This window comes from Kitasatospora sp. NPDC056138 (assembly GCF_042264695.1).
Classification (GTDB): domain Bacteria; phylum Actinomycetota; class Actinomycetes; order Streptomycetales; family Streptomycetaceae; genus Kitasatospora.
This window is the reverse complement of record NZ_JBHJVK010000076.1, coordinates 1-41,031: the sequence shown is the minus strand read 5'-3', so window position 1 is coordinate 41,031 and position 41,031 is coordinate 1. Positions and strand designations below refer to the sequence as shown.

General features: G+C 69.8%; 43 protein-coding genes and 4 pseudogenes. 21 read left to right on the top strand and 26 right to left on the bottom strand.

Features of this window, described 5'->3' with window-relative positions; translation table 11 throughout:
* The first annotated feature begins 149 nt into the window (after positions 1–149).
* Positions 150–380 carry a hypothetical protein gene (locus tag ACFC1R_RS32655; protein ID WP_375944863.1) on the top strand — a complete coding sequence of 77 codons (231 nt, stop codon included), beginning with the start codon at positions 150–152 and terminating at the stop codon, positions 378–380.
* Positions 381–799: 419 nt separating this feature from the next.
* Here ACFC1R_RS32655 and ACFC1R_RS32650 read toward each other — a convergent pair whose 3' ends face one another.
* A complete protein-coding gene (locus ACFC1R_RS32650; protein ID WP_375944861.1) occupies positions 800–1,444 on the bottom strand; it encodes an ATP-binding protein in 645 nt (214 codons plus the stop codon).
* 226 nt (positions 1,445–1,670) lie between these two features.
* Positions 1,671–2,183 (bottom strand): hypothetical protein, encoded by a 513-nt coding sequence (locus ACFC1R_RS32645; RefSeq protein ID WP_375944859.1) that lies wholly within the window; start codon positions 2,181–2,183, stop codon positions 1,671–1,673.
* Positions 2,184–2,289: 106 nt separating this feature from the next.
* On the opposite strand from ACFC1R_RS32645, the gene ACFC1R_RS32640 reads away from it, so the two are divergent.
* From ACFC1R_RS32640 to ACFC1R_RS32630, 3 genes are read left to right on the top strand one after another with little or no spacing between them, the layout of a single operon-like run.
* Positions 2,290–2,496, top strand: a complete 207-nt coding sequence (locus ACFC1R_RS32640) for a hypothetical protein (protein ID WP_375944857.1) — start codon at positions 2,290–2,292, stop codon at positions 2,494–2,496.
* A 20-nt stretch (positions 2,497–2,516) separates the two neighbouring features.
* On the top strand, positions 2,517–2,774 hold the full coding sequence (locus tag ACFC1R_RS32635) for a hypothetical protein (RefSeq protein ID WP_375944856.1): 258 nt from the start codon (positions 2,517–2,519) through the stop codon (positions 2,772–2,774).
* Positions 2,775–2,826: 52 nt separating this feature from the next.
* Positions 2,827–3,183 carry a hypothetical protein gene (locus ACFC1R_RS32630; protein ID WP_375944854.1) on the top strand — a complete coding sequence of 119 codons (357 nt, stop codon included), beginning with the start codon at positions 2,827–2,829 and terminating at the stop codon, positions 3,181–3,183.
* 45 nt (positions 3,184–3,228) lie between these two features.
* On the opposite strand, the gene ACFC1R_RS32625 is transcribed toward ACFC1R_RS32630, so the two are convergent.
* The 4 genes from ACFC1R_RS32625 to ACFC1R_RS32610 form a co-directional block, all read right to left on the bottom strand.
* A complete protein-coding gene (locus tag ACFC1R_RS32625; RefSeq protein ID WP_375944852.1) occupies positions 3,229–3,486 on the bottom strand; it encodes a hypothetical protein in 258 nt (85 codons plus the stop codon).
* 385 nt (positions 3,487–3,871) lie between these two features.
* A complete protein-coding gene (locus ACFC1R_RS32620) occupies positions 3,872–4,450 on the bottom strand; it encodes a hypothetical protein (protein WP_375944850.1) in 579 nt (192 codons plus the stop codon).
* Between the two features lie 182 nt (positions 4,451–4,632).
* Complete coding sequence (locus tag ACFC1R_RS32615; RefSeq protein ID WP_375944848.1) at positions 4,633–5,667, bottom strand: hypothetical protein; 1,035 nt, start codon at positions 5,665–5,667, stop codon at positions 4,633–4,635.
* Between the two features lie 52 nt (positions 5,668–5,719).
* Positions 5,720–10,660, bottom strand: coding sequence for an RHS repeat-associated core domain-containing protein (locus ACFC1R_RS32610; RefSeq protein ID WP_375944846.1), 4,941 nt, complete (start codon positions 10,658–10,660; stop codon positions 5,720–5,722).
* 381 nt (positions 10,661–11,041) lie between these two features.
* Here ACFC1R_RS32610 and ACFC1R_RS32605 point away from each other — a divergent pair.
* Positions 11,042–11,416 (top strand): annotated as a pseudogene (locus tag ACFC1R_RS32605) (transposase); the annotation flags it as partial.
* A gap of 195 nt (positions 11,417–11,611) precedes the next feature.
* On the opposite strand, the gene ACFC1R_RS32600 reads toward ACFC1R_RS32605, so the two are convergent.
* A complete protein-coding gene (locus tag ACFC1R_RS32600) occupies positions 11,612–12,148 on the bottom strand; it encodes an RICIN domain-containing protein (protein WP_375944844.1) in 537 nt (178 codons plus the stop codon).
* Between the two features lie 455 nt (positions 12,149–12,603).
* Between ACFC1R_RS32600 and ACFC1R_RS32595 the strand changes: the two genes are divergently transcribed.
* From ACFC1R_RS32595 to ACFC1R_RS32580, 4 genes are all read left to right on the top strand, one after another.
* Entirely contained in the window at positions 12,604–13,368 is a 765-nt protein-coding gene (locus tag ACFC1R_RS32595) for an ISAs1 family transposase (protein WP_375944842.1), read from the top strand.
* Positions 13,290–13,637 carry a transposase gene (locus ACFC1R_RS32590; protein WP_375944840.1) on the top strand — a complete coding sequence of 116 codons (348 nt, stop codon included), beginning with the start codon at positions 13,290–13,292 and terminating at the stop codon, positions 13,635–13,637. Before ACFC1R_RS32595 ends, ACFC1R_RS32590 begins: the two co-directional genes overlap by 79 nt.
* Positions 13,638–13,759: 122 nt before the next feature.
* Entirely contained in the window at positions 13,760–14,410 is a 651-nt protein-coding gene (locus ACFC1R_RS32585) for an RNA polymerase sigma factor (RefSeq protein WP_375944869.1), read from the top strand.
* A complete protein-coding gene (locus ACFC1R_RS32580) occupies positions 14,407–15,219 on the top strand; it encodes a hypothetical protein (RefSeq protein ID WP_375944838.1) in 813 nt (270 codons plus the stop codon). The genes ACFC1R_RS32585 and ACFC1R_RS32580 overlap by 4 nt, the downstream gene beginning before the upstream one ends.
* Before the next feature lie 285 nt (positions 15,220–15,504).
* Here ACFC1R_RS32580 and ACFC1R_RS32575 read toward each other — a convergent pair whose 3' ends face one another.
* Positions 15,505–15,774: a transposase family protein gene (locus ACFC1R_RS32575; RefSeq protein ID WP_375944836.1), complete on the bottom strand. Its 270-nt coding sequence runs from the start codon at positions 15,772–15,774 to the stop codon at positions 15,505–15,507.
* Between the two features lie 583 nt (positions 15,775–16,357).
* A complete protein-coding gene (locus ACFC1R_RS32570; protein WP_375944834.1) occupies positions 16,358–17,170 on the bottom strand; it encodes a phytanoyl-CoA dioxygenase family protein in 813 nt (270 codons plus the stop codon).
* 202 nt (positions 17,171–17,372) lie between these two features.
* On the opposite strand from ACFC1R_RS32570, the gene ACFC1R_RS32565 reads away from it, so the two are divergent.
* Entirely contained in the window at positions 17,373–17,633 is a 261-nt protein-coding gene (locus ACFC1R_RS32565) for a hypothetical protein (protein ID WP_375944833.1), read from the top strand.
* Between the two features lie 102 nt (positions 17,634–17,735).
* On the opposite strand, the gene ACFC1R_RS32560 is transcribed toward ACFC1R_RS32565, so the two are convergent.
* The 5 genes and pseudogenes from ACFC1R_RS32560 to ACFC1R_RS32540 all read right to left on the bottom strand — a co-directional run bounded on the left by ACFC1R_RS32560 (position 17,736) and on the right by ACFC1R_RS32540 (position 21,852).
* Complete coding sequence (locus ACFC1R_RS32560; protein ID WP_375944831.1) at positions 17,736–18,047, bottom strand: hypothetical protein; 312 nt, start codon at positions 18,045–18,047, stop codon at positions 17,736–17,738.
* A 163-nt stretch (positions 18,048–18,210) separates the two neighbouring features.
* Positions 18,211–18,768: a hypothetical protein gene (locus ACFC1R_RS32555; protein ID WP_375944829.1), complete on the bottom strand. Its 558-nt coding sequence runs from the start codon at positions 18,766–18,768 to the stop codon at positions 18,211–18,213.
* 156 nt (positions 18,769–18,924) lie between these two features.
* Positions 18,925–19,510: pseudogene (locus ACFC1R_RS32550) on the bottom strand (hypothetical protein); the annotation flags it as partial.
* A 360-nt stretch (positions 19,511–19,870) separates the two neighbouring features.
* Positions 19,871–20,590: a hypothetical protein gene (locus ACFC1R_RS32545; protein WP_375944827.1), complete on the bottom strand. Its 720-nt coding sequence runs from the start codon at positions 20,588–20,590 to the stop codon at positions 19,871–19,873.
* 257 nt (positions 20,591–20,847) lie between these two features.
* Entirely contained in the window at positions 20,848–21,852 is a 1,005-nt protein-coding gene (locus ACFC1R_RS32540) for a GNAT family N-acetyltransferase (protein WP_375944825.1), read from the bottom strand.
* 340 nt (positions 21,853–22,192) lie between these two features.
* Here ACFC1R_RS32540 and ACFC1R_RS32535 point away from each other — a divergent pair, with 340 nt between their 5' ends.
* Entirely contained in the window at positions 22,193–22,705 is a 513-nt protein-coding gene (locus tag ACFC1R_RS32535) for a hypothetical protein (protein ID WP_375944823.1), read from the top strand.
* On the opposite strand, the gene ACFC1R_RS32530 is transcribed toward ACFC1R_RS32535, so the two are convergent.
* Together ACFC1R_RS32530 and ACFC1R_RS32525 are read right to left on the bottom strand one after the other, a co-directional pair.
* Positions 22,626–22,892, bottom strand: a complete 267-nt coding sequence (locus ACFC1R_RS32530; protein WP_375944867.1) for a hypothetical protein — start codon at positions 22,890–22,892, stop codon at positions 22,626–22,628. The genes ACFC1R_RS32535 and ACFC1R_RS32530 overlap by 80 nt on opposite strands.
* A gap of 52 nt (positions 22,893–22,944) precedes the next feature.
* Positions 22,945–23,481, bottom strand: a complete 537-nt coding sequence (locus ACFC1R_RS32525; protein WP_375944821.1) for a hypothetical protein — start codon at positions 23,479–23,481, stop codon at positions 22,945–22,947.
* A 128-nt stretch (positions 23,482–23,609) separates the two neighbouring features.
* Between ACFC1R_RS32525 and ACFC1R_RS32520 the strand changes: the two are divergent.
* Positions 23,610–24,788 (top strand): annotated as a pseudogene (locus tag ACFC1R_RS32520) (IS630 family transposase).
* A gap of 104 nt (positions 24,789–24,892) precedes the next feature.
* Here the strand turns inward: ACFC1R_RS32520 and ACFC1R_RS32515 are convergent.
* Positions 24,893–25,498, bottom strand: a complete 606-nt coding sequence (locus ACFC1R_RS32515) for a TetR/AcrR family transcriptional regulator (RefSeq protein ID WP_375944819.1) — start codon at positions 25,496–25,498, stop codon at positions 24,893–24,895.
* 47 nt (positions 25,499–25,545) lie between these two features.
* Here ACFC1R_RS32515 and ACFC1R_RS32510 point away from each other — a divergent pair, with 47 nt between their 5' ends.
* On the top strand, positions 25,546–26,097 hold the full coding sequence (locus ACFC1R_RS32510; protein ID WP_375944818.1) for an HXXEE domain-containing protein: 552 nt from the start codon (positions 25,546–25,548) through the stop codon (positions 26,095–26,097).
* A gap of 174 nt (positions 26,098–26,271) precedes the next feature.
* Here ACFC1R_RS32510 and ACFC1R_RS32505 read toward each other — a convergent pair whose 3' ends face one another.
* The gene (locus ACFC1R_RS32505) at positions 26,272–27,213 is read right to left on the bottom strand and encodes a helicase associated domain-containing protein (RefSeq protein ID WP_375944816.1); all 942 of its coding nucleotides are present in this window, start codon (positions 27,211–27,213) and stop codon (positions 26,272–26,274) included.
* Positions 27,214–27,434: 221 nt separating this feature from the next.
* Between ACFC1R_RS32505 and ACFC1R_RS32500 the strand changes: the two genes are divergently transcribed.
* The gene (locus ACFC1R_RS32500) at positions 27,435–27,788 is read left to right on the top strand and encodes a hypothetical protein (protein WP_375944815.1); all 354 of its coding nucleotides are present in this window, start codon (positions 27,435–27,437) and stop codon (positions 27,786–27,788) included.
* A 370-nt stretch (positions 27,789–28,158) separates the two neighbouring features.
* Here ACFC1R_RS32500 and ACFC1R_RS32495 read toward each other — a convergent pair whose 3' ends face one another.
* Positions 28,159–28,509 carry a DoxX family protein gene (locus ACFC1R_RS32495; protein ID WP_375944813.1) on the bottom strand — a complete coding sequence of 117 codons (351 nt, stop codon included), beginning with the start codon at positions 28,507–28,509 and terminating at the stop codon, positions 28,159–28,161.
* Between the two features lie 121 nt (positions 28,510–28,630).
* Here ACFC1R_RS32495 and ACFC1R_RS32490 point away from each other — a divergent pair, with 121 nt between their 5' ends.
* Positions 28,631–28,987 carry a winged helix-turn-helix transcriptional regulator gene (locus tag ACFC1R_RS32490; protein WP_375944865.1) on the top strand — a complete coding sequence of 119 codons (357 nt, stop codon included), beginning with the start codon at positions 28,631–28,633 and terminating at the stop codon, positions 28,985–28,987.
* A 509-nt stretch (positions 28,988–29,496) separates the two neighbouring features.
* Here the strand turns inward: ACFC1R_RS32490 and ACFC1R_RS32485 are convergent.
* Positions 29,497–29,895: a DUF4345 domain-containing protein gene (locus tag ACFC1R_RS32485; RefSeq protein WP_375944811.1), complete on the bottom strand. Its 399-nt coding sequence runs from the start codon at positions 29,893–29,895 to the stop codon at positions 29,497–29,499.
* 94 nt (positions 29,896–29,989) lie between these two features.
* Between ACFC1R_RS32485 and ACFC1R_RS32480 the strand changes: the two genes are divergently transcribed.
* Complete coding sequence (locus tag ACFC1R_RS32480) at positions 29,990–30,589, top strand: TetR/AcrR family transcriptional regulator (RefSeq protein ID WP_375944809.1); 600 nt, start codon at positions 29,990–29,992, stop codon at positions 30,587–30,589.
* Positions 30,590–30,878: 289 nt separating this feature from the next.
* Here ACFC1R_RS32480 and ACFC1R_RS32475 read toward each other — a convergent pair whose 3' ends face one another.
* Positions 30,879–31,967: an alcohol dehydrogenase catalytic domain-containing protein gene (locus ACFC1R_RS32475; RefSeq protein ID WP_375944807.1), complete on the bottom strand. Its 1,089-nt coding sequence runs from the start codon at positions 31,965–31,967 to the stop codon at positions 30,879–30,881.
* 102 nt (positions 31,968–32,069) lie between these two features.
* Here ACFC1R_RS32475 and ACFC1R_RS32470 point away from each other — a divergent pair, with 102 nt between their 5' ends.
* On the top strand, positions 32,070–32,963 hold the full coding sequence (locus ACFC1R_RS32470; protein ID WP_375944805.1) for a LysR family transcriptional regulator: 894 nt from the start codon (positions 32,070–32,072) through the stop codon (positions 32,961–32,963).
* A 152-nt stretch (positions 32,964–33,115) separates the two neighbouring features.
* Here ACFC1R_RS32470 and ACFC1R_RS32465 read toward each other — a convergent pair whose 3' ends face one another.
* Positions 33,116–34,093 (bottom strand): hypothetical protein, encoded by a 978-nt coding sequence (locus tag ACFC1R_RS32465; RefSeq protein WP_375944804.1) that lies wholly within the window; start codon positions 34,091–34,093, stop codon positions 33,116–33,118.
* 664 nt (positions 34,094–34,757) lie between these two features.
* Entirely contained in the window at positions 34,758–35,243 is a 486-nt protein-coding gene (locus ACFC1R_RS32460; RefSeq protein WP_375944802.1) for an SRPBCC family protein, read from the bottom strand.
* 113 nt (positions 35,244–35,356) lie between these two features.
* Here ACFC1R_RS32460 and ACFC1R_RS32455 point away from each other — a divergent pair, with 113 nt between their 5' ends.
* The 3 genes from ACFC1R_RS32455 to ACFC1R_RS32445 all read left to right on the top strand — a co-directional run bounded on the left by ACFC1R_RS32455 (position 35,357) and on the right by ACFC1R_RS32445 (position 36,737).
* Positions 35,357–35,779 (top strand): winged helix-turn-helix transcriptional regulator, encoded by a 423-nt coding sequence (locus ACFC1R_RS32455; RefSeq protein WP_375944800.1) that lies wholly within the window; start codon positions 35,357–35,359, stop codon positions 35,777–35,779.
* Between the two features lie 100 nt (positions 35,780–35,879).
* A complete protein-coding gene (locus tag ACFC1R_RS32450) occupies positions 35,880–36,143 on the top strand; it encodes a transposase (protein ID WP_375944798.1) in 264 nt (87 codons plus the stop codon).
* Between the two features lie 282 nt (positions 36,144–36,425).
* Positions 36,426–36,737 carry a hypothetical protein gene (locus tag ACFC1R_RS32445; RefSeq protein WP_375944796.1) on the top strand — a complete coding sequence of 104 codons (312 nt, stop codon included), beginning with the start codon at positions 36,426–36,428 and terminating at the stop codon, positions 36,735–36,737.
* Positions 36,738–37,242: 505 nt separating this feature from the next.
* Here the strand turns inward: ACFC1R_RS32445 and ACFC1R_RS32440 are convergent.
* From ACFC1R_RS32440 to ACFC1R_RS32430, 3 genes and pseudogenes are all read right to left on the bottom strand, one after another.
* Entirely contained in the window at positions 37,243–37,878 is a 636-nt protein-coding gene (locus ACFC1R_RS32440; protein ID WP_375944794.1) for a hypothetical protein, read from the bottom strand.
* A gap of 351 nt (positions 37,879–38,229) precedes the next feature.
* Positions 38,230–38,687: pseudogene (locus ACFC1R_RS32435) on the bottom strand (hypothetical protein).
* Positions 38,688–38,898: 211 nt separating this feature from the next.
* Positions 38,899–39,435 carry a GNAT family N-acetyltransferase gene (locus tag ACFC1R_RS32430; RefSeq protein ID WP_375944792.1) on the bottom strand — a complete coding sequence of 179 codons (537 nt, stop codon included), beginning with the start codon at positions 39,433–39,435 and terminating at the stop codon, positions 38,899–38,901.
* Between the two features lie 708 nt (positions 39,436–40,143).
* Here ACFC1R_RS32430 and ACFC1R_RS32425 point away from each other — a divergent pair.
* Positions 40,144–40,728: a hypothetical protein gene (locus ACFC1R_RS32425; RefSeq protein WP_375944790.1), complete on the top strand. Its 585-nt coding sequence runs from the start codon at positions 40,144–40,146 to the stop codon at positions 40,726–40,728.
* Positions 40,729–41,031 lie beyond the last annotated feature (303 nt).

The following is a 41,031-nucleotide window of genomic DNA, read 5'->3' as shown; positions in this document are numbered from 1 at the left end:
CCTCGACCTCCACAACGCCTTCGTCTCACTCGCCTGCGCGGTCATCTGCTGGCGACGCCTCAACACCCAAGGTCAGTGATCGTGTTACGAGTTCTTTGGGCTACCAACTGCTTTGCAACGGAGCCAGGATCGACGCGTATCCGTCGGGCATGTCCCGCGACATGGGGGGCGGAAGCATCCTCTACGTCCTGAAGCCGGGCCGGGCCGCTCAACGACGGGTGTCCGTCTTCGACCGCGCAGCACCAGCCTCTGTGGGCACCGTCGCCGCCCAGCGAGAGTTCTACGAGTCCTGGCTCGCCGACTCCAAGCATTGGCCACTTACCGACCGAGCGAGGAGCGCACTGGCCAAGCTCTGGTTCCGGCTGCGCAACCGTTACTAAATTCACCGTCACCCTGAATCGCCGAAGTCAGTAGCCGGTCATGGTCGGAGGCAGGACAGCCTGGCTTGGTTCACGACGTGTTGGCGGGTAGCCGCTCAGCAGGTGTCAGCGGGCAGCTCGGCGATCCGAGGGAGCGATCGCCTCCGCATAGCGAAGGCTGCTCTTGGCACCGAGAGCGAAGACGTGGGCGAGGTGGAGGGGGTCGCCGCCGGTGGCCGCGGCAAACTCAGGCAGGGCCGCTCGAACCCGTACAAGCGGGGTCAGAATTAGGTTCTGGCCCGGGTCGTGTGATGGTGGCTACGGAGCGTCAGACCAGAAGTACGCGTCACCAGGCCGCCGAGGCCGAGGGCTAGGACTGCGGGTGGCGGAAACAGCCGAGGCGGCTGGCACAGCTCGGTCCTGACGTTTGGGGCCTGGGGTCACCGGACTGGCCGGTTGCTGCCGTCGCGCTGATCGTCGAGGCGGACGGCCAGGTCTGGCCAGTGTGCGGACCACCGCGCCAGATCACCCGCAGCCACCGACAACCCTGAACGCAGGGCTTCGTCCGGCAGGAAGCGGACGCACGTCCCGGTGGTGCCGTCGGCCTCGACGGGCTCCAAGTCGGTCACAGGGACGCCGTGCTCATAGCGCTGGGTCCAGGATCCGTTGAGCCGGCGGTTGGTATGAATCAGCCACTCGCTCAGCGCTGCGACTACGGACGCGCCGCGACGCGGATGTCCGTCCGGAAGCCGTTCCGCCTCCGGGAGATCGAAGAACCGAAGGTCCTTCGTGGCCATGACCGGCTTCTTCACCACCCGGCCATGCTCGTCGACCCGGGTGGCGGTTCCGCGTCCGTCGTCCTCCACTGACACCGAGCCGTCGGAGTGCAGCGTGACTACGCACCGTCCGCCGCCCCGGCTCGCTGCCTCGTCAGCGGCATAAGCGACGATCTCAAGAAGCAGATGCCCCGTGCCGCCCGGAGCGAACTCCCCAGGAGCCTGCCGGATCTGACCGAGATGTCCCACATCCACGACACCAGCCCAGTCGTGAGTGGTGTTGACCCAAGAATCCCTTGATTGCTGCATCCCACAAGTGTCCCGCCTGCCCTTCCACGCCAGTGGCCCGGCTCCAGGTGGCGCCGGGGCGGACCCACCGGGAGTGGCTGCGGATCGCCGAACGGGTGGGGAAGGACGGGCTGGCCACCTACGACCCGAGAGCGGATCCCGACGCCGTGGACCCCCCGCTGATCCGCTTCCGGCTGTCCCAGCCCCGTCCTACGCTGCCACGGCTCAGCCCGGGTCCACCCACGGGCTACCGGCCTCCAGCGGGGGCCTTGGCGGTCCTCGCCTGCCGGATCTTGAACTTGGCCCTGGTCAGTCGTGAGATCGCCGCCGTGACCTCGGCCGCCTGGGCGTCGGTGAAAGCCGCCTTCAGGACGGTCGCGGGCACCGCCGAACCCTGCCGCCTCACCAGAAGCGTCCAGGCCAGGGGATTTTCCACCGCCCGGACGATCGAATCCCAGGCGATCCTCATCTCCCCGGACTGTGTACGGATGACCAGTTCCTCGTCGGTCATCGCGACGGACGTCGGACCGGCGGAGCGCTGGGCGGCCCGGGCCGCGAGCTTCTTGGTGACGATCGTGATGTTCTGGACCTGCAGCAGGCCGCAGATGAGCGCCGCAAGCGCGAAGAGAACAAGGTCCCCTGCCAAGCAGGCCAGCGACAGCAGGAGCCAGGCCCCGGCGATGGCCCAACGAATCGGCAGGGATGGGAAGTTCGCTCTCACCGCCGCGGCCAGATCCTCGGGTGCCGCCGTGTAGTCCACTCGGACGTTCATGATCGCTCCTATGTTCGGTGGGGCACATCGTGGTCCGTCCGTGCCACGTCGCGCAAAGCACTTCGAACACCCACACGCCAGCCCTCCAACGTTTGTGCCGATACGTCCGTTTATTACTGTCTCCGCCGCCTCCAACCGGTCCAAGGGCGACCAGACCCCGGACCTGTGGAAGCCTCCGCTGAGGTCCTACTGGTGCGCCTACTCCCGGGCGTGGATCGATGTGAAGCACGTCTACGCTCTGAACGTCACCGAGGCCGAGCAGGCGGCGCTGGGCGAGATGCTCGACACCTGCGACAGCTGATGCCCACGCCGGAACCTGCCGTGTGCGAGGACGAGGTCACCGCCGGCCCCGGCGACGCGATGACCGTCGAGGTCGGCGTCATCACCGGTGACCTCACCGTCCGCACCACCCGCCGCCCCGGCCACCTCGTCGACATCGCCATCCAGTACACCGGAGCCGACGAGTGGTACACCCTCACCGGCAGCCCGGCACCGGTCCCCGACGGCACCCTGGAGGACTTCCACAGGGCGGTCCTGGCCGCCGTCGAAACGGCGGCGCAGCCGAGGTCCCCCCGGTAGCTCCCGCATGACCACGACGGCGCGAACGCACCCCACCAGCAAGGAGTACACAGTGAACGCGCGCAGGAAGATCACCGTCCTGGTCATGGCCACCGCGCTGACGGCCGGCCTGGCCGCGATCGGCTTCCCAGCAGCCGCCGCCGAATGCGGTGTCCGCTCCGACGGCAGGCTGTACTGCGGCAACAAGACCGGGGCGAAGGGCTACGCGGACCGCTCCTACCGCTCGGCGACCCGCGGCCAGCTCAACGGCACCTTCAGCTGGTTCCAGTGCTGGGGCCACGGCGACCCGCACCCGGGCGGCAACGACATCTGGTACTGGACCGAGCTCGACAACGGAGCGTGGGGCAACGTCCCCGCCGTCGACGTCGGCACCGGCCAGGACCCGGCCCCCGGGCTACGCGAGTGCTGACCGGCAGCACCAGCATGCGGGACATCCGTCCAGATTGATCGGGTATCAGGGATCAACCTTGGACTTCGGCGGCCCTTGGGGCCATCGTCGTGCAGCGCACAACGAAGGCCCCAAGGCAAGCACCCGGGTACTCCCCCGCCAAGTCCCGAGCAGGCCACGGGCTGGACGACCACCACCATCCGGCACGCCCTGCTTGGTCTCACGGGCCGGTTCGTCCAGGACCACGTCCTCCTCCAGCAGGTCCGGGAAGTCGGCCTCGCGCAGTTCGGCGACGGTGAATGTCCGGGTGATTGGTGCTGTCACAGGGGCACCTTCCTCCGGGCACCGGCAGGATCGACGACGCGGGGCGGCCGGCGCGTACCGGCCGCCCCGCGATGGCGTTGCCGTAGGGGCTGGCCTGCTGGATTCCCCTAGATAACGACCCCTCCGCACTGATCGGCACCCACATCACCGCGAAGCGGGCCACCCTGTGGCTACGCGACCTCGCCCGCTGACAACCCCGGGCCGGGCACGGGCAGGTGCTGGAGTCCTTCGCCGACGCGGCCTGCGAGGCCGGCGCCGGCCTCGCCCCGGACGTGCCCTGGGCCCTTCTTCGTTGTCTCACGGCGCCGCCGTCATGATCGGTCTCAAACTCGTGACATCTTCCTCGGCGGGCCCTTGGTGTGTGCCACGCCAGGTTTGCCGGATCTCAGGCTCGCGTCGGCCCCGGTCCGGAGCAACGAGCCCTGTCGTGCGTGCCCGCGTTCGGACGTGAGGTGGTGGGTGGTCGTCCCGTCCATCCGGTGTGGTGCAGCCAGTCCTCGAAGGTCATCAAGTCGGGGTGCAGGCGGCGCAGGAGGTCGATGTCCCGGTCTCGGGCGTAGAGATCACGGTCGGCGAAGAACTGGAACATCGCTGCGTAGTCGTGGCTGAAGTCGGGGACGGCGGCACGAAGGTCGTCATGCGGCATCGGGATGTAGGTGCTGCGGGTGCCCGTGACCTGAGCGAAGGTAGCGGCGATCTCGTCGCCGGTGAGGCTGTCGCCGATCACCGCGAGGTCGCGGGCGCCCCAGGACTGCCAGTTGTCGAACATGTGGCAGGCGAACCAGGCGATGTCGTCGAGGGCGACGAGCGGGTAGTGGGCGGCGCCGAGGGGGAGCCTGAAGGTCAGGCCGCCCCGGCCGTCCGGTCGGGGGGTGAGTCGGTCCCGCAGGTTCTCGAAGTACGGCGCCGTGGTCAGTACCGAGACGTGGTCCGTGTACCAGCCGTCGGTCTCCTTGCGGAGCATTTCCTCCGACCGCATCAGGTCGGGCCGGACGGCGCGGGGCCACGCTCTCGTCCCGGTCCAGGACGTCCAGGACCGCGCGGCCGTCCACCACCGCCTCGCCGATCCACTCCCGCGCCTCGCCGACCTTCACGGCCCACCTGCCACTCGCCACCACCGAGGAGAGGGGCTTTCTCGGCCCGGTCCTACGGTCGGCTGTCGCAGAGCTTGAGCCCCTCGATGATGTCCCCTCCGTCCACCCAGAACGTGCCTGAGTTGCCGTACCGGTCATACGCGACGATCTCCGGGTGGCTCCACACATGCCACGCGGTCAGCGGCCCGTTCGGGATGTGCCATCCGTCGCCGCCGGTGGTGGAGTGCACCCAGCTGAAGCACAGGTACCGCTCGGGGTAGCTCCGATCGTAGATCTTCGCGTAGTCCCACCACTTGTTGCCGTCGGGGAAGTTGACGACCTCCGCCTCGCTGCGCCCGTCGTTCTCGACGTAGTACGCGGAACCGTGCGGCTCGCTGTGCCAGACGTAGCCGCCGTAGAAGTTCTTGCGGTGGCTGTCGGGAGGGATGTGGGAGGAGAAGAACCCGTCGTACTCGGACCGGCCGAAATAGTTGGACACCGAGAAGGTGACGAAGTAGTTCTCCACGGATTTCAAGGACAGGTAGTAGTTCCAGGCGTCCGTCGTCACGTACTTCGTGTTGTCGCCGTACTTGGTCGACGTGTGCGCGTAGTCCCAGTCGACGTCCGCCAGTTCATACGTCACGGCCGTCCGCGGATTGAGCTTGATTTTTGCCTGATACGTTCCGTTCAAGGAGCTTTTGATGGTGTCGTTGCAGTCGGTCTTGACCTGGACACCGATCGACTTCGGGCTCACTCCGGGCGCGCAGTACACGTAGAACGTGACCAGTTGGGTCCCGTCGTCGTCGAACGAGGCTTCGGCGCGCTCGCCGGACAGGCCGGGGGTGGAGGTGAAGGCGTTCTCGGTGTCCGTGTAGCACCAGCCCGAGCTGCCCTTCCAGTTGAGTGTCGACTCAGTGACGTAGTCGATCAGCCACAGGCGGGAGAGCAGATGGTCGGGGTCGACCTCGATGGGATCGCCGTCCTCGTCGGTCGGCGCGACACTGATCATCACGCCGATCCGGTTCCGCCCGTTCGCATAGATGTCGCAGCTCTCGTCGCCGCTCACGAGTACGATCGAGAGCTTCGACACGCTCGTCCATGTCGACATGCATTGTCTCCTTCGTTCGTGGGAGATGGTGCGGTGGCGTGCGGCAGGGACCTCAGAGTGCCGTGTGGTAGAAATCCACGTACGGCGAGTACGAGTAGGCGGCTTCCAGTCCCAGGAATTCCCGGACGGCGTCGTCGTTGCGACTGAAGCAGAATGCCGCGATGATCTCGCGGCTGGAGTCGCCCCGCAGGATCGCCCCGATCCGGTCGAACGACAGGTGGGGCGTGTTGTGCACGAACACGTTCCCCGACCAGAGGCTCCTTTTCCGCAACAACCGCCTCTCTTTGGTCGCCCTCCCCATGTCGCCGATGTCCTCGAAGTAGAAGCCCACGTCCGTGTGCGCGCCGGTTCGCTCCCCGAGCTCGGCGCCGTGTGTTCCGCTGAGGATGTCGACCTTCTTGCCGCGCCGCAGCGCGTTCCAGGCGATCCGCCTGACCATGCCGCCGTCGACCGGATCCTGGCTGACCCACACCTTCGCGCCGTTGGCGTTGTCCACGGCGAAGAACTCGTGGGGAGCCCTCTCCGGCAGGACGACCGGTCGACCATGGACCTCGGGCCTGGTCCTGGCGAGCTTCAGTTCGAGCCCGGGATCCGTACTCACCTGTTCGCCGAGGGCGCGCGCGGTCTCCTCGGTGAAGCCCGGAGCGCGCTTGGCCGCGAGGCGGGCCAGGCTCGCACCGCCCTCGGCCAGCCCGGCCGCGCCGGTGCCGAGCGAGACCCAGCCGAGGACGGCCGAGGCCTTGGGGGAAGCGGTTTCGAGGGCGCCGCTCGCGATGGCGGTGACGTCGGAGGCGACGCCGAGCGCGCCGACGACCAGAGTGGTGGCGGAGGCGGCGCTGATCGCGGCCATCAGCCCGCCGGCGGCGACGATGGCCATGCCGCCGGTGACGGCGGCCAGGGCGAGGCCCGCGATGCCCAGGCCGATGCCGAGCCAGGCCTGCCAGCTCAGGTGGCCCGAGGGGTCGATCCGGTTGACGGGGTCGCCCGCGCAGTACGCGTAGGGGTTGATGCCGCCCGCGCCGAAGGGGCTGAGGGTGTCGGGGGTGGTGAACCGGAGGAGGACGGGGTCGTAGGCGCGGGTGCCGTTGCCGAGGTGGTACCAGCCGGTCACGGGGTCGCTCCGCTGGCCGGTGAAGCCCAGGACGCTGTCGGCGCTGCCCACCGGGCGCTCGCCGTACGGGGTGCGGGCGTACGGCTCCTGGCCCTCGGCGTCGGCCGCCAGGTGGACGGTACCGGCGCCGTCCGTCGTGAGTATCCGGGTCCGTCCTTCGCGGGACTGGGCCACGTAGGCGCCGTTGCCGAGCTGCAGGAGACGGGTGGGCCGGCCGTCCTCCGTGAGGGCGGCGAGGGATTCGCCGCGGTAGTGCAGGACGGTGGTGTGCCCGTCGGTCCGCTGGGTGAGCAGGCGGTTGAGCGGGTCGTAGCCGTACTGGTTCGCCGGGCCTGTCGACCGCAGGCGGCCGAGGGGGTCGTAGGCGAGCGTGTGCCCGGCCTGGTCGGTGGTCAGCCGCCCGGCCGCGTCGTAGGCCAGCGCGGCCCGGGGCGGGTGGGTGCCATCGGTGTGGGTGATGCCGGTGAGCTGGCACGGGTCGGACGGGTTCTCGAACAGGTATGTCGCGGTGTCGTCGGAACCGTCGGTGTACTGCGACCGGCACCGGGTGACGTTGCCGAAGGCGTCGTGGTCGAAGGTCTGCGCGGTGATCCCGTTGCCCTGGGCGTCCGTCGGAGGCGTCGACCCGTCGCAGGTGTAGGTGGTGAGCCGGTTGCGGCCGTCGTAGCCGAAGGTCTCGTCGCGCAGCAGCGCCGCGCCGGAAGTGGACGTCCTGCGGCCGAGGAGGTCGTTGTCCAGCCACTGCTGGGTGAGCGACCAGGTGCGGCCGAGGCTGTCCCTGGTCGAGCGCGTCACCTCGCGGCCGAAGTCGTCCAGCGTCAGCGTGGTGGTCAGCGTGTACCCGGACTGCGGGTCCCTGGCGGTCCACGACGTCGGGCGGCCCGCGGTGTCGTAGCTCAGTGACACGCCCGTGGCCGGGTCCGTGAGGTCGGTGATCCGGCCGTGGGCGTCGCGGGTGGTCTTCCGGGTGGTGCCGTCCACCCCGGTGTAGCCGGTCTCCAGGCCGCCGGGTGTGAAGGTCCAGCACGCGGTGGTGTCAGACGCCCCGGACCGGGTCGTGGTCTCGGTGCGCGGCAGGCCGGCGGGGGTGTAGTCGCGCGTCACCGTGACATCGGCCTCCTGCGCACTCCTCAGGAAACCGGAGACGGGGTCGTGGCCGAGGCTCTGGGTGAGGGAGCCGGCCTGGACCCGGGAGACGATGTTGCCGAGCTGGGGGACGTACGCGTACGTGAGCTGCTGCTGGTCGGGCGTGGCGACCTGGGTGGGGAGCGGGTCGCTGTCCTGGGCGTACCGGTAGGACCAGGTGCGGCCGCCGGAACTGGTTTCGGTCAGCCGGCCCAGCCCGTCGAAGGCCTGCGTGCCATAGGGGTTTGCGGCCACGGTGAGCGTCGTGGCCAGGTCGTCGGAGGAGAACGGCGCGTACCCCCGCGTGACGACCGTGCCGTCCGGCAGGGTGGTGCGGGTCAGCCGGCCGCGGACGTCGTAGTCGTACTGCGTGGTGTTCCCGCGCTCATCGCTCTCGCGGCGCAGCCGGCCCCAGCCGTCGCGCTCCAGTACGCGCCGGCCCGCGGGCGCCCCCTTGAGGTCGAACCGCTCGGTTGTCACCGGCTCGCCCCGGGTGTTGAAGGTGGTCACCCCCGTTCCGGTCACCGGGACGCCGCCGCCGAACTGCTGGACCGTGGCCGTCAGCCCGACAGGGTCGACCCGGGTGAGCCGGCCGGTGCCGTCGTCGCAGGCGACGGCCGACAGCCGGCCCCAGTCGTCGTAGGACAGGGTCCGGGTGAGCTCGGCCGCCGTGCCGCCGCCGTCGGGCTGATGGTCCGTCGCCGATTCGGACGTCGGGCGGCCCGCCTCGTCGTAGCTCAACCGCCGCACGACGTACCAGCCGCCGTCGCCGCCGGCGTGCCTGCGCTCGCCCAGGACCGGCCGCCCCGCGCCGTCGAAGCTCGCGCGCCACTGGTTGCCCAGCGGGTCCGTGGAGGTCGTGACGAACGGCGCGGACGTCCCCGCCTCGTAGCCGTGGGTCTCGGTCGCCTCGTACGGGGTACCCGGATGGGTAGTGCGGGTCAGCGTACGGCCCAGGCCGTCGTAGCCCATGGTCACGACGTTGCCCTGCGGATCGGTGGCCGACCACAGCCGCCCGGTGAACCGTGAGCGCCGCTGCGAGCGCGTCGTCGTCAGCCGGTCGTGGGTCGTCAGCCGGTGCGTCTGGACCAGCGCCTCACCGTCGGTGCGGAAGGTGAAGGCGTGGGACGCGGTGTAGGAGTCACCGCCCTCGCCATGCGGGTACTCGACCTCGTCCAGTGCGGTGATCCGGCCGAACTCCGCGCCCGAGGTGCCGTACGCGATGTCCTCCCGCCGCAGGAGCAGGCCGTCGGCGTAGCGCCGCTCGGTGGACTTCAGTACCGCGGTGGGTACCCGCGCGTCGGGGGTCGGGTGGGCGGTGTAGGAGTAGGACGTCCGCAGGACGGGCGCGTCGAACGCGGTTCCCGGCGGTGTGTGGGTGACGGTCTTGAGCCACCGGGTGAACCCGTGGGGATCGGGCGGGCAGTCCGAGCCGCTGCCGCCCGCCGGGTAGAACTCCCAGTCGGTGCGGGTCCCGTCGGGATCGGTGCGGCTCCGCGGGTTGCCCGCGTCGTCGAAGTCGGTCTGCGTGACCTCGTCGCGCGATTCGCCGTTCGGGTCGGTCCAGGTGACGGTCTGCGTCCTCGGGAGTTGGAACCGGTCGTCCTGCTGCTCGAACCGCCGGCCGACCACCGCGTAGTAGTCGGTCCGCACCTGCCGGGAACAGCCGTTGCGACTCGTCGTCCCGTCCGTCTGCAGGTGGTAGTTGTTGTACGTGCGGGTGGTCCTCGTGGTCCTGCCCCCGGTGGTGACCGACTCGGTGGAACCGTACGCATAGGTGGTCAGGACCCCGTACAGACTGTCGAGGTCGGCATTCCAGGCGGTGCCGGAGTGGCCGCCGATGAAGTTGTTGTCGGTGTAGCTGTAGTCCACCTCGGTCTGCGGCTGCCCGCCGCCCGGTTTGCGGACGTGCCGCGTCACATAGGGCAGGGCCGGCAGCCCGGCGGAGTCCGGGAACCGGTGGCCCGACCCGCCCTGGGAGTAGGAGACGGTCTCGGACATTCCGCCGGGCATGCTCACACCGGTGATCCAGGAACCCCACGCCCCCTGCCGGCCCACCGGCTCGGAGGTGAAGCTCCACACCAGCGGCGTGTCCGCACCGAGCCCGAAGTGGTGGACACTGCCCAGCAGCCCGTTCTGGAAGCGCAGTTCCACGCGGTACCCCTCGGAGCACCCCGGCAGGACCGTCAGGGTGGCCTTGGCGCTTCCGGTGTAGTCCACGGTCAGCAGCGTGTCGTCCTCGTCCGCGGCCGCCTTGAGGCGGGGCACCGGACCACTGCCGAAATCCCAGGTCAGACCCAGGGCGTGCCCGGCGGGTGTCAGCAGCGCGGTGGGAACCTTGAGACTGGACGCTTTGCGGGGCCCGGTCAGGACCTCCACATCGCCGGACTTGTGCACCAGGCGGTACGCGTCCTGGTCCTTGGTGACCCGCACCGTGTCGAGCTTCTTCTGCATCAGGACGACTTTGCTGTCGGTCTCCTGGACCTTGTACTGCTCGCCGGACGCCAGGGCCAGCAGCCGGTTGTCCCGGTCGTAGGTGGTCAGTCCCAGCGAGACGCCCCGCCCCAGGCCCGCATCGGTGCTGTTGAGCGGCGAGTAGCTCAGCACCAGCGGCAGCGACGGCCCGAGATTGCGATTGCCGACCAGATTCCCCAGCGCGATCCGCACGTTGAACAATCCCGTCCGGGGATCCACGCCCCCCGCGACCGCACTCCCGAAGTTACCGGCCTGTGAGAAGAACGACGGCAGTGAACTCATACGGAGGCTCCCGGCAGAGGCGGACAGGAGGAGCGGGACCTGTCACCGGCCCCCCTCGACCTCTCATCAGACTGACACCTCGTCGGCCGACGTGTGTGCGGGGCGCGCAGAATGGCCGATTCCCGTGCGGGGAGGGACGTCAGAGGCCTCCGGTGTCCTCGGGCAGGGCGTCGGGTATGCCCCGGGTAGGCCCGACGCCACAGCTCGCTGGCGCCTTCAGCGCCGACTCACCTGCCTCGCCTACCACCCCAGCGTCGGCTCCCAAGGCTTCTACCTCTTCTACCGCGGACCCGGAGCGTGTCCGAAGGATCGTGCAAGTCCGTGATGTGACAGGCCGGCCGAGGCCTGGTCTCGGGTCTCGGCCGGCCGGAACGGACGGACATGGCTGCTGGCAGTGAGAACCCGGCCGTCGAGCCGGTCGGGGACAAGTTGGTGGACGAGGTTGTCGAGCGGCTGATGGACCGCGCCGACGCCTCCGGAGCGGCCCTGCCGGGTGAAGGCGGGCTGCTGACGGAGATCACCAGGGCGGTGCTGGAGCGGGCTCTGGAGGCGGAGATGACCGAGCACCTGGGCTACGAGAAGCACGACCCGGTCAGCCGGGGCTCGGGGAACTCGCAGAACGGGACGTCGTCGAAGACCGTGCCGACCGACGTGGGGGCGGTGACGGTGGCCGTGCCCAGGGACCGCAACGGAGCATTCGAACCGCAGCTGATCCCGAAGAACGCGCGGCGGCTGGCGGGCTTCAACGAGCGGATCCTGTCGCTGTACGCGCGCGGCAGGTCGGTGCGGGACATCCGCTCGCACCTGGCGGCCATTAGCGCTGGTGGGCTGGTGCTTGGCCTGGGGCGGCCCAGCGGGCCTCCGGGCACCCGGCTCTACTGTGCCGCGGGGCAACGACGGCCGCAGGCGTGGAACAGTCACCTCAGGCCGTTGCCGTCGTGCGCAGTCAGCCTACGGAATCGAGATCGTCCCGCTGGCGTCCCAGTACTGGTCGGGGGCGGTGTTGCATTGCCACTGGATGATGTGATTCCCCCATTCTCCGCTGCCTCCCTGGTTGCTGATGCACAGTCCTGAATTCGCGTTCTTCACGCGCCGGCGTCCGGAATTGTCGAAGTCGTTTATGTTCCAGATCTGGTTAGCTCCGCCATGGCAGGACCACTGCCCGAGCCGGGCGCCGGCGGCAGTGGTCCAGCCGGGAGCCTCCAGGCACTTCTTGTTCCCGTTCTGGAGTTCATAGCCGCCGTTGGTAGGCACCCAGAACCAGGTCTGATCGGGGTTGCCGTTGCACTCCCACTGGAGAGTCAGCGCTCCGTCGTAAGGACTTCCGCCGTCCACCCCAATGCACAGATTCGACCCTGCGTTCTTAAGAGGCTGAATCCACGTGGAGGCCGAGGCGGTCTGCGTCGAAAAGGTAGAGAACGAAAGCGTCAACGCGAGAGTTGAACCTGCTGCTTTGGCTGCCATACCGATCCCGAACTTCTTGCGCATGTCCCCTCCTAGTTCGATAGACACGCTCCCGTGAGCGCGCCCCGACCGAAAGCTATCTCGATGTGATTCATTGCCATACCTTTACGAGTGCACAGAGGAGGCTGCTGAAGGTTCACCAGTGCACGGTTCGTGCCCGTTGAGGGTGGTGGCCAGCGACGCCGGGCGCAGTGTGCCGGTGCCCCAGCGGTGGGTCCAGGGGCGTTGCAAAGTCCCGATGAGTGCGTGAGTCCGCAGGTCGCGGCGGTGCGAGGAGTGCGGGTCGGCCCGTCACGTACGCACCGAAGCTCCGGTTGAACGGGGTGACCTTGCCAAGTCGCCTCGTACCGCCGGAGCTTCGATGTGTCGTCAGTCTGCCACCGTCTGCCTGATCAAGTCGCCGGTTCTGGACGGTGTGGCAGGGCTGCCGCTGGTTGAGCGGTTGCGGGTGCTACCGGATCCGCGTCGGCGGCGGGGGGGTGCGTCACCCGTTCGTGGCGGTGCTGCTGGTTGCCGCCTCGGCTGTGGTCGCCGGCGCGCGCTCGTACGCGGCCATCGGCCAGTGGTCCGCGAATGCTCCGCAGCACTCCCTGGCCCGCCTCGGCACTCGGGTCGTGGGCGCACTGGGCGTACGGGTAGCGCCGAGTGCAGCCACGATCCGGCGGGTCATCGACCTGGCCTGTCCCGGCGGCCTGGCCGATCTGACCGGCTCCGACCTGGCAGGATCGGATTCGGTGGCCGTGGACGGCAAGGCCGCCCGCGGCTCCCGGCGCGGCCAAACACCCGCCGCCCACCTGCTGGCGGCGATGACCGGCGACGGCAGGACCGTCACGCAGCTACGGGTTCCCGACAAGACGAACGAAATCACGTGCTTTGCCGCGTTGTTGAAGCCCTACGACCTGACCAGGGTCACGGTCACTGCCGACGCCCTGCACACCCAGCGCGACCATGTGCGCTTCCTGGTCGAGGAGAAGAAGGCCCATTACCTGCTGGTGGTCAAGGCCAACCAGCCCGAACTACACCGTCACCTACGAGCGTTGCCGTGGAAGGAGGTCACCACGCGCCGCTACGACCGCGAGATCGGCCACGGCCGCAGGGAGACCCGCGCTACCAGGGCACTCACCGTCACCGGCCTCGGCCTGGACTTCCCCACGCCGCCCAGGCCGTGCGCATCCTGCGCCACCGCACCGATCTCACCACCGGCAGATGCAGCCGCCAGACCGTCTACGCGATCACCGATCTGACCTCGCAGGAAGCCTCACCCGAACGGCTCGGCCGACTCGCCAGGTCGCAGTGGACCATCGAGAACCGGCTTCACTTCGTCCGCGACACCACCTTCGCCGAGGATGCCTCCAAGATCCGCACCGGCCACGGCCCGGAGAACATGGCAACCCTGCGAAACCTGGCGATCAACGCCCTCCGCACCGCCGGGCACCGCAACATCGCCGCCGGCCTCCGTCACGCGTCCTACAATCCCTTCACCCGACCGCTCGACCTCCTGGGCATCGCCTGACCAGCACACTCACGAGATCATCCGACTTTGCTACGCCCCTGGCCGGGCCCCCACCCGGGCATGTGGCGTGGATCACGGCAACGGCCGGGTGCGGCCGGACAGGTACGGGTGTGGACGAATTGATGCGCGCCCGGGTGCGAGCCGGGGATTCGGTGGCGTTCGGGCAGGTCTTCGAGGATCACGCTCGCGCGGTGCACCGCTATGCGGTCCGGATGACCGGGGACTGGGCCGTCGCCGAGGATGTGCTCTCACTGACCTTCCTGGAGGCCTGGCGCCTGCGCGCGCGGGTCGAACCCGAGGGGGAGAGCCTGCGGCCCTGGCTGCTGGGCATCGCCGCCAACGTCATCCGCAACACCCGCCGGGCCGCGCGCCGTCATCAGAAGGCACTCGCCAAGCTCCCGCCGCGAGATGTCGCGCCCGACTTCGCCGTCGAGCTGACCGGCCGCATCGCCGACGCCGAGCAGCTCGTCGCCGCGAAGGCCGCGCTGGAGCAGCTGCGCCCGGCCGAGCGGGAGGTGTTCGCGCTGTGCGTGTGGGAGGGCCTGGACCACGCGGCCGCCGCTGAGGCGCTCGGCAAGCCGGTCGGGACGGTCCGCTCGCGGCTGTCACGCGCCCGCAGCCGATTGCGGGAACTCACCGCCAAGGAGCTGGCCACGGCCCGTTCCGCAAAAAGCACGCACCCCTCGGAAAGTACGCAACGCACGGGCGCTTGCGGACAGGTAACAGGAGACCGCGCGCTCGCGGTCCGGTCGACCAAGGAGACGATCCGATGAGCACCACCCCCCGAGACCGGTCCCAGCAGGCCGAGCGGGAGGAGCTGGCCCGGCTGCTGCCGGCCGCGGCCGCACCGGAGCTCTCCCCTGACCGCCACTTCCTGCTGAAGGAGTACCTGATGGACACCGTGACCGAGCACTCCCGTAGCGCTGCCAAGCGCCGGACCTTGGCCCTGCGGGTGGCGCTCCCGATAGGCGTGGCCGCCGCCGTCGCTGTCGCCGGGTTCACCCTCACCACCGGGGCCGGCCACTCCCCCGCACCCGCCCCGGTCGTTGCCGGCGGCGGCGCCAGCGCCGGGAGCCAGCCGCTGGGGAACGTCACCAATGCCGCGTACACGCTGCAAAGCGGCAGTGACGGCCTCGTCAAGCTGACCATCCTGGACGGCTACAAGCCGGTCGACGCGACCCAGCTGCAGCGCGACCTGGACCGGGCCGGCGTCCGCAGCCGCGTCTACGCCGGCGAACCCGGCTGCCACGCCCCCGGCCCGACGATGCCCTCCTACGCGCCGCAGACCGTGGCCAAGGGGAACCAGGACGGCGGACAGGGCCGGCTGGCGGCCTACGGCTGGGACATGGAAGAGGAACCCGGCCAGGAAGGCGGCAGGATGGTCCTCACCATCCACCCCAGTGCCATCCCGGCCAACCTGCAACTCTTCATTTACCTGCCGCTGGCCAAGACCGACCCGGCGCACAGCTCCCGCGAACTCCAGGCCAATCTGATGCAGAGCCCCGCCCCCGACTGCATGCCCGCCCAGACCTACGTTAACCCACTGGCCAGCCTGTACCCGACATCAGCACCGACGCACTGACCTCTGTCGACGCCCCGTCACCGGCCTTGCCTCCGCGTGGAGGTCCGGCGGCGGGGCTGGATCGAGCGGGGCCGGGCGCTGGCAGCCGGTGGGTCGCGATCCGCAGCGGCGCGTTCCTGGGTGATGCCACCACTCAGCAGCCGCTGCTGCACCCGACCCCCGAGCTCGCCGCCCGCACCGTCGCCCAGGCCCGCGAGATGGGCCTGCAAGCCGACGCCCGGAAGAAGTCCGCGGGGTTGTGTCACACGGATGCGCTCGGCAGTACCTGTATGTGGTGATCGGCCATCACGCCCGCCCCGCGGACACCGAGGACAGCGCGCGGGCCAGGGCGTGCTGCGGAGCATTCGCGGACCACTGGCCGATGGCCGCGTACGAGCGCGCGCCGGCGACCACAGCCGAGGCGGCAACCAGCAGCACCGCCACGAACGGGTGACGCACCCCCCGCCGCCGACGCGGATCCGGTAGCACCCGCAACCGCTCAACCAGCGGCAGCCCTGCCACACCGTCCAGAACCGGCGACTTGATCAGGCAGACGGTGGCAGACTGACGACACATCGAAGCTCCGGCGGTACGAGGCGACTTGGCAAGGTCACCCCGTTCAACCGGAGCTTCGGTGCGTACGTGACGGGCCGACCCGCACTCCTCGCACCGCCGCGACCTGCGGACTCACGCACTCATCGGGACTTTGCAACGCCCCTGGCGGTGGGTCTGTACGGCCTGCGGTGTAACTCGTGTGGTGTGAGTTACCGGCGGCCGGTGGAGAGTCGGCCGTCGAAGGCGATGTCGAAGGCCTGGAGGGCGGGCTTCCGGCGCATGGTCCAGCGTTTCCGGCCGGCACCGGCTGCGGGCCTTCGTCGAACGCCACCGCCCCGGTGTCGGCGCCGAGGAGACCGCGGCGCAGCTGGCGGCCTGCGCCGGCTGTGGGAGCAGGCGGGCCGGACGGCCGAGGCCGGGCGTGGGAGCGGCGCTGGCGAGCGTTCCCACGGCTGCTGGCGGTCCTGGTCGGCACGGCGGCCGCCGGGGTGCGCGGCACGGTGGCGGACCCGCGCCTGGCCGCCGAGGAGAACCCGGCCACCGCCGAGCTGCTGGCCGCCGTCCCGGTCGGCGCCGCCCTGCCAGCGATGGTCGTGCAGCACGTCTACCCGGCGCTGCGGCCGGTGCCGTCCCCGTCCGGACCGGAGGTGTCCCGTCCCAGGCCCCGGCGGATCGCGATCTCCACGGGTGAATACGCGCCGTCGGCGCGCTCCAGTTCGTACGGCGCGGCCGGCATCAGCGGCGGCTGAGCCATGAAACGCGGCCGCACCCCGTGGTGCGGCTGCGCCGCGTGCACCAGGAACGGATGACACAGGAAGACGTCGCCCGGGGACCCGGTGGCCAGGGCGATCGGCCGATGGTCGCACGCCGCCACCAGATCGGACGCGACGGTCAGCCCGCTCGCCCCGTCCTCCCCGTACTTCTCCAGCACCTTCGGCACGTCGAGGTGCGAGCCGACCCGGATCCGGGTCGGGGCGTCCCCCTCACCGACCTCGCTGAACAGGAACAGCATCAGCAACGCCCGACCCTGGGAGCGCAGATTCGTGAAGTACCAGCTCTCGCCCTGCGGCAGGTAGCTCCCCTCGATGTGCCAGCCCGCGTCGTCCGGCTCCTCCTCGTGCGGGAAGCGCAGCGGGAACGTGCCCAGCGAGTAGCGCGGCTCCCAGCGTCCCGCACCGACGAGCAGGTCGTACGCGCGCTGCAGGGACGGGGAGTTGGGTGCGGCGGCAAACGGTCCCTGCGCCATGCCGGCAACCCAGTGCACGGGCTGCGTCCACGTCGACGGGTCGTCCGGGTCGCAGCCCGTCTCCCGCCACAGCAGCCGCGCGCAGTCCGCGGCCACACGCGGCGCGACGGCGCCCTCCAACTTCACGAAGCCATCGCGCAGAAAACGGGATACCAAGGTCGTGTCATCCATGCCCCCATCGTGCGGCGACACCGGTCCCGATCACCCGACAATCCCCGCACCGCCTTTGTCGGGCGATCACCGCACCCCTTTCCCGCCACCGGACACCCAGCCGCCACCGAATTCCTCCGGGCCACAACGGCGAAGCACCACAGCGGCGGCGTCCGGTCCGGCGGCGCCTTCGGGCCGACGGGACGCCGGATTCCGTCACCACGTGAAGACGATCGAAGATCAAGCGCTGGTCGCGGAAGACTGCGTAACGGGTTGCCTGCGCGAGGCGTTCGAGACGTTGATGCAGCGGGTGGCGGGCCGTTTCGCGCGGGTCGCCCACCGGGCGACCCCGGGGCCGTCTGCGGTCGTTGACCCGGGCTTGAGCAGCACTCCGGCCGCCCGGCGCCTGGTGCGCCAGGCTCTGGACCAGGGCCTGCTCGATGCCGCCGACCCGGCCGCCACCAGCGTGCCAGGCGGTCGCTGACCCCGGGGGCGCACAGCCCGGCCGTCGATACCTTGACGGTCGGCCATCGATACCTTGACGGGTCATCAAGGTATCGGCGTTCCCGCAGGTCAGGGCGGTACCTTAGCCCGTACGGGGGCGGAGCGGGTTGTGCCCGGCCCGCCGGGGCGGCCAGGCTGCGCGGGTGGCCACCACCAGCCACAGCACCGCCCGCCAGGCCGAGGCCGTCGCCGTCGAGCAGCCGCGCGCCGAGTTGGCGGCGCGGGCGGTCTCCAGCTGCTCTTCGGCCTCCCGTTCCAGCCGCTCCGTGCGTTCCTGGTGGCAGGACCAGCAACGGCCGCCGCGCCGACGGATCCAGGTGCGGCCGATCTCGTGGACCCAGGTGCTCTCCTGCTCGGGGACGTCATCGCAGTCCATGCAGGCCAGGGAGTCCATCAGCTCCTGGTGGACCCTCTGCCGCCCGTTCTCCCGGACGGCCTATTGGCCCGCAGAGTCGGGTGGAGCTGTGCGCCGTTCCCTGTCTGCGCGGGAACCGGCGTCGGCAGCGGGCGGCGCCGAAGCCGCCCCACGGAGTCCGCCCCCGGCGGCGACTGGGGAGTCAGAGGGTTTCGAAGACGATGAGCCGGCCGACCTCCTGGTTCTCGGCGTCAAGGCAGTCGTACAGGCCCCCGCCCTCGCCCCAGTCAAGGAAGGCCGCAACTGTCGCGCCGCTGCGGCCGTCGTGGTCCGACAGCTGCCAGCCGGATCCGAAGGGATGGTGCGGCGCGGACGTCGCTGGTTCCAGGGCCTGGGGCCAGTAGCTGCCGCAGGCCTCTTCGAACTGCTCAAGTCCAGGGCCCCGTCCGCGTTCTCGTCGCCGGATCTCCTGGTGCGCGAGCTTCATCAGCTCGTCGATCTCTCCGCCGTCGCCGTCACCGCCGTCCAGGCACACCACGCCGCAGTGGGTGCGGACGCCGATGCCGCAGTATTCGACACGCGTGGGCAGCCCGGGGCCGAACCACAGCAGGACAGCGAGCACCAGGGGCTGCTCGCCTGCGGGTGCATCGGTAACGGCGAACATCGGATGCCGACCTGCCGGAACCTCCAGGCCGTCGCCCTCACCCGTCGTCACGTCGCTGACGTCCGCGCCCTTCGCCTGGACGTTCAGATCTCCCACCCGTTGGATCCACCGGTCGCCGTGCCTGCCACTGTCGCCGCCGTCAGCCACCAGGCCGAACAACGCGGGAACGAACTCCACCACTGCACCACCCCTTCTGCGCGAGCACCGCTTGTCTCGCGTGCGGGCCGACTCTCCCACGACGGTCTGACAGAGAGGGCCACGACCAGAAGTAGTCAGACCCCAGCCTCGACCCCCACGTCGCAATCGGCTCGAACGGAGGCGTGCCCTTCCCCTCTGCCATTGGCTCCGCCCAGGACCGGGGTGCGCTCTCGGTGCCACTGACGGGAACGCTGCGCACGGCGTCCGGGGCGAGCCACACCGCCTGCCAGAGCGAGCAGTCGTCGATCCGGCTCGCCACGGGCAGGCCGCACGCCTCGCAGGCCATGTTGGGGCCGTCTGCCCCGTCGAGGCCGCAACAGGCGCCGCCACGTTTCTCCGGGATCAGCAGGGTGCCGCGGACGCCGCCGGGCGCGATCACGATCGCGCCGGGCGCGCCGTCGGACAGGGCGTAGACCGGCGCGTGGACACCGCGGGCGGCCGCCTCGTCCGGATGGATCTCCTCCCACCTACGCCACGGCGGCCCCCAGGGCTCCGGATCCACGGCGAACGTGCCCGGTTCCATCAGCACGGGCAGCTGAATCCCGTTTCCGTACTTCTGATGGGCATGGGCCGGCAGGGCGACCTGGGACAGCGAAGTGGTCAGCTCGGCACTGCACTCCCCGCACACAAAAACGAACAAATGCCCTCCGCCTGGGAAACAGAGGCATCATCGCAGCTCGGTAGCGGCCAGCCAATCAGGTTTCCTGAATGGCATGAGGGACAGTCACCCATCACCCAGCTTGTGCAGCCCGCGGAGGTTGAGCAAGAACCACAACTCACGTAGGAAACCACCTCTTCGAGTGAAAGGAGCGGCACCGGCCACCGGCCGACGAAGACGATCGGCCCCTGCTGATCGAGTCCGTCAGCGACACCGTCACCAGGCAACGGCCCAGTTCACAGCCATGTCCCGGACTGCGACTGAAGATAAGCTTCGCGCTGCTGCTGAAGTCGAGGCCCGGTTCCCGCAGGCCTCCTCGCCGCGGCCGGTTGTGGCCGCCGGTCAGGGTGTCGTGCAGAACACCGAGGCATCGAGGGTACGAGGTCCGTCTGCCTTGTTCGTGCCCTGGACTGTCCAGCCCGTCGCAGTCGGGGCCGATCCGTTCAACAAGGCGTCGAGGCCGATGGATCCGCCCCCGCCTGTCGGTACCTGCCCGGCGGGGCACTCCGCGTGGGCCGTTCCCACCGCTCCGGCCGCCAGCTTGGTGCTGCCCACCTTGAGGGTGGGCTGTCTGTCGGAGCAGATGGCAAACCCCCGGACGTACGACAGAGGGGCGTCCGGGTCGTAGTCCGTGTACTTCGCCACCGCGTACCACGCCCTGATATTCGCCCAGCTCGACTCCATGACGAACGTTCTGGGGCCGGCCTGGACCCCACCGCCCACCACGTACTGGGAGTTGCTGCAGCCGGCCCCGGGTGCCGAGTTGAAGTCCCCGGGCTGAATGGAACTGTCCGGTCCGACGTTGTAGGTGATGGTGCTGTCGGTCGTGCAGATCACCCGGGGGTGCACCGTCTGCACCTCGTTGCTGCCGTTGTAGGCCTGCACCTGCCACCTGTTCCGCGCCGGGTTCGGAGCCGATTCCCTGAAGAAGACCGCGGCCAGGGGGTCGGACTCGACCGTCGCGCCTCCCCCTGTGGGTTTCGTTCCCTGCGGGCAGTACGCCGTCGCCGTCCCCTCCCCACCGGGGTACAGGATGATCGGGTGGCCCGGCTCCTGGGTCACGGTGCGGGTCATCGACGTCCCGGTCCCGTCCGCCCAGGCGGACGGGACCGAGACGGGAAGCACTGCGGCAAGACACACACTGGTCGCCAGTGCGGTGGTTCGGAAACGTCGCGTTCCGATCATTCCGACCCCCTCGTGGTCCGGTCGGAGGACAGACGTTCCCCGCCGCATGACCGGGGAGAGCGGTGATCGCCCGGATGCACCCGGTTATTCACCCGTACGGAGAAGACGGCTTCGGAGGGGCCCTGTGTGCGCGGTCAGCGGGCTGCCAGAGCATCGACGTGGGCCTCGACGTCGGCGACGGTGGCGTTGGTGCGGTAGCCGACCTGGTGGTTGACCCGGATCATGTGGGAGTTGTCTGCGGCGGTGTTCGTGGCCACCCAGTCGATCTCGGGCCGTTCCGCGGTCAGCCACTGCATCTGGCGGGCCTTGACGAATCGCCCGAGGCCATGGCCGCGAAAGGCCGGGAGCACCGCCGTCTCCTGCTGGTAGCCGACGGTTGGACGCTCCGGGCTGATCACCATCTCCGTCAGCCCCACCACCGTGCTGGTGCTCTCGTGGACGGCGACGACGATCCGCTGCTCCTCGCCACGCTCTCGCAGGTCGGCCTCGTGCTGACGGACCCGTTCCACCGTCCAGTCCGGGAACTGGAGGCTCGACTCGCCGGTCGGTGCGTCCATGATCGCGGTACGAGCCCGCGCATAGCCGGCCACCAGGGCGTCCGGAGCCGCGCCGGTCCACTTCTCCGCCCTGAACCCGTCCGGAGCCGAAACTCGCCACAGTTCCGGATCGACGTCCGGGACAGTGAGGTCCTGCAGGACGAATTCCTGTACCTTGGCGAACCCCAGGGCGCTCGCCCACTTCTCGCCGTCGCCGCCGACCTTCAATCCTTGTCCGGTCACCACGGGCCGCCCGGCGGCCCGCGAGTCGGGAAGCGTCGCCCGCAGCAGAGCAGTACCGATACCCTGCCGACGGTTCTCCGGTGCGACCCGCACATCGGTGATGGTGAGCTGAAGGTTCTCATGGTCCGGGAGCGTTAGGGTCGCCATCCCGACAATGCGACCGCGAACCCGAGCGACCCAGAACCGCTGCGAGCCCAACAGCGAGGCAGACATGCGCAGTTGCTCCGTGAAGGCCGCGCGTGAGGGCACTGGCCGGCCGGGGAAGTCCGCGCTGAACGCCGCGGTCGACACCTCGTAGGATTCGGCTATCTCGCGCTCTGTCGCAAGAGCTGGAGCGAATGATGTGATGTCCATTTGCATAACTGAAGCAGCTTCCTTCGTGACAGTACATGTGCGGTGGCTGGCGAATGTTGCAAGCCTGCCTCGAGGGACTCGAGGCAGGGGCTGCAGGTGTCCCGGCGGGACGGCGAGTCCACCGTCCCGGGCTTCGGTGCGGGCCTGCTCGGCGCGCTCGGCGAGGCGGGCTCCAGCGGCGTCGCAGGCTGCCATCGATCCCTCGTCGAAGTCGTCGGTGCGGGCCCTCGCCTCCTCGCGCAGCCACGTGCCGGGCCGGAACAACGGGGCCGTAGCCGAGGCCGGTGCGGTTCACCGGGCCGTCCAGGGTGCAGTCCTGACGTGTGATCGTTTACGGTCCCCGCTCATGCGATCGATCACGCGTGTGTATGTGTCTGCGGCCCTGGCCTGCCTGTGCGCGCTTTCTGCCGCCTGCACCGACAAGGCCACGCCTGGCTCGGTGCCGGCGCCGAGCAGCGCGCCGCAACTCGCCGACAATTCAATGGTCCTGAGGGACGACTCCAAGCTGTTGGTGGACAAGCAAGACACCTTTTCCTTCGGGGCGGTCACCTGCGAGCCGTACACGTCACCAGGAACTGTCAAGGTGACGGGCATCCGGGAAACCGAAAACGGCCGCGACAGAGCCGTGCTCCTGGTGACCGTCGGCGGAACGGGGAGCTCGCAGCTTCAGGTTGCCATCGGAGGCGGGGTCGACAAGCTCGGCTGTACCCGGACGCCCGAGGCCGGCTCCATCGCCGTCGACCATGACACTGTCCACGTGCGCGGCGTCAAGGTCTCGGTCAAACACACTCCCCCCAGCTCCGCGATCGTGGATGCGGTCCTGGTCTGCCCACCGGGCAAACTGCCCTCGTCACCGTGACAGGCTCGGCTGCCCGCTCGAGCGCGCCGTCCTCCAGCCGGCACCCGCCCTTGGCGATCAGCCGCTCGTGCCGGGCCACCTCCACGTTCTTGTCGTAGACCACGAGGTGGGAGGCGTGCAGCAACACCCGGACGCGCTTGCCGATCAGCCCCACCGGCACCGAGTAGCGGTTGGTGCGGACCGCGATCTGTTCTCTGAACTTCGCGATCGGATGCCGCAGTGACCGTCGGAACGGTGGCTCAGGGCAGGTGCTTGTGTACCTCCGTCCATGTGATGAGCCGGTCCTTGTCAGTTCCCGGTGGCAGGAAGTCCAAAAGCCGGTCCAGGTGAGCTGTCATGCTCTTGTAGCGGCGAAGTTCGCCGATTTGCTCGATCGGGAGGTCATGCCAGCTCGCGGACAGCGCTATGACTTGGCCAGGATCGAGGGCGAGCACTGCGAGCGTGTCGGCGGCGAGGAATTCGGGATCCCAGTCTGAATCGGTGTCAGGGCCAAGATGATCGATGATCCAGGTGCGCAACGCGAAGTTCTGGCGGGTCTTCCGGTCGTGACTCCATGGACTGTCGCCGGGCAGCCGTTCATTGGCGTTCAAGGACAGCTTGGCCCAGCGCAGGCGGACGTGCCGTGGCTCATCGGATCGGTAGGCACGGGATTGGGCGACGACTCTGATTCGCTCCAGCTCATGGCCCTGTTGTGTGGTCGCGAAGGCTTCGAGGCGACCGACTGTCCAGGTGCTTGGGTCCCGGATCGGTTGGTCGCGGTCTGCATCGTTGCTCAACGTTCCTCGTTTCGGACGGCAGGAAGGCCGAGGTCGACGGTAGTGCCGTCGAGGGATCTCCGATCGATCTGGGCGTTCCGCGCTCGTTGATCTGGGCGTGACGGATCTGGTGGGGGGGCGCACGGCGCCTGTCGCCGAAGGCTCGGGACGTTCTGTGGGATGCGGGCGGTTGCAGCGCTTCGCGCGGGCCGGGACCGGCGCGGGGTGGCCGAACTGCTCGGCGTCACCATGGAGTCGGTGACCGACTGGTGGGCCGCCTGGCAGGCCGGCGGCCGGGAGGCGTTGGTGTCCAGGACCCGTGGCCGGCGGGTGGGCGACCATCAGGTGCTCGATCCGGACCGGCAGCAGTGTGTCCGACAGGCCCTGATCGACCATCACCCCGAAGACCTCGGCCTGGGTGGACAGTTGTGGACCCGCGCGATCGTCTGCGACCTCATCGCCCTGCTCCACCGGGTGCGACTGACCGAGCAGGGCGTGGGCAAGTACCTCGAGCGGTGGGAACTGTCGTTCGAGCGCCCGGACGAGCGCGCGATCGAGCAGGTTCCGGAGGCGGTCCGCGACTGGCACGAGGAGAAGTGGCCCGCGATCCGCGCGAAGGTCCGGGTGGGCAAGTACCTCAAGCGATGGGAACTGTCGTTCCAGCGCCCGGACGAGCGCGCGATCGGGCAGGATCCGGAGGCGGTCCGCGACTGGCACGAGGAGAAGTGGCCCGCGATCCGCGCGAAGGTCCGGATGGAAGGCGCCGAGGTGCTGTTCGCCGACCAGACCGGCGTCCGCTCCGACCAGGTGTCCGGCCGGACCTGGGCCCCGCGCGGCCGGACGCCGACCATGCGCCGGATCGGCAACCGCTTCTCGGTCAACGCGATGTCCGCGATCAGCCCGCAGGGCCGGATGTGTTCACGGTCTACGGGGGATCGTTCACGGCCGAGGTGTTCTGTGACTTCCTCAACCGCCTGAACAGGCAGTTCGACCGCCCGGTCCACCTCGTCGTCGACCGGCACTCCGTCCACCGCGGCAAGAAGGTCCGTGCCCGGCTCGCCGATCACCCCGGCCGCATCACCCTGCACCTGCTGCCCGCGTACGCGCCCGGGACCAACCCGGACGAGCCGGTCAACGCCGACCTGAAGCGGACCCTGCTGCCGGCCTCCCGAGCTCGCAATGCCGACCAGCTCGCCGACGAGGTCCGCCGCTTCTTCCGCCGCCGACAGAAGCAGCCACACATCGTCCGCGGTTACTCCCAGGGCCCGCACGTCCGCCACATCACCGAGATGCCGGAAATTTGGCGTTTCGGATCAATAGCCTGTTAGCGAATCACCGAGTGGCCGTCGATACACCACTTCAGCGGACGTGACCGAAACCCGCCGACAAGTGCTCTCGCCTATGACCTACACAGCCATGGCAGCCTGCGGTCTCAGGATGGAGCGAGCTCGATGGCCTTGCAGGCGGCCTCGGCCAGGGTGTCGGCTGTGGTGTCGGGCAGGTGGCCGGTGAGCAGCCAGTGGTAGATGAGCGGGCCGAACAGCAGGTCCCGGATGGTGTCGGGGGCCAGGGCCGGGTTCAGCCGGCCTTCGGCGACCCCCCGCTCGATCAGCTCGGTGATCAAGGTGTCGCGGGGACCGAGGTAGTGCTGTCGCAGGGGAACGGCGAGTTCGGGACGGCGGCCCGCTTCGGCGTGCACGGCCAGGACGGCCCTGCCGACCGGGGAACCCGCCAGCCGTAGCGCGAACCCGACGGCGAGCTCCTTGAGATCGTGCAGCACGTCGCCAGTGTCCGGTGCACGCAGTGGCGGTACCGCGTCGATGAGGGCGTGTACCACCAGGTCGTCCTTGGTCGGCCAGCGCCGGTAGACCGCGGGACGGCCGACCCCGGCACGCGAGGCGACCGCCTCGATGGTGAGTTCCGCATACCCGGGGTCGATCAACAGCTCGACGGTGGCCGTGATGACGGCCCGGTCGACGTCGGTACTGCGTGGGCGGCCACGTCGCGGGCGCGCTTCCCTCTTGCTTTCATCGCTCACCTGATGAATATTACATTACGACTCGTAACGTAATGCTGGGGGTGTTGATGATCAGCAAGAAGGTCACCTGGGGGCTCCTGCTGGCCTGGGCGGCCAACGACGCCGAGGAGTGGTTCACCATGGCGCCGTGGTCACGGCGGAACGGCGGCCGGATGCAGGGGAGGATTCCCGGCCCCGAATGGCTCCGGCGCGAGATCTCGCACGCGCACGCCCATACGGCCATCTCGATCATGGGAATGACCGTGCTCGCGGCATCGGCGGACGGCGCCCGGACCGCAGGGCGCTCCCGCCTGTTCCAGGCGACCCTGGCCGCCTTCGGGCTGCACGGGGTCGGGCATCTGGCGTTGAGTGCCCGGCACAAGGGCTACACGCCAGGGGTGGTCACCGCGCCGACGGTCGTCGTGCCGTTCTCGCTCTGGGCATGGCGCGAACTGGGCAGGGCCGGGGTGCGCCGCAGCACGGCGGGTGTCGTACGCGACGCGGCCGTGCTGCTGCCGGTCTCACTGGCAGGCGTCCATCTGGCCGCGCGTCTGCTGACCCGCGGTACTCGCCGCAGCGTGACCGGAAGGGGGACTTCCCCCGCAGGCGGACCCGGATAGACACGCCGAGCAGGTGACGACGGCCCGGCCCTCGGCGAATCGGTCCGGTGTCGTGGTGACCGCGATCAGAGCGCGCGCTCGTCCAAGTGGCCGGTAGAGGCCATCGGCCGCCCCGGGGCCGGACGGCCGGAGCGGAAGCGGCGGCCCGCCAGGCCGACGGGCCGCCGCTTCCGCTCACGCGCTCTCCCTCCGGGCACGAACACCGGATCCGGCGGGCTGGGGGCGGTCATGGCCAACCCCAGGTCTTGCACGCGGGCTCGTGCCAAGTGGTGCGGATGACCAGGCCGCCCGGGGACAGGTTTGTTCGCTGGACCAGGTCCGGCAACACCCCCCGCCGCGCGGCCGAGCCTGGCCCGGCGGCGCAGCAGAGACGGGCATGGCGGGCGCGGCCGGGCGGCGGCGCCGTCGGCGCCCGGTCGAGGAAGACATCGTCACGCCGAAGGCTCTGCCCGCCCGGCCCTGGCGCCGAACCCCACAGCCACTCGGACGGAGCAGCCCCGGTGACCGCCCGATCCGAAAATTCACCAGGGACTGGGCTGGAAACTCACCAGGAGCCCCGGCTGGGCCGTCGAGGGTTCCGCCGGCGGCGAGGTAGGCGAGCAGGCGACGGTAGGAGCGGTTCCAGTCCGGCTCCATGCGCCACAGCTCGTCCAGCGCGTCCAGCTTGGCGACCTGGTCCTTGGTCAGGTTGTCGGCCTTGCGCTGGCGGCGCATCCACGCGCCCACCGCGTAGTCGTCGAGCTCCACGGTCGCCGGGATCGCGAGGTGGCCGTGCTGGCGGTGGAAGGCGGCGGCGTACTCAGCGCCGCGCTCCCATGCGTTGGCGTTCTTCGACCAGATCATGCCGAGCGCGCCCGACTCGGACACCCGGGCCGGGTCGAGCAGGCCCTGGCCGTTCAGGTGGCGCTGGCGGGCGAGCCAGGAGATCAGCTCCGCATGCTTCGCCTTGTCGGTGGGGTCGAGGTGGCCGTGCTCGATGTGGAACACGGCGGCGACGGCGTGCATCCGCTGCCACTCGACCGCCCGTGGGTTGAACACCCGCAGCTTCACCGTCTGCAGAATCTGCGCCGCGTGCTGCTTCGCATTGATCCGCAGCCACTCGATCGGCGACTCCACCAGCGCCGCCGACTGCTCCCCCTCCCCGGCCTCTCACCGTCAGGCAGCTCGACCGGCTCGCCGAACTCGGACTCGACTGGCGGTGATCCGGGCAGTCCGGAAGGCCGGGGCGGTCAATGAGATGGGCCCGGTCATCCCGGAGGAGGTCTGAGTACTTTCGGCACGCGCAGTTGAGTATCTGTCCGCTGCCGGGCGGTCAGGGCGGGCGTGAGGATCGGGGCGTGACCGATTCCGTGAACACGCCGACGACCGTCACCCCCTCCCTTCGCGGGGGCTGGTGGAAGGCGCCGATGATCTCCAGTCTGGTGACCGGGCTGTGCCTGCCGCCGGCGATGTTCCTACGGGGGATCGCTGAGATGGCGACCGATCCCTGTTCCGGGCCGGGCTCCTGCCCCTCGACGCTGTCGGGCCTGGCGTTGGCCGACCATCTGCTCGCGGCGGCGCCGGTACTGCTCGTGCTGCAGTGGCCGGCGGCCTATCTGCTGCCCAAGGCGCGGGTGCCTATCGCGTTGGCCCCGGCGATGGCGTTGCTGGTCATGGTCCTCGTGGTGCTTGGCATCAAGCCGGGGACGTGACGCCCGCCCGACCTCCTTCTGGACCGGCGGAAAGTCGACCATGTTCCAGCGCACCGAGTTGGGCAGACGCGGGTGGCATCGGCTCACCGCTCCGCACCAGCGGGCCGTGACACGGCGCCAGGCCGCTGACGACCATGATCGCCGGCCACGACACACCGGAGGTGCAGCGAAGATGTCAGCGAGAAAACACGGGAAACTGTCAGCAGAAGTGCGGAATCGCGTCAGTGACATCCACACCGGAAACACGCTCCGCCTGCAGATATGGACAGACATCAACTGACATCGAACCCGCATCCTTCGCCGACACCCACCCCGCACTTCACAGGTGTGTCGCTCGGCCGCGCCGCGATCTTGGATGGAGCCGGTTCGTCTATCCGGCGGTAGTGGCGAGAAGCGCGAGCGTCGCTGCTGAGAGCACCAGGAACGCGATTGCTCCTTGCTTGTCGGGGTCGCCGACGCGCACGTGAGCGATGACTGCGCCGACGAAGTAGAGGACGAGCCCGGTGGCGGCAGCGATGGCGAATGGGGTGAACCAGATGCCGGCGAGCAGTCCGACGGTCGCCGCGATCTGCAGGGCCCCCAGGATCTTCAGCTGTCCGGTCGAGAGGTGGACCGTGTGGGCCAAGGCGAGAATGCGTGCGGTCGGACGATGCTTCAGCGTGCCGGACACGAGCATGAGCAGGGCCAGGACGATGGACAGGACGATGGCGGTGAGGTGCACGAGGTTCCTTGGCGATTCAGTAGGGGAACAGGCCGGTGCGTGTGACGTGCCAACGCTAGGAAGTCGATAGGTACCGTTTGGTAACCTTCGCCGGGTGAGTGCATCGCAGGGAACGATCTTCATGGCCGACTGCCCGGCGCGAACCGCGATCGAGGTCATCGCCAACAAGTGGACCGTCGTGACGTTGTACGCGCTTGCCGACGGGCCCAAGCGTCCCGGCGAGCTTGTCGACCTCTCTGGTGGCATCTCGCGCAAGGTTCTCACCGAGACCTTGCGACGCCTGCAGCGTCACGGGCTTGTGGACCGGCAGAGGTACGCCGAGGCGCCGCCCCGGGTCGAGTACAGCCTCACTGCTTTGGGACGCACGCTTCAGGAGCCGATCACCATGCTGACTGCGTGGGCGCAGGAGCATGGCGCGGCGTTGGCCGATTTCCAGGAGGCCGCAGCCGACCAGAAGGGCTCAATCGGCGCGCCATGAGCCCCGGCTCGCTCTCCTCGCAGCCTGAACCACGGGCGTTCGCTGAACGCGGAGCACAGACACCGGGTCTGTTGATGCAGGCCTGGCGGAGGACTCGACACCGCCAGACCCACCTCAGGTACGAAGAGCCACTGGTGCTGTGACCGCATAGGTTCACCGGCTCGGTGGAGCGTCGGCGGGGCGAGCCATGTTCTCGGCATGAACGACGCTGAAGTCGCCTCACTCTTGGCCGGATGTGTTCGCTGCCCGTACCCCGGGACGTGGCAGAGCTCCCCGTTTGCGGAATGCACGAGACGAAGTCCTCGTCGTCAGGACTGAGCAGGCTGGGACGGCCTCCCGCCCGGCCGTCCCATGCCGGTGACGGGCAGGCAGGCGCCAGCCGGGCGCACCTTCCGCCAGCAGGAACTCCCCCAGGACTCCCCCAGGACTCCACCGTGCCGACGCCGCCCGGCGAATTGGGCACAGTGCAGCCGCAGGCCGCAGGCCGGCGCGGGTCACGGCGGCGTCGCTCAGCGGGCGGGCTCGGGGGCGGCGGCGCGCTCGTCGGCGGGGGCCAGCCAGAGGAAGACCGGCGGCAACCCCAACTCGATGGCTGCGAGCACGACCTGGAACCACTGCGGCCAGCCGTCCACGGCGAGCGAGATGAGCCGCCCCAGCCCGCCGAGCAGGAAGACGCCCGCGAGCCAGCGGACCGCCGTGGCCGGGATCGGCCGTTGCCGCGCGACCCAGAGCCAGGCCAGTCCGTAGCCGGCGAAGGCGGCGCCCATGAACCGGCCCCAGCTGTCGACCGTCGCGCCGGCCGAGCCCGCGCCCGGGATCGCCGCGTTGCCGAGCAGGAGGTGGAAGAGTCCGATCGCCACGGACGTCCACCCCATCACCTGCATGAGCAGTCGGAGAGCCTTGGCCATGATCAACACCCCGTCGTCTTAGTTGACACACGTCTACTGGGCTGAAGTTCAGCATAGGCGCGGCAAGTAGACGCGTGTCAAGTAGGGTGGCGGCGTGCCTCCCCGCCAGCGCCTCGATCCCGCCGACCGCCGAGCTCAGCTGCTCGCCGTGGGCGCGCGGCTCTTCGCCGTCCATCCGTACGAGGACGTGCTGATGGAGGACGTCGCCCGGCAGGCCGGCGTCTCGCGCGCGCTGCTCTACCGGCACTTCGCCAGCAAGCACGAGCTCTTCGCGGCCGTCTACCAGCAGGCCGCCGACCAGCTGCTCACCGACACCCGCCTCGACCCGGCCGACTCCCTGCTCGAGCAGCTCGTCCAGGGCATGGACGTCCACCTCGACTACTTCATCGCCAACCGCCACGCCGTCCTGGCCGCCAACCGGGTCCTCGCGGGCGACCCGGTGATCCAGACGATCATGACCGGCGAGCTGGACGCGCTCCGCGCCCGCCTGCTGACCGTGCTCCCCCTCGCGGACGAAGCCGCTCGCGAGGCCGTCTCGGGAGTGCTGAAGAGCTGGCTGGTCTTCGTCCAGGTCCTCGTCGTGGACTGGCTCACCAAGGAGACCTGCACCCGCACCGAGCTCCGCGACGTCTGCGTCGGCGCCGTCCTGGGCGCCCTGCGACCCTTGCTACCCGCCGGTCCAGCGCTCGACTGAGCCGATCCGGCCGCCGACGGCAGGCATGGAAGGCCGATGAAGACCTTGGTGTGATCGGGGCTGTCGCCCGTCAGGCGGCAGGTCAACCGGCACCGGTCACACCACCCATCCGACAAGGGCCGCCCGCCGTCTCACGTCGACCGAAGACACGGCACCCGGACCGGCTACGGCCAGGCGGGCGGCTGTGCTGCGGGGAGGGGCGGCAGGACGGTCTCGAACCGGACCGCCTTGCCGACTGCCTTGCGGGCGGTGGGCCGTGGCGCTGACATGTGGAGATCAGTCGGTCTTGTCAGCGAGCCGGTGGGGTGAGGGTGGTGCGGTCGAACGGGCCACCATGCGAGGCGGCGTACGTGACGGCGTCGTTGACGGCATTGAGGCCGAACGACCGGACCCGTTCGGGGGCGAGGTCCAGGGTGCCCGAGGCGAGGAGCCGGATGATGCCGACGTTCGCTGTACGCGGGTACATCCACTGGCCGCGCACGGTGATCGAGTTGCGCATGATCCATGGGTACGGGAGCGCGAGGTCGTCGCCACCGAGCATGCCGACGCCGCCCATGAGAACGACGCGGCCGTACTCGCGCACGGTCATGGCTGCCGTGCGCGCCGCCGAGCTGGGTGCGCTCGGCGGCAGCAGGTCGATCACCATGTCGATCGGGCCGTCGCCCGCCGCGGACATCGCCGCGCGGTCGCCGGCCTCGTCCCCGGTGAGCGGGACCGGGCGCACACGCGGACCGAACCGGTCGGCGAGGAGGTCGAGCGCGGCCCGGTTGCGGCCCGGGGCGACCACGCGGCCCGCCCCCATCGCGAGAGCGACCGCGACCGCACTGCTGCCGAGGTTGCCGGTGGCCCCGCTGACGAGCAGCGTCTCACCGGCTGCGAGCCCGCCGGCCAGCAGCCCGCCGTAAGGGATGACGTGCACGCCGAGCGCGGCCCAGCGGGCCGGGTCCTCCCCCGCGCCGGCGGGCAGCGGGAAGACGTTCTCCGTCGGAACCCGCATGAACTCGGCGAACGATCCGTCGTGCAGGTACCGGGCGAGCCGCGCGCCGCCCTCGCCGCGGGAGCTCCAGCCCTGGAGCGTGATGTCGGGCGTCAGGGCGTCGTCCCGCGAGCGCACCGTGCAGTCGCACCACACCAGGTCGCCAGGGCGCAGCCGGGTGGCGTCCGGGCCCGCGTGGACGACCCGTCCCACGCCGCCGATCCCGGGCACGACGGGCGGGACCAGGGGGTAGTTCCGCTCGCCGCTGAAGACCTCGGCCGCGTACGGGGCCACGCAGGTGGCGAGCACCTCGACCACCACCTCGCCGCCGCCGGCCTCGGGTTCTGGCACCTCCCGCACCGTGAGCGGGGCGCCGAACCGCGTCAGAACTGCTGCTCGCACGTGGTGACCTCCGTGTTCGTCCGTGTTCGTCGCGATCGACACTAGGAGTCCGGCGGGCATGCGGGAAGCGACGATCAAGCATCTGTGGTATGCGTATGCCGCATGGACATCTCCAGCACAGGCCTGCGGGTCCTGCGGCAGATCGCCGAGTCCGGCAGCTTCACCGCGGCAGCCGCCCGGCTCGGCTACACCCAGTCGGCGGTCTCACGCCAGGCCGCCTCCCTCGAACGAAGCGCGGGTACCGACCTGTTCGAACGCCGCCCCGACGGAGTGCGGCTCACCCCTGCGGGCCTGACCCTGCTGCGCCACGCTCGCACGATCCTGGACTGCCTGACGGCGGCCGAGCGTGACCTCACCGGCGCCGTCCCGCGGACCGAACTGGTGCGGCTCGGACTGTTCCTGAGCGCGGGCGCGGCCATCCTGCCTCCCTCTCTCGCCCGCCTCGCGGCAACCGACCCGCAGATCACGGTCACGACGACCGAGGGCACCACACCCGCCCTGATCCGGGCTCTGCGCGCGGGTTCGATCGACCTCGCCGTACTGACGTCCCGCCCGCCCCACCGGCCCTTGGACGGCGAGTCGCCGCGCCTGCATGTCGAGACCGTTGCGGACACCGAACTGGTCGTGGCGGCGCCTTCGACCGGAGAGTTCGCCGGCCGCACCGCGGTGCACGTCGACGAACTGGTCGACGCCCCGTGGATCGCCACCCCGGCGTCGAACTCCGAGCCGCTGCTCGGCGTCTGGCCCGGCCTGCCCGGACGGCCGCACATCGTCCACCGCGCGCGCGACTGGCTGACGAAGCTCCAACTGGTCGCCGGTGGCTTCGGGGTGACAACGGTGCCCTCCCGGCTCTCGCCGGTGCTGCCGCCCGGGGTGAGCCTGCTGCACGTCGAAGGCGCACCTCCCGAGATCCGCCGGGTTCTCGTGGCGCGACTCCCCGGCCGCCCAACCCCGGCGGTCACGGCCGTCACCCGAGCAATTACCTCGACCGCCTGATGCGTGCCGCCGGGGCCGTCGGATTCGGTGCCGCAACCTGCCGAGGGCGCACACCGTCACGTGTACCTCAGCATTGGCCAGGGCCCTTTCAGCAGGAGCACCCCGCGGCTGCTCATTGATCGCCAGCGGGAAGCCGACATTCCGGTACCCGGCTACTTGGGCCTCTCCGTTGCCGTGGCGCCGGCACAGACGGGGCGGGTGCGGGCGGCGTAGGAGCGGGCGGCCACGATGAGGCCGATGCCCAGACCGCCGAATGCCAGGCCGCCGAACTCGACAAACCAGGTGATCCCCGAACTGGTGGTGAACGGCGGGGACGGCTTGATCTCGGGCAGCACACCGGCAGCCATGAGCGGGGCCATGACGATGAGGGCGGCCCCGTACATCGTCAGGGGGATACCGGTCAGCCAGGCCGGGATCAAGGGCAGCAGGCGCGGGACCCGTCGTCCGGACAGGAACAGCGTCCAGCGGGGGAACACCTGCCCCCACACGTACAGCAGCCCCAGCAGCAGGAAGATCCCGACCATCGCGGCCAGCACGGTCACGTCGATCCCCGCCGACGCGGTTGCCTTCGACGGCCCCGACGCGTCGGCGATCGTCGTCCTCTGCCAGTCATCGCCCGCGACGCCGAGCGCGTTGCCGCCCAGCGTCCAGATGGTCTTGGCTCCCGCCCACGGCAGAAGTCCGCCCATGAGCAGGTACACCGCGATGCGGGTCCGCCTCGGGGCTCGGGAGGCGGCTGGGTGGGCAAGCGGGCCGTCGGCTGCGTCGGCGTGCGGCCGCCCGCATCGCGGGCAGTCTCCGCGCAGCCGCCGGCGGTACGACAAACCGACGAGGAGCAGAAGGGCCGCACCGGCCGTGTTCAGCAGCACCTGGGCCAGCCCGGTGGCGCTCTCGACCCCCGAGAGCGTCGCAATCGTCACGAAATAGATCGGCAGCCCGTTCATTCCCACGACGAACACCGGGAGCGCCACGATCAGCGCCGTCGCCACCGCAACCCGGCCGAGCTTGGCGAGAGTTCGGGTGCTGGCCGGGCAGGCACCGCCGGCCAGGAGCGCGAGGGCCGCCAGGAAGAGCTGGACCCCCGGCGCGTACGCGGAGTGCTCCTTCCACTGCACGGTGGTGCCCGTCACCGCCCAGGTGACCTCGACAGCGGCGTACGACACGCCCCACACTGCAGCGACCATGGGCGCCCACACGGGCCACCGCCGCCACCACAACATCCGCCCCGGGCCTGCGGTCGGCGGCTCAGGAACGCCACCTACCTCCGAGTTCGCAGGAACAACCACCGTGACCCCCGTACATCCGGATTGCCGACGCTCCAGGATTCCGCGCCACCCGCGCTGATCACATCCATCCCACGGATCATCCGGCTTCCCCCGCGCGGGGGAGGCCGGATCGTGAGTGTCGACCAGGCCGGGCCCGCTGGCAGCCGGAACAGGGTTGCGTCACCAGCAGCCGGTGACGCAACCCCCGGGCCGGGCCCGGCGGAGAACCCGGTCCCGACCAGCAGGCCGGGACGGCACCACGAGCGGGCCGGGACAGGACGGGACGGGCAGACCGCCCCTACCCCATTGCCCGGGAGGCGTGCAGCAACGGCCGGCCCCCTGGCGCCGAGGGAGGACCCGGAGGGCCACGTCGGAGCCCTTCGGCTCGGCCTTCGACGGGTGCTTTGAACGCAGGTCGGGTGTGGGCTTTTCAGCCCACACCCGACCTATTTTTACGCGGATCGGATGACGTACACCTTATTCGGGGACCCGAGGTGCATCCTTTCGATCTTGGTTGTCGTGGTTCTGCTCAGGGGACCGCGGGGAGGCTGGCGTGCTCCTTCTCCAGCAAAACGGTGATGTGGCGGTGCAGGCCCTGCACGCTCTCGGCGCTGGCCCGGGCGACGATGGTGCGCTGGGCGGGGGTGAACGGGGAGTCGGGGCTGTAGAGGGTGCTGCGGGTGAAGCTGGTGGTGCCCTCGCCGTCCTCGGTGAGCTCGTACTGCAGGCCCGCGCCGAGGCGGTCGTCGATGAGGAGGGAGGACTTGGCGTACTCCTGGGCAACGACGCGCCAGAAGAGGTGCTGCTCGCTGCCGTCCTCGAGGATGCCGTACTCGTAGACCACGTCGTCGATGCGGTAGGGGCGCTCGGTGACGCCGCCGACGCCGTGGCTGGCGACGTGCCACTCGGGCCAGAAGCGGGCCTGGGTGACGAGGTCGAAGACGAACCTGGCGGGGGCCTTGAAGGTGACGGTGTTGCTGTCGCCCACGGTCCAGTCGTTGTACTCGGTGCTCATGTCGTGAACCTCCTTTGAGGGGAGCCTGCGCTCTCAAAATGAGAGTACAAGCGATATGGCAGTACACGCAAAGTTTGTATGCTTGGTCGCAGAACGGAAGGGAGCCGGCAGCGATGGGCGACGAACGACGGCCGGGACGCCAGGTGTCGGTCAACGAGGTGCTCGCGCGTGCGGGCGACGTGCGGGAGGCCTTCGACACCATCGCCAACACCTGGTCGCTACTCATCCTGGTCGCGCTGCGGGGCGGCACGCTGCGCTACAACGAGCTCAAACGCACTGTGGGTGGAGTCAGCGAGCGCAGGCTGTCGCAGACGCTGAAGATGCTCGAACGCGACGGAGTGGTGGACCGGAAGCTGGTGCGTTCCATCCCGTCTCACGTCGAGTACAGCCTCACTCCGACAGGCGAGGTGGTCGTCGCCTCACTCGGCGAGCTGTTGTCCACGATCATCAAGTTCTCGCCTCAGGTCGCGGCCGCACGGCAGCGTTACGACGAGAAGCATGCGCAGGCCCAGGAAGACCCGGAGCGGCAGGCCTGAGCCGCATGCTGGAGCACCTGCTTGGGTGTCGCCTGAGAACGTAAGACGGCCATCGGCTGGTTCTTCGAGAACGACCAAGCTCTTGAAGGAGATCCGCACGATGACCGCACCCGACAGTCTGCCCTTCGCCGCCCTGCTGGAGGAGAACCTGGCCTCGGCGAGTCCCGACTTGTTGCGCGCGATGGTGAAGACCTTTGCGGAGGCGATGTTGTCCGCCGACGTCGACCGCACCTGCGGCGGCGAGTACGGGCGCCCGGGCGAGGAGCGGGTCAACTCCCGTAATGGCTACCGGCATCGGGGCTGGGACACCCGCGTCGGCACGATCGACCTGGCGATCCCCAGGGTCCGCTCCGGCTCGTACTGAACCTTCCTGGTCACAGCACCGGCGATGTCTGGAGCGGCGACCGCGACACCCCGCCACCGGCCGGCCCCGGCGGCCCGGCGGCCCTGACAACCAGGGCGCAGCCGGGGCCGCCGAGTGCTGCACTCACACCGGACATGGGGAAAGCGCACCAGGTCCCGCCGCCATACGCCGGCCACCCCGCGCCCCCCGGACCGCTCCGGCCCAAACCCGGTGACACGCGTGTGCCGTACAGGGAGACTGGCGACAGACACATACGAGCAGCCGAAGGCCGAGGGGCAAAGAGTGGCACTGGCGAAGAAGGGTTCCCGCCGCATCGTCGTCGACGGCGTCGAGTACCGCTGGCGAGTGAGCAGGAAACACTGGTGCTGCGACCATGACGGCAGCACCTTGGGTTACATGGTGGAGGACGCGGCCTGTCCCGGAACGACGCTCGTCGTGGAGACCGGTCGGCCGGCCGTTCTCGAACCGAACACGGTGCCGGCCGAGGTCGTCCTGCCGCGCGAAGTGGCCGCAGGCATTCGGGCCGCGCGGTCGAACGGCTGGACGCCCGGCTCCAACGGTTCGCCGTTCAAGCTGCACCTTTCCGCTGTCTGACCGGGCCGTACCGCAAGAGGCGCGGCAGCGCGGGCGGGCAACCCGTCTCCCACGGGATCCGAGCGTGGCGGGGCCTGGCCACGTGCTACGAGGAGACGGCTGCATGGCGGGGCTCCGGCCGCGCGGATCGCGTGGGTCCGGTACCCGGGCCAGCGGCTCCAGCAGGCCGGGCTCCTCCCCGGGAGCGGCGTCGGACTGCTCGTGTAGCCGGTCAAGGGCAGGCGGGATCGGGGCTGCCGCGTCGGCAGGCACGGTCTTCCAGGCGGGTCACGGGGCGTCGAGGACTCCATGGCCAGCGCGCCACCGGCTCCCGCTTGGTGGGCAGCGGGAGCATCAGCGGGCCCAAATCCTTTCGCAGCACGGGTGTTCACGTATCCGGAGCACTGAAGCCGCTTCGGGCCGACCTTCCCCCGCAACTCCAACACCGAGCCCGCCGGCGGTCGGATTGCGGGCCGGTGAGCGGTTCGGATCGCCTTGGACCGCCCACCGCGAACGCGTGCCCGGTCTACGGGTGGTAGGCCTGGGTGATCGAGGTGATCACGTTCTGGCTGTTGGCCGTGACGAGGTACTGGTTGCCGAAGCAGCCCCCGGGTGCGGCCACGACGCTCGGGTTGTGCAGGCAGTCGTCCTGCTGCTTCATGAACGCGTCCAGGCTGACCGGGACCGGTGTGGCCCCCTTCAGCACGTACGTCTTGACGTCGTTGCTGAACGTGTAGACGACCGGGCTGCCGTAGCTCTCGTGGTAGCCGTCGTCCGGGACGTCGGAGCCGCAGACGAACTTGGTGGGCTTGGCCTTCATCCACACCGAGGTCTGGTAGCCGTTGTCGGTGGCCTCCACCACCACCTGGCCCGCGAGACCCTGCTTCGCCGCCGCAGTGCAGTCCTGACCCGCAGTGGCACCGCCCGACGGCTTCACACCGGCCGGCTTGCCACTCGGCTTCGCCGTACCGGTCGGCTTCGCCGCACCGGTGGGCGCGGTCGAGATGGCGGGGACCGGCTGGGCACCGCCGCCGGTGGAGGCCGCAGCGCCGGCCGTCGGCGAACCGGCGGCACCGTCGACCCCGTCCGGGCCGCAAGCGGTCAGGGCGAGACCGACGAACACGGTGGCGACAGCAGCTGCGGCAAGACGGTTGGCCTTCATGGCGAGTTCCCCCAGAGCGGTGAGCGATACTGACCGGCCGTCACGGCCGACCACTTATCTCTACAGAACAAGCGCCGGCACAGATAGCCCTGTTGCGCGCCTGTGACGAGGACCGGACAACTCCGGAGCGTTGTCGCACGCGGCCTCCTCGGTGAACCTGCCGTGGACGCAGTTTGCGTGATCGTCGCGGATGGTGCCGCGCCGCTGTCCAGGTGCGTGCCCGGGTGACGCGCGGCAGGATTCCGGGCACGGTGCCAGCCGCGCGGCGCGTCGTGTCCACCGCGCGCGGCGCGCTCTGCAGACTCTGTCCACAGACGGCGTCCGCACCCGCCTCGCACTCCTGACCGGGCATCACCGGCCCTCGGCGCTGAGCGGGTGTTCAGCGGTGTGATCGGCAAAAACGTCCGTGCGGTTGATGAGAGTTCGCCACCAGGGCCAGAGCTGGACGGCGCCGAACGCCACCTCCATGAGGAAGAACAACCACAACAACCGTGTGGCGCCATGGCCCAGCGCGTACGCCTGCCACATCGCGAACAATGCGCGCCGTGCACCGGCAGCGGTCTGACGATGCGCAGGAGAGCCCAGACCACCACGACCGAACCCATCAGATTCGCGTACAGGGTCTGCACCGGGTCGAGGGGCGGCAGGACGCCCAGCCCGGACGCGGCGCCCGGCGACGACACCGCGCCGTGCACCAGCGCGCAGGTCCACGGCGTCGCGAATCCGGCTGTGACGACGAGGTCGTACCAGCCGCTCGCGCTCACGAGGCGAAGATAGGCGTAGCGGGAAGGGGCGAAGAGACCGATCACGCCAGGGCTCCTGGTGGTCTGACGGCGGCGGACGCCTCACCGTAGACACCGGCGCAGCACTGGCGTGCCGATGGGCGCGACCGGAACGTGCCGCTACACGTCGCGGGCGGATGGGGCTGCGGGACGGCTCGGACAGGCGCTCGCCGGAGGTGCCTGGCGGGGCTCCAGCTCCGGGAGCTGAAGAATCGTCAGGTCGATCATCGTCTTGCGCTTACCTCGGTTCGCCGCCGGACCGCTCCGCGCGGAGCATGGAGAAGATCACCTGATCGTGCCACTGCCCGCCACGCCACTGCGCGGACCGCAGCACACCCTCCCTGGCGAAGCCCGCCTTCTCCAACGCGCGCTGCTCGGCGAGGTTGGCGCAGTCCGTCCATGCCTGGATCCGTTCGGCCCTGGTGTGGTCGAAGAGGTACTCGGCCAGCAATCGCTGGGCCTGGGTGCCTATGCCCCGGCCGCGCGCAGCGGGCGCCAGGCCGATCGCCAGGGTCCAGCAGGTGGAGGTGGCGGGCCGCCCCCAGGTGCTGGCGAACCATTCGACCCGGCCCACCGTCCGGCCCGCCTCTGCGACGGAGAGCATGCCACCGTCGGGGCCGAGCAGGCCGGTCTCCGCGAACTGCCGGCGCAGGCCGGCCGGTGAACCGAAGCCGAACCACTGGTACTGACCGGTCCCCTCCGGCCCGTTGAACTCGCGCTCGAACAGGTCGAGATCCTCGGCGGTCGCCGGGCGCAGCGTGATCTCATCCGGCATGGAACGGCTCCTGATCCTCTCGGCCACACGGTTCGCCCCCGCATGGCCGGCGTGGGCAACGGTTTCTGACCTTCCCATACATCGAGCCGCGGCCTCGAAGCCACCTCCGGCTCCCAGCACCATCCCAGGCCACCGGAACCCCCGGCAGGCACCACCAGGCGCAGCGGCCCGGCAGGCAGGACCGGCGGCCGGTGTCCCGTGCCACCGAACCTTGACCGCCCAGGTCAGCTCCCTGAAGGACCGTCCGGCGAAACGGTGGCACGACGGCTCCATGTTCAGGAACCGGCTGCCACGATGCGCGCTCGGGGCAGGTGCCGGCGCCGGACGCGCTCCACGCAGAGGGCGGCCCGACCGTCCTTGTCCGGTTTCGGTGAAGGTGGCGGATCCGCTGGCTCCGGCCTGCGGTTCGCCGTGATCGACGAGACGGATGGGCCGCGGGTCGTTCGTTGATCACGGCGGTTCCGGGGCTTCCGGCTGCGACCGGGTCCTCCAACGTGGCGTCGGCGTTCTCGCGGGAGGCGCCCACGTCGGTATCGACGGACCTCCTGCCAAGTGTCCTGTCAAAGCGGCCTGCTGGGGGCAGGGCGAGCGCTAACGTGAGCGGCGACGCGCTGCGACTCGACGGAGGATCCGGATGCCCAGGCCCACGACCATCACGGAGTTCCACTTCACCGCAGGGCGCTTCCCGAGCCACCCGACAGTCTGATCATGACGAACTCAGGCGGCGTCCCGCACTGCCCGCACTGCGGCGTTGCGGGCGAAGACGGCTACTGCCCCTACTGCGGCGCAAGGGTTGAGTTCGGCCCGGCAGGGACAACGATCCACGTCGAAGGCAAGGACCACACGGAGGTCGCCGAAGTCGCTCGGCAACTCGCTGCCGACGCGGCGGCTCGGCAGAGCGCGGCCGACAAGGCAGCCGGCCGCCTGGCGGAGCGCGAGGCGGAGATCCGGCAGCACGTCGGTGACGGGCCGGGCCACGGCACGGGCCTGCGCACAGCCGGGGCAGGGGCAAGCCGTGGCGGGCAGAGCCCTCGGACGCCCTGGGCTTCCGGCTCGTTCTATCTTGCCTGCGTCACGGTCGTAGTCGGATTGCTCCTGGTGGCCGGCAGTGTTCTCCCCGCTTGGACGCTTCCCGTCGTCATCGTCGGCGCCGTGATCACCGTCGCCGCAATCGGCGCGCTCCAACTGCGCCATGACGACCGACTCAGCGAGCGTGGCTTCCTCGGACTGATGGGCGACACGCTCCGCCACCTGCCCAAAGCGGCAGTACCCAGGCGCAGGCCGAAACCCTGAAGCGGGATGGAGCAGCATTCCTCGCGGATCCAGCGATCGCGAGCTGCAACGGCCAGGGGCACGACGGTCAACGCGCGACGACACGTGCCCAAGGTCGCACCGAGACGCCCGGAGCGAGGACCGCCACCTTGCCCGGGATTCCGCCAGGTTCGCCGAGACCGGACAGTCCTATTGTGCTGCTGGGCCTGCGGGGAGCGTGCCCGCGTCAGCGCACCGCCGCATCCACCAGCGTCCCCTCCCCTCCCCTCCCCCGCGCCCCCGCCCGAGGAGCGCAGAAAGCCGCGCGCCGGGCGGGTAGGGGGT

Excerpts from the sequence above, each read along its gene's own strand:
- ACFC1R_RS32560 (WP_375944831.1), bottom strand. The coding sequence starts at position 18,047 with ATGGACTCCCTGGCCTGCATGGACTGCGATGACGTCCCCGAGCAGGAG.
- ACFC1R_RS32430 (WP_375944792.1), bottom strand. The coding sequence starts at position 39,435 with ATGCCGGATGAGATCACGCTGCGCCCGGCGACCGCCGAGGATCTCGAC.
- ACFC1R_RS32620 (WP_375944850.1), bottom strand. The coding sequence starts at position 4,450 with ATGCTCCGCAAGGAGACCGACGGCTGGTACACGGACCACGTCTCGGTA.
- ACFC1R_RS32655 (WP_375944863.1), top strand. The coding sequence starts at position 150 with ATGTCCCGCGACATGGGGGGCGGAAGCATCCTCTACGTCCTGAAGCCG.
- ACFC1R_RS32610 (WP_375944846.1), bottom strand. The coding sequence starts at position 10,660 with ATGAGTTCACTGCCGTCGTTCTTCTCACAGGCCGGTAACTTCGGGAGT.
- ACFC1R_RS32585 (WP_375944869.1), top strand. The coding sequence starts at position 13,760 with ATGCGCGCCCGGGTGCGAGCCGGGGATTCGGTGGCGTTCGGGCAGGTC.
- ACFC1R_RS32535 (WP_375944823.1), top strand. The coding sequence starts at position 22,193 with ATGCGATCGATCACGCGTGTGTATGTGTCTGCGGCCCTGGCCTGCCTG.
- ACFC1R_RS32575 (WP_375944836.1), bottom strand. The coding sequence starts at position 15,774 with ATGTGTCGTCAGTCTGCCACCGTCTGCCTGATCAAGTCGCCGGTTCTG.
- ACFC1R_RS32455 (WP_375944800.1), top strand. The coding sequence starts at position 35,357 with ATGGGCGACGAACGACGGCCGGGACGCCAGGTGTCGGTCAACGAGGTG.
- ACFC1R_RS32460 (WP_375944802.1), bottom strand. The coding sequence starts at position 35,243 with ATGAGCACCGAGTACAACGACTGGACCGTGGGCGACAGCAACACCGTC.
- ACFC1R_RS32425 (WP_375944790.1), top strand. The coding sequence starts at position 40,144 with ATGACGAACTCAGGCGGCGTCCCGCACTGCCCGCACTGCGGCGTTGCG.
- ACFC1R_RS32440 (WP_375944794.1), bottom strand. The coding sequence starts at position 37,878 with ATGAAGGCCAACCGTCTTGCCGCAGCTGCTGTCGCCACCGTGTTCGTC.
- ACFC1R_RS32485 (WP_375944811.1), bottom strand. The coding sequence starts at position 29,895 with ATGGCCAAGGCTCTCCGACTGCTCATGCAGGTGATGGGGTGGACGTCC.
- ACFC1R_RS32580 (WP_375944838.1), top strand. The coding sequence starts at position 14,407 with ATGAGCACCACCCCCCGAGACCGGTCCCAGCAGGCCGAGCGGGAGGAG.
- ACFC1R_RS32615 (WP_375944848.1), bottom strand. The coding sequence starts at position 5,667 with ATGTCGACATGGACGAGCGTGTCGAAGCTCTCGATCGTACTCGTGAGC.
- ACFC1R_RS32540 (WP_375944825.1), bottom strand. The coding sequence starts at position 21,852 with ATGCAAATGGACATCACATCATTCGCTCCAGCTCTTGCGACAGAGCGC.
- ACFC1R_RS32600 (WP_375944844.1), bottom strand. The coding sequence starts at position 12,148 with ATGCGCAAGAAGTTCGGGATCGGTATGGCAGCCAAAGCAGCAGGTTCA.
- ACFC1R_RS32470 (WP_375944805.1), top strand. The coding sequence starts at position 32,070 with ATGGACATCTCCAGCACAGGCCTGCGGGTCCTGCGGCAGATCGCCGAG.
- ACFC1R_RS32510 (WP_375944818.1), top strand. The coding sequence starts at position 25,546 with ATGATCAGCAAGAAGGTCACCTGGGGGCTCCTGCTGGCCTGGGCGGCC.
- ACFC1R_RS32570 (WP_375944834.1), bottom strand. The coding sequence starts at position 17,170 with ATGGATGACACGACCTTGGTATCCCGTTTTCTGCGCGATGGCTTCGTG.
- ACFC1R_RS32490 (WP_375944865.1), top strand. The coding sequence starts at position 28,631 with ATGGCCGACTGCCCGGCGCGAACCGCGATCGAGGTCATCGCCAACAAG.
- ACFC1R_RS32450 (WP_375944798.1), top strand. The coding sequence starts at position 35,880 with ATGACCGCACCCGACAGTCTGCCCTTCGCCGCCCTGCTGGAGGAGAAC.
- ACFC1R_RS32650 (WP_375944861.1), bottom strand. The coding sequence starts at position 1,444 with ATGCAGCAATCAAGGGATTCTTGGGTCAACACCACTCACGACTGGGCT.